The sequence below is a fragment of the Ralstonia sp. UBA689 genome (genome assembly GCF_002298975.1).
In the GTDB taxonomy this organism is placed as follows: domain Bacteria; phylum Pseudomonadota; class Gammaproteobacteria; order Burkholderiales; family Burkholderiaceae; genus Ralstonia.
Genome location: NZ_DBMV01000033.1, coordinates 112,860 through 169,289 on the forward strand (window position 1 = coordinate 112,860; position 56,430 = coordinate 169,289).

General features: G+C 65.7%; 55 protein-coding genes (2 of these 55 running past the window's edge). 39 read left to right on the forward strand and 16 right to left on the reverse strand.

Going from position 1 to position 56,430, the window contains the following annotated elements:
* The 3 genes from dprA to B4F51_RS15040 form a co-directional block, all read left to right on the forward strand.
* On the forward strand, nt 1-586 hold the final stretch of the coding sequence (gene dprA, locus B4F51_RS15030) for a DNA-processing protein DprA (RefSeq protein ID WP_296226753.1). The gene continues 623 nt to the left of window position 1, outside the view; 586 of the gene's 1,209 nt are visible here — the last part of the coding sequence; its start codon lies beyond the left edge, outside the window; its stop codon occupies nt 584-586.
* 47 nt (nt 587-633) lie between these two features.
* Complete coding sequence (locus B4F51_RS15035) at nt 634-1,023, forward strand: thioredoxin family protein (protein WP_296226755.1); 390 nt, start codon at nt 634-636, stop codon at nt 1,021-1,023.
* A 243-nt stretch (nt 1,024-1,266) separates the two neighbouring features.
* Nucleotides 1,267-3,897, forward strand: a complete 2,631-nt coding sequence (locus tag B4F51_RS15040) for a DNA topoisomerase III (protein ID WP_296226757.1) — start codon at nt 1,267-1,269, stop codon at nt 3,895-3,897.
* Between the two features lie 73 nt (nt 3,898-3,970).
* Here B4F51_RS15040 and B4F51_RS15045 read toward each other — a convergent pair whose 3' ends face one another.
* Complete coding sequence (locus tag B4F51_RS15045) at nt 3,971-4,909, reverse strand: LysR family transcriptional regulator (protein ID WP_296226759.1); 939 nt, start codon at nt 4,907-4,909, stop codon at nt 3,971-3,973.
* A 453-nt stretch (nt 4,910-5,362) separates the two neighbouring features.
* Between B4F51_RS15045 and B4F51_RS15050 the strand changes: the two genes are divergently transcribed.
* Nucleotides 5,363-7,051, forward strand: a complete 1,689-nt coding sequence (locus B4F51_RS15050) for an AMP-binding protein (RefSeq protein WP_296227089.1) — start codon at nt 5,363-5,365, stop codon at nt 7,049-7,051.
* 61 nt (nt 7,052-7,112) lie between these two features.
* On the opposite strand, the gene rodA is transcribed toward B4F51_RS15050, so the two are convergent.
* The 5 genes from rodA to B4F51_RS15075 form a co-directional block, all read right to left on the reverse strand.
* Nucleotides 7,113-8,264, reverse strand: a complete 1,152-nt coding sequence (rodA, locus tag B4F51_RS15055; RefSeq protein ID WP_414706777.1) for a rod shape-determining protein RodA — start codon at nt 8,262-8,264, stop codon at nt 7,113-7,115.
* Between the two features lie 22 nt (nt 8,265-8,286).
* The gene (gene mrdA / locus B4F51_RS15060) at nt 8,287-10,710 is read right to left on the reverse strand and encodes a penicillin-binding protein 2 (protein WP_296226761.1); all 2,424 of its coding nucleotides are present in this window, start codon (nt 10,708-10,710) and stop codon (nt 8,287-8,289) included.
* Between the two features lie 22 nt (nt 10,711-10,732).
* The gene (mreD, locus tag B4F51_RS15065; RefSeq protein WP_296226762.1) at nt 10,733-11,245 is read right to left on the reverse strand and encodes a rod shape-determining protein MreD; all 513 of its coding nucleotides are present in this window, start codon (nt 11,243-11,245) and stop codon (nt 10,733-10,735) included.
* A gap of 13 nt (nt 11,246-11,258) precedes the next feature.
* A complete protein-coding gene (gene mreC / locus B4F51_RS15070; protein ID WP_296226763.1) occupies nt 11,259-12,293 on the reverse strand; it encodes a rod shape-determining protein MreC in 1,035 nt (344 codons plus the stop codon).
* A gap of 198 nt (nt 12,294-12,491) precedes the next feature.
* Nucleotides 12,492-13,535: a rod shape-determining protein gene (locus B4F51_RS15075; RefSeq protein ID WP_011000026.1), complete on the reverse strand. Its 1,044-nt coding sequence runs from the start codon at nt 13,533-13,535 to the stop codon at nt 12,492-12,494.
* 487 nt (nt 13,536-14,022) lie between these two features.
* Between B4F51_RS15075 and gatC the strand changes: the two genes are divergently transcribed.
* The 18 genes from gatC (at nt 14,023) to hslU (ending at nt 33,114) form a co-directional block, all read left to right on the forward strand.
* A complete protein-coding gene (gatC, locus tag B4F51_RS15080; RefSeq protein WP_296226774.1) occupies nt 14,023-14,322 on the forward strand; it encodes an Asp-tRNA(Asn)/Glu-tRNA(Gln) amidotransferase subunit GatC in 300 nt (99 codons plus the stop codon).
* 76 nt (nt 14,323-14,398) lie between these two features.
* On the forward strand, nt 14,399-15,898 hold the full coding sequence (gene gatA / locus B4F51_RS15085) for an Asp-tRNA(Asn)/Glu-tRNA(Gln) amidotransferase subunit GatA (RefSeq protein WP_296226776.1): 1,500 nt from the start codon (nt 14,399-14,401) through the stop codon (nt 15,896-15,898).
* Between the two features lie 48 nt (nt 15,899-15,946).
* The gene (locus B4F51_RS15090) at nt 15,947-16,444 is read left to right on the forward strand and encodes a hypothetical protein (RefSeq protein WP_296226778.1); all 498 of its coding nucleotides are present in this window, start codon (nt 15,947-15,949) and stop codon (nt 16,442-16,444) included.
* Nucleotides 16,423-17,412, forward strand: coding sequence for a dienelactone hydrolase family protein (locus tag B4F51_RS15095; RefSeq protein WP_296226779.1), 990 nt, complete (start codon nt 16,423-16,425; stop codon nt 17,410-17,412). The genes B4F51_RS15090 and B4F51_RS15095 overlap by 22 nt, the downstream gene beginning before the upstream one ends.
* Nucleotides 17,413-17,483: 71 nt before the next feature.
* Nucleotides 17,484-18,962 (forward strand): Asp-tRNA(Asn)/Glu-tRNA(Gln) amidotransferase subunit GatB, encoded by a 1,479-nt coding sequence (gatB, locus tag B4F51_RS15100; protein ID WP_296226781.1) that lies wholly within the window; start codon nt 17,484-17,486, stop codon nt 18,960-18,962.
* Between the two features lie 8 nt (nt 18,963-18,970).
* Nucleotides 18,971-19,660, forward strand: a complete 690-nt coding sequence (locus tag B4F51_RS15105; RefSeq protein ID WP_296226783.1) for a DUF484 family protein — start codon at nt 18,971-18,973, stop codon at nt 19,658-19,660.
* 14 nt (nt 19,661-19,674) lie between these two features.
* Nucleotides 19,675-20,664 carry a tyrosine recombinase XerC gene (gene xerC / locus B4F51_RS15110; RefSeq protein WP_296226784.1) on the forward strand — a complete coding sequence of 330 codons (990 nt, stop codon included), beginning with the start codon at nt 19,675-19,677 and terminating at the stop codon, nt 20,662-20,664.
* 41 nt (nt 20,665-20,705) lie between these two features.
* Nucleotides 20,706-21,899 carry a class I SAM-dependent rRNA methyltransferase gene (locus B4F51_RS15115; RefSeq protein ID WP_296226786.1) on the forward strand — a complete coding sequence of 398 codons (1,194 nt, stop codon included), beginning with the start codon at nt 20,706-20,708 and terminating at the stop codon, nt 21,897-21,899.
* 112 nt (nt 21,900-22,011) lie between these two features.
* Nucleotides 22,012-22,530, forward strand: coding sequence for a metal-dependent hydrolase (locus B4F51_RS15120; protein ID WP_296226788.1), 519 nt, complete (start codon nt 22,012-22,014; stop codon nt 22,528-22,530).
* A 145-nt stretch (nt 22,531-22,675) separates the two neighbouring features.
* Nucleotides 22,676-24,199, forward strand: a complete 1,524-nt coding sequence (locus B4F51_RS15125; protein WP_296226791.1) for an FAD-binding protein — start codon at nt 22,676-22,678, stop codon at nt 24,197-24,199.
* A gap of 12 nt (nt 24,200-24,211) precedes the next feature.
* Nucleotides 24,212-25,450: a lactonase family protein gene (locus B4F51_RS15130; protein WP_296226793.1), complete on the forward strand. Its 1,239-nt coding sequence runs from the start codon at nt 24,212-24,214 to the stop codon at nt 25,448-25,450.
* 84 nt (nt 25,451-25,534) lie between these two features.
* On the forward strand, nt 25,535-26,062 hold the full coding sequence (locus B4F51_RS15135; protein WP_296226794.1) for a Fur family transcriptional regulator: 528 nt from the start codon (nt 25,535-25,537) through the stop codon (nt 26,060-26,062).
* Entirely contained in the window at nt 26,050-27,126 is a 1,077-nt protein-coding gene (locus B4F51_RS15140) for a CobW family GTP-binding protein (RefSeq protein ID WP_296226795.1), read from the forward strand. The genes B4F51_RS15135 and B4F51_RS15140 overlap by 13 nt, the downstream gene beginning before the upstream one ends.
* Before the next feature lie 423 nt (nt 27,127-27,549).
* Nucleotides 27,550-27,969, forward strand: a complete 420-nt coding sequence (gene dksA, locus B4F51_RS15145; protein WP_296227093.1) for an RNA polymerase-binding protein DksA — start codon at nt 27,550-27,552, stop codon at nt 27,967-27,969.
* A 70-nt stretch (nt 27,970-28,039) separates the two neighbouring features.
* A complete protein-coding gene (zigA, locus tag B4F51_RS15150; RefSeq protein ID WP_296226796.1) occupies nt 28,040-29,332 on the forward strand; it encodes a zinc metallochaperone GTPase ZigA in 1,293 nt (430 codons plus the stop codon).
* 100 nt (nt 29,333-29,432) lie between these two features.
* Nucleotides 29,433-31,034: an ABC transporter substrate-binding protein gene (locus B4F51_RS15155; RefSeq protein ID WP_296226797.1), complete on the forward strand. Its 1,602-nt coding sequence runs from the start codon at nt 29,433-29,435 to the stop codon at nt 31,032-31,034.
* A 154-nt stretch (nt 31,035-31,188) separates the two neighbouring features.
* Nucleotides 31,189-31,725, forward strand: a complete 537-nt coding sequence (hslV, locus tag B4F51_RS15160; protein WP_296226798.1) for an ATP-dependent protease subunit HslV — start codon at nt 31,189-31,191, stop codon at nt 31,723-31,725.
* A 57-nt stretch (nt 31,726-31,782) separates the two neighbouring features.
* Nucleotides 31,783-33,114, forward strand: coding sequence for an ATP-dependent protease ATPase subunit HslU (gene hslU, locus B4F51_RS15165; RefSeq protein WP_296226800.1), 1,332 nt, complete (start codon nt 31,783-31,785; stop codon nt 33,112-33,114).
* 84 nt (nt 33,115-33,198) lie between these two features.
* Here hslU and B4F51_RS15170 read toward each other — a convergent pair whose 3' ends face one another.
* Together B4F51_RS15170 and B4F51_RS15175 are read right to left on the reverse strand one after the other, a co-directional pair.
* Complete coding sequence (locus tag B4F51_RS15170) at nt 33,199-33,777, reverse strand: response regulator transcription factor (RefSeq protein WP_296226801.1); 579 nt, start codon at nt 33,775-33,777, stop codon at nt 33,199-33,201.
* A 43-nt stretch (nt 33,778-33,820) separates the two neighbouring features.
* Complete coding sequence (locus B4F51_RS15175; protein ID WP_296226803.1) at nt 33,821-35,167, reverse strand: ATP-binding protein; 1,347 nt, start codon at nt 35,165-35,167, stop codon at nt 33,821-33,823.
* 141 nt (nt 35,168-35,308) lie between these two features.
* Between B4F51_RS15175 and B4F51_RS15180 the strand changes: the two genes are divergently transcribed.
* Both B4F51_RS15180 and B4F51_RS15185 read left to right on the forward strand, forming a co-directional pair.
* The gene (locus tag B4F51_RS15180; RefSeq protein WP_296226804.1) at nt 35,309-35,812 is read left to right on the forward strand and encodes a copper chaperone PCu(A)C; all 504 of its coding nucleotides are present in this window, start codon (nt 35,309-35,311) and stop codon (nt 35,810-35,812) included.
* Between the two features lie 54 nt (nt 35,813-35,866).
* Entirely contained in the window at nt 35,867-36,082 is a 216-nt protein-coding gene (locus B4F51_RS15185; RefSeq protein ID WP_296226806.1) for a hypothetical protein, read from the forward strand.
* Here the strand turns inward: B4F51_RS15185 and B4F51_RS15190 are convergent, their stop codons facing one another.
* From B4F51_RS15190 to B4F51_RS15200, 3 genes are read right to left on the reverse strand one after another with little or no spacing between them, the layout of a single operon-like run.
* The gene (locus B4F51_RS15190; RefSeq protein ID WP_296226808.1) at nt 36,083-36,307 is read right to left on the reverse strand and encodes a cysteine-rich CWC family protein; all 225 of its coding nucleotides are present in this window, start codon (nt 36,305-36,307) and stop codon (nt 36,083-36,085) included.
* Complete coding sequence (locus B4F51_RS15195) at nt 36,304-36,516, reverse strand: zf-HC2 domain-containing protein (protein WP_296226809.1); 213 nt, start codon at nt 36,514-36,516, stop codon at nt 36,304-36,306. The genes B4F51_RS15190 and B4F51_RS15195 overlap by 4 nt, the downstream gene beginning before the upstream one ends.
* A gap of 22 nt (nt 36,517-36,538) precedes the next feature.
* A complete protein-coding gene (locus tag B4F51_RS15200) occupies nt 36,539-37,132 on the reverse strand; it encodes a sigma-70 family RNA polymerase sigma factor (RefSeq protein ID WP_296226811.1) in 594 nt (197 codons plus the stop codon).
* 176 nt (nt 37,133-37,308) lie between these two features.
* Here B4F51_RS15200 and argB point away from each other — a divergent pair, with 176 nt between their 5' ends.
* Genes argB through slmA form a run of 3 tightly spaced genes read left to right on the forward strand, consistent with a single transcriptional unit; the run spans nt 37,309 to nt 39,817 of the window.
* The gene (gene argB, locus B4F51_RS15205) at nt 37,309-38,241 is read left to right on the forward strand and encodes an acetylglutamate kinase (protein WP_296226813.1); all 933 of its coding nucleotides are present in this window, start codon (nt 37,309-37,311) and stop codon (nt 38,239-38,241) included.
* Nucleotides 38,241-39,110, forward strand: coding sequence for a pyrimidine 5'-nucleotidase (locus B4F51_RS15210; protein WP_296226815.1), 870 nt, complete (start codon nt 38,241-38,243; stop codon nt 39,108-39,110). The genes argB and B4F51_RS15210 overlap by 1 nt, the downstream gene beginning before the upstream one ends.
* A gap of 56 nt (nt 39,111-39,166) precedes the next feature.
* Complete coding sequence (gene slmA, locus B4F51_RS15215) at nt 39,167-39,817, forward strand: nucleoid occlusion factor SlmA (RefSeq protein WP_296226817.1); 651 nt, start codon at nt 39,167-39,169, stop codon at nt 39,815-39,817.
* A 58-nt stretch (nt 39,818-39,875) separates the two neighbouring features.
* On the opposite strand, the gene B4F51_RS15220 is transcribed toward slmA, so the two are convergent.
* Nucleotides 39,876-41,375: a PLP-dependent aminotransferase family protein gene (locus tag B4F51_RS15220; RefSeq protein WP_296227095.1), complete on the reverse strand. Its 1,500-nt coding sequence runs from the start codon at nt 41,373-41,375 to the stop codon at nt 39,876-39,878.
* A gap of 142 nt (nt 41,376-41,517) precedes the next feature.
* Here B4F51_RS15220 and gabT point away from each other — a divergent pair, with 142 nt between their 5' ends.
* The 6 genes from gabT (at nt 41,518) to B4F51_RS15250 (ending at nt 48,082) form a co-directional block, all read left to right on the forward strand.
* The gene (gene gabT / locus B4F51_RS15225) at nt 41,518-42,798 is read left to right on the forward strand and encodes a 4-aminobutyrate--2-oxoglutarate transaminase (protein WP_296226819.1); all 1,281 of its coding nucleotides are present in this window, start codon (nt 41,518-41,520) and stop codon (nt 42,796-42,798) included.
* Between the two features lie 4 nt (nt 42,799-42,802).
* The gene (locus B4F51_RS15230) at nt 42,803-44,302 is read left to right on the forward strand and encodes an NAD-dependent succinate-semialdehyde dehydrogenase (protein WP_296226821.1); all 1,500 of its coding nucleotides are present in this window, start codon (nt 42,803-42,805) and stop codon (nt 44,300-44,302) included.
* 272 nt (nt 44,303-44,574) lie between these two features.
* Nucleotides 44,575-45,780 carry a homoserine O-succinyltransferase MetX gene (gene metX / locus B4F51_RS15235; RefSeq protein WP_296226822.1) on the forward strand — a complete coding sequence of 402 codons (1,206 nt, stop codon included), beginning with the start codon at nt 44,575-44,577 and terminating at the stop codon, nt 45,778-45,780.
* On the forward strand, nt 45,777-46,415 hold the full coding sequence (metW, locus tag B4F51_RS15240; RefSeq protein ID WP_296226824.1) for a methionine biosynthesis protein MetW: 639 nt from the start codon (nt 45,777-45,779) through the stop codon (nt 46,413-46,415). Before metX ends, metW begins: the two co-directional genes overlap by 4 nt.
* Nucleotides 46,416-46,646: 231 nt before the next feature.
* Complete coding sequence (locus B4F51_RS15245) at nt 46,647-47,171, forward strand: phasin family protein (RefSeq protein WP_296226825.1); 525 nt, start codon at nt 46,647-46,649, stop codon at nt 47,169-47,171.
* Nucleotides 47,172-47,332: 161 nt separating this feature from the next.
* A complete protein-coding gene (locus tag B4F51_RS15250; RefSeq protein WP_296226827.1) occupies nt 47,333-48,082 on the forward strand; it encodes a tetratricopeptide repeat protein in 750 nt (249 codons plus the stop codon).
* Nucleotides 48,083-48,159: 77 nt separating this feature from the next.
* On the opposite strand, the gene B4F51_RS15255 is transcribed toward B4F51_RS15250, so the two are convergent.
* On the reverse strand, nt 48,160-48,354 hold the full coding sequence (locus B4F51_RS15255) for a YbdD/YjiX family protein (protein ID WP_296226828.1): 195 nt from the start codon (nt 48,352-48,354) through the stop codon (nt 48,160-48,162).
* 73 nt (nt 48,355-48,427) lie between these two features.
* Nucleotides 48,428-50,482: a carbon starvation CstA family protein gene (locus B4F51_RS15260; protein ID WP_296226831.1), complete on the reverse strand. Its 2,055-nt coding sequence runs from the start codon at nt 50,480-50,482 to the stop codon at nt 48,428-48,430.
* Between the two features lie 263 nt (nt 50,483-50,745).
* Here B4F51_RS15260 and B4F51_RS15265 point away from each other — a divergent pair, with 263 nt between their 5' ends.
* The gene (locus B4F51_RS15265; RefSeq protein WP_296226833.1) at nt 50,746-52,176 is read left to right on the forward strand and encodes a cache domain-containing protein; all 1,431 of its coding nucleotides are present in this window, start codon (nt 50,746-50,748) and stop codon (nt 52,174-52,176) included.
* Complete coding sequence (locus B4F51_RS15270) at nt 52,173-52,805, forward strand: response regulator (protein ID WP_296226835.1); 633 nt, start codon at nt 52,173-52,175, stop codon at nt 52,803-52,805. Before B4F51_RS15265 ends, B4F51_RS15270 begins: the two co-directional genes overlap by 4 nt.
* A gap of 7 nt (nt 52,806-52,812) precedes the next feature.
* Here B4F51_RS15270 and B4F51_RS15275 read toward each other — a convergent pair whose 3' ends face one another.
* Nucleotides 52,813-53,124 (reverse strand): hypothetical protein, encoded by a 312-nt coding sequence (locus B4F51_RS15275; protein ID WP_296226837.1) that lies wholly within the window; start codon nt 53,122-53,124, stop codon nt 52,813-52,815.
* Nucleotides 53,125-53,205: 81 nt separating this feature from the next.
* On the opposite strand from B4F51_RS15275, the gene B4F51_RS15280 reads away from it, so the two are divergent.
* From B4F51_RS15280 to otnI, 3 genes are read left to right on the forward strand one after another with little or no spacing between them, the layout of a single operon-like run.
* Nucleotides 53,206-53,793, forward strand: a complete 588-nt coding sequence (locus B4F51_RS15280) for an aldolase (RefSeq protein ID WP_296227097.1) — start codon at nt 53,206-53,208, stop codon at nt 53,791-53,793.
* A gap of 42 nt (nt 53,794-53,835) precedes the next feature.
* The gene (locus B4F51_RS15285; RefSeq protein WP_296226841.1) at nt 53,836-54,828 is read left to right on the forward strand and encodes an MFS transporter; all 993 of its coding nucleotides are present in this window, start codon (nt 53,836-53,838) and stop codon (nt 54,826-54,828) included.
* 23 nt (nt 54,829-54,851) lie between these two features.
* Nucleotides 54,852-55,640, forward strand: a complete 789-nt coding sequence (otnI, locus tag B4F51_RS15290) for a 2-oxo-tetronate isomerase (protein WP_296226842.1) — start codon at nt 54,852-54,854, stop codon at nt 55,638-55,640.
* An 88-nt stretch (nt 55,641-55,728) separates the two neighbouring features.
* Here otnI and B4F51_RS15295 read toward each other — a convergent pair whose 3' ends face one another.
* Nucleotides 55,729-56,193, reverse strand: coding sequence for a DUF3617 domain-containing protein (locus B4F51_RS15295; RefSeq protein WP_296226843.1), 465 nt, complete (start codon nt 56,191-56,193; stop codon nt 55,729-55,731).
* Between the two features lie 200 nt (nt 56,194-56,393).
* On the opposite strand from B4F51_RS15295, the gene B4F51_RS15300 reads away from it, so the two are divergent.
* Nucleotides 56,394-56,430, forward strand: partial view of an OmpA family protein gene (locus B4F51_RS15300; RefSeq protein ID WP_296226844.1) — the beginning only. 1,394 nt of this gene lie beyond the right edge of the window; 37 of the gene's 1,431 nt are visible here — the first part of the coding sequence; its start codon is at nt 56,394-56,396; its stop codon lies beyond the right edge, outside the window.

The following is a 56,430-nucleotide window of genomic DNA, read 5'->3' on the forward strand; positions in this document are numbered from 1 at the left end:
CAACCGGGCGCTCGCACACCGTGTTGCCGAGGCCGGGCTGATTGTCTCCGAATACCCGCTGGGCATGGGCGCGCGCGCCGAGAACTTCCCGCGCCGCAATCGCCTGATCGCCGGCCTCGCGCGGGGCTTGCTGGTGGTGGAAGCGGCGGCGCAGTCTGGCTCGCTCATCACTGCGCGGCTGGCTGCCGAGCAAGGGCGCGACGTGTTCGCGATTCCTGGGTCGATCCACTCACCGCTGGCAAAGGGCTGCCATCTGCTGATCAAGCAGGGCGCCAAGCTGGTGGAGACCGCCGCCGACATCCTCGATGAACTGGGCTGGGCGCGTGCCGCGGCGCCGGCCAAGCGTGCCACGCGCGCAGCACCGGCTGAGGCCCCGTCGATTACGCCGGCGGTGGCCGGCCGCCCTGCCCCAAGCGCCGCCGAAACCGCACTGCTCGATGCGCTTGGCTTCGACCCCGTCGATCTGGATACCCTGTGCGAGCGTACCGGCCAGCCGGCAGCCGCCCTGTCGGCGCAGCTTCTGGCGCTGGAACTGGACGGCCGCGTGGAGCGCCAACCCGGTGGGCGCTTCCTGCGGCTTCCGTAAAAGCGTGCCTACAATAAGTGCGACCTTTCAGCCGCTTACCGCCGCTCATGCCGCTGCTTTCCCCTGACACCAACGCCGCCACCCTGCATGCGCGTATCCGCGCAGGGCAGTTGCTGGTCGCCTGCCTGTGCGCCGAGTGGTGCGGCACCTGCCGCAGCTATCGCACGACCTTCACCGAGCTGGCGACGCGGCATCCGGAATGCTGCTTCGTGTGGGTGGATGTGGAAGACCACGCCGACGCCCTGGGCGATTTCGACGTCGAGAATTTCCCCACCCTGCTGGTCCAGCGCATGGATGACGCCGGCGATGTGTTGTTTTTCGGCCCCGTACTGCCGCATGCGGGTGTCGTTGAGGGGCTGCTTTCGCGTGACTTGCGCTCCGCACCGGCGGTGCCCGCGGCACCCGACTTGCGTGGCTGGCTGCTGGAATTGGCGTGATACCAAGCCTTGACAACGGCGTGCGATGCATGCGCCACTCTATTGCGCTTGAAAAGGAACCGCGCTTATGATTGGCGGCCAAATTTGGGGCCGGGGGTTCCGATTCGAGTCCAGATGGCCCCTGGCAACACTTGAAAGTCGGCCCGCGAAGCCATAAGACTCTACAAAACCCACGCGAACGGTCGCTATAGATAAGCGACCTCTTGTTTACCTGATTGCTTGCGATCGCCAGGATCCGCTCACATGTCCAAGGCTCTCATCATTGCCGAAAAACCGTCGGTCGCCGCTGATATTGCGCGCGCGCTGGGTGGCTTCACCAAGCACGACGAGTACTTTGAGAGCGACGAATACGTCCTCTCGTCGGCGGTTGGCCACCTGGTCGAGATTGCTGCGCCCGATGAATACGAAGTCAAGCGCGGCAAATGGAGCTTCGCTCATCTGCCGGTGATCCCCCCGCACTTTGATCTGCGCCCGATCGCCAAGTCGGAATCGCGCCTGAAGGTGCTGACGCGCCTGATCAAGCGCAAGGACGTGACCGGCCTGATCAACGCCTGTGACGCGGGGCGCGAAGGTGAATTGATCTTCCGCCTGATCGCGCAACACGCGAACACCAAGCTGCCGGTGAAGCGGCTGTGGCTGCAATCGATGACGCCGCAGTCCATCCGTGATGGCTTTGGCAAGCTGCGCAGCAACGAAGACATGATGCCGCTGGCGGATGCCGCACGCTGCCGCTCCGAGGCCGACTGGCTGGTCGGTATCAATGGCACGCGCGCGATGACCGCGTTCAACAGCAAGGGCGGCGGCTTCTTCCTGACCACCGTAGGCCGCGTGCAAACGCCCACGCTGTCGATCGTGGTGGAGCGCGAAGAGAAGATCAAACGCTTCGTCCCGCGCGATTACTGGGAAGTGCGCGCCGAATTCATCGCCGCAGCGGGCTTGTACGAAGGCCGCTGGTTCGACCCGAAGTTCAAGAAGAACGAGTTCGACCCCGAGCAGCGCGATTCGCGCCTGTGGAGCGAGGCCGAGGCAAAGAGCATCGTGGCTGCGTGCCGCGACAAGCCGGGCTCGGTGACGGAAGAATCGAAGCCGTCGACGCAGATGTCGCCGGCGCTGTTCGACCTGACGAGCCTCCAGCGCGAGGCCAACGGCCGCTTCGGCTTCTCGGCCAAGAACACGCTGGGCCTGGCGCAGGCGCTGTATGAAAAGCACAAGGTGCTGACCTACCCGCGTACCGATTCGCGCGCGCTGCCCGAAGACTACATGGGCACGGTCAAGCAGACGCTGGACATGCTGGGCGAAAGCTCGCCCAACTATTTGACGCACGCGAAGAAGATCCTGGCCAACCAGTGGGTCAAGCCGAACAAGCGGATCTTCGACAACAGCAAGATCAGCGATCACTTCGCCATCATCCCGACGCTGCAGGCACCGAAGAATCTGTCGGAGCCGGAACAGAAGCTGTACGACCTGGTGGTGCGTCGCTTCCTGGCGGTGTTCTTTCCGGCGGCCGAATACCAGGTTACGACGCGGATTACCGAGGTGGCCGGGCATCACTTCAAGACCGAAGGCAAGGTGCTGGTGAACCCGGGCTGGTTGGTCGTGTACGGCCGCGAAGCGCAGGGCGAAGATGCCAACCTCGTGCCGGTTGCCAAGGACGAGAAGGTCAAGACGGACAAGGTCGAGCCGGTTGGCCTCACCACCAAGCCGCCCGCACGCTACAACGAAGCGACGCTGCTCTCCGCCATGGAGGGTGCCGGCAAGCTCGTCGACGACGATGCGCTGCGTGAAGCCATGGCAGGCAAGGGCCTGGGCACGCCAGCCACGCGCGCGGCCATCATCGAAGGGCTGCTGACGGAAAAGTATCTCGTGCGCGAAGGCCGGGAGCTGATCCCGACCGCCAAGGCGTTTCAGCTGATGACGCTGCTGCGCGGTCTGGGCGTGGAAGAACTCACGCAAGCCGAGTTGACCGGCGGCTGGGAGCACAAGCTTTCCCTCATCGAACGCGGTCAGCTGGAGCGCGACGAATTCATGCGCGAGATCGCGCAGATGACGCAGCAGATCGTCAAGCGCGCCAAGGAATACGACAGCGACACCATCCCCGGCGACTACGCGACGCTCTCCACGCCGTGCCCGCAATGCGGCCACGTGGTCAAGGAAAACTACCGCCGCTTCGCCTGCAGCCACTGCGACTTCTCGATCAGCAAGATCCCGGGCGGCCGCCAGTTCGAGCTGGACGAGGTGGAAGAGCTGCTGACCAACAAGACCATCGGCCCGCTGCAGGGCTTCCGTAGCAAGATGGGCCGGCCGTTTGCGGCCATCCTCAAGCTGGCGCAGGAAGATGGTCACTGGAAGATGGAGTTCGACTTCGGCCAGAGCGACGAAGACGATGGCGAGCCGGTCGATTTCTCCGGCCAGGAAAGCGTTGGCCACTGCCCGAAGTGCAACGGCAACGTCTACGAGCACGGCCTGAAGTACGTGTGCGAGAACGCCGTGGCGCAGCCCAAGACGTGTGACTTCACCACCGGCAAGATCATCCTGCAGCAGGAGATTAGCCGCGAGCAGTTGGCCAAGCTGCTGACTGACGGCAAGACTGACCTGCTGACCGGCTTCAAGTCGGCGCGCACGGGCCGCAACTTCAAGGCGTTCCTGGTCAAGCAGCCGGACGGCAAGATAGGCTTCGAATTCGAGCCGCGCGGCGAAGGCAAGGGCAAGCCCGGCGCCAAGACCGCGGCGAAGAAGACGACAGCTGCGGCCAAGACGCCCGCTGCCAAGAAGGCGCCTGCCAAGACCGCAAGCAAGACGGCCGCCAAGAAGGCCCCGGCGCGCAAGAAAGCCGCTGAAGCCGAGGCCGACGAGGAAAGCACCAGCGAAACCTGATCGCTGTTTCGCAGGCATCAACGCAAACGGGAGGACACTGTCCTCCCGTTTTGTTTTGGCGATGCGGCCCCGCTTATGCGGCTTCGCTCAGGCCGCGGCCGGCGCGCGCCTCGCTGTGCTTGACCTCCATCGCCTGGGCCAGCATGTAGTCGATGAATGTGCGCACCTTGGTCGGCAGGAATTTGCGGCTTGGGTACACCAATGACAACGACCGGTGCGGCAACTTGTACTGCGGCAGCACACGCACCAGCCGCCCCGACTCCAGATCCGGCCGCGCCATGTATGAAGACAGGATGGCGATCCCCATGTCGGCCAGCACGGCCCGGTGCATCAGCTCGGCGTTGCTCGTCACCAGCGAGGGCTGCACCGGCACGGCGATCTGCTGACCATCGGGCGTGGACATCTCCCATTCGTGGCGCAGTTGCGGGTGCCACATGGCGATCACGCGGTGCTCGGCGATGTCTTCGGCGCGCTGTGGTGTGGAGTGCTGGCGCAGGTAGGCGGGTGTCGCGGCCATCACCATTTCGGCGGAGATCATGCGGCGCGCCACCAGGTGCGAACCCAGGCCGAGTTCCGAAACCATGATCCCGATGTCGCGGCCGTCTTCGACAATGTCGATTGGGCGGTCGGATAGCGCCACATCAAAGGTGACTTCCGGGTAGAGCTGCTGGAAGCGCGCCAGCAGCATCGGCAGCACGTGCAGCCCGAACATCACCGGTGCGACGATGCGCAGACTGCCCACCAGCGCCTGGCTGCGCGAGGTGGCCAGCGATTCGGCTTCGTCGATGTCGAGCAGGATCTGCTGACAGCGCTGCAGGTAGGTCTCGCCCACGTCGGTCAGCGACAGGCTGCGCGTGGTGCGGTTGAGCAGGCGCGTGCCGAGGTGCGCCTCCAGATCGGCCACGTAGCGCGTGACCACGGCATTGCTCATCGACAGATGCTGGGCCGCCCGGGCGAAGCTGCCAAGCTCCACCACCTTGGAGAACACCCGCATCGACTGCAAACGATCCATTCCAGCCTCTCACATGATTTGTTGTCGAAAATAGAACAAATCTTCTGTGATATCAAATCTTTAATGTTGGTCTGCACAATTCATTGTCGTGGGTCAAACCTAGAATGTGAGTGCACGCTTATATTGGGCTGGCGGCATTCTTTACACTTCGTGAGTCCCGCTGACGAGGCTAGCTATCCGACTTCTCACCGATTGACGCAACAGCGGATTTGCGCCGAGACTCTATACCGAACGGTAGATTTTCATGGAATCCGTGTTGCACGAGATCACGTTCTGCTCTGATTGCGGGTGGAACACGGTCTTGCGCAAATCGATGCGGCGGGGGCAACGCGACCTCGCCATACTTCAAACATGGATGCCACGAAACGCCACCCGCGTGAGCGCCCCGGCACGAGGGCTGCCATCAAGGCCAGCGCATCGCAGCGCGATGCCGACGGCCGAGGAGACACCACAATGACCATCCAGAACCGCGAGCCGGTCCACTATCTGGTGGGCGAGATGCCGCTGCACCGCTACTGCGCCCACCACGCGCAGCAGACACCCGAGCGCATCGCCTTGCTTTGGTATGGCCGCACGATCTGCTGGCGCGAGCTGGACCAATTGGCGACGCGGCTGGCGGTGCAGTTGCGGCGGCTGGGCGTGGTGCGCGGTGATCGTGTTGCGCTGTTCCTGCAGAACTGCCCGCAGGCCATCCTCGCGCATCTGGCCACGGCCAAGCTGGGCGGCATTGTTGTGCCGTGCGGGCCGTTGTCGCGCCAGCACGAGTTGCGTGACCAACTGGCCGATTCCGGCGCGAAGGTCCTGGTGGCGGCGGCCGATCTGATGCCCATCGTCGAGGCTGCGCGGCCGGGCACCTCGGTGGCGACCGTCATCACCACCCGCTATGCCGATCTGCAGCCGGCGCAGCCGGCGTGCCGCAAGGCGCTGGCAGTGCCGCCGGAGCTGATTGCGGCCGATGCCTCATCGACGCCGCCGCCGAAGAACAAGCCGGGCGCTGCGCAGCTCGACCTGATGCAATTGCTGGCCGAGCCCGTGGATGTGGCCGAGCGCAATGCCGTCGCCGCTATTCCGGTTGACCTGGATGAGGTGGCGCTGATGGTCTATACCTCTGGCACCACCGGTCGCCCGAAGGGGGCCATGCTCACGCACCGCAACGCGCTGTACAAGACCGCCGTGACGGTGCAGGTGGGCGGCATCCAGGCATCCGACGTGCTGCTGGCGGTGGCGCCGCTGTCGCACATCGCCGGCATGCTGATGGGCATGAACGTGATGCTCTACGCCGGCGCCACCACCATCCTGCTCTACCGCTTCGACCCGCTGGCCGTGCTGCAGGCCATCGACCGCTACCGCGTCACGCGCTGGTACAGCATGACGCCGATGAACCTGGCGGTGATGGCGCATCCGGACGCTGCCCAGTACCGCATGGAATCGCTTGTTGCCAACCCGTGCACCAGCTTCGGCGTGACGCTCACGGAGGCGATCGCCCAGCAATGGCGTGCTTTTGCCGGCCCGCAGTGCGCTATCTACGAAGCCGCCTACGGCCTGTCGGAGACGCACACCTGCGACGCCATTACCCCCGCCGACGCCCCGCGTTGGGGCTGGCACGGCAAGATCGTGCCGCAGACCGAGGTGTGCATCGTCGACCCGCACACTGGCGCCGAGCTGCCCCCCGGCCAAGCCGGCGAGATCACCATCCGCAGCCCCGGTGTGTTCCGCGGCTACTGGCAGCATGACGAAGCCACGCGTGCCGCCCTGCACAACGGTTTCCTGCGCACTGGCGACATCGGCCAAGTCTCGCCCGACGGCTACCTGCAATGGCAGGGCCGCATCAAGGAGATGATCAAGGTGTCGGGCTACAGCGTGTTTCCGGAGGAGGTGGAGTCACTGCTTTCACGCCACCCAGGTATCCGCCAGGTGGCCGTCACGCCCATGCCCGACCCCGACAAGGGCGAGGTGGTGTGCGCGCATGTGGTGCCCATGAGCGGCGTGACGCTTACCGAAGCCGAGCTGATTGCATGGTCGCGCGAGAACATGGCGCCGTATAAGGTGCCGAGGCGCGTGAAGTTCCACGATGCGTTGCCCGCCACGGCCACCGGCAAGGTGCTGCGGCGTCTGCTGCGCGAAGAGGCCGTGGCAGCCTGAGGGCCGGCTCGAACAGCGGGCTCTGAAAACGCAACGGCCGCCAATCTTGGCGGCCGTTTTGTTACGTCTGCACGAAGCGTTTCTGTCGCGCGATGCTCATCAGGATGCCGATGCCCATGCCCAGCGTGACAAGCGCGGTGCCTCCGTAGCTGATGAGCGGCAGCGGCACGCCCACCACGGGCAGGATGCCGCTCACCATGCCCATGTTGACGAAGGCATAGGTGAAGAAGATCAGCGTGATCGACCCGGCCAGCAGGCGCCCGAACAGCGTGCCCGCGTTCGCTGCGATGAACAGCCCGCGGATGATCAGCAGCAGGTACAGGAACAGCAGCACGGCGTTGCCCACCAGCCCGAACTCCTCGGAATAGACCGCGAAGATGAAGTCGGTGTGCTTCTCGGGGATGAACTCCAGGTGGGTTTGCGTGCCCTTCAGCCAGCCCTTGCCCGTTACCCCGCCCGAGCCGATGGCGATGATCGACTGGATGGTGTGGAAGCCTTTGCCCAGCGGGTCGGTGGTCGGGTCCAGCAGCGTGCAGACGCGGTGCTGCTGGTAGTCGTGCAGGATCGGCCAGTTCACGCCCGGCGCGCAGATACGCGACTCGAACGACACCACCAGTGTGATCGCCGTCACCGCTATCACCAGCACCGGCACGATCAGCCGCCACGACAGACCGGCAAAGTAGATCACGTAGATGCCGGCGGCCAGCACCAGCAGTGCCGTACCCAGGTCAGGCTGCTTGGCAATGAGGCCCACCGGAATCAGCAGCAGCACGGCGGCGGCCACGTAGTCGTACCAGTGGATCACACCCTCGCGTTTCTGGAAGTACCACGCGAGCATCAGCGGCATGGCGATCTTCATGATCTCGGAGGGCTGCACCACCACGCCGATGTTCAGCCAGCGCCGCGCGCCCTTGCGGATCAACCCGAACATCGCCACGCCAATCAATAGCGCCACGCCAACGGTATAGAGCGGCACCGCAAAGCGCATCAGCGTTTGTTGGGGCAGGTTGGCGATGATCCACATCAGCACGAACGACAGCAGGATGTTGCGGACCTGGTCTTCCAGCCGGCCCGGCATGTCGATGGCGGCTGAATACAGCGCGACGAGTCCGGTGCCCAGCAGCAGGAAGACGATCAGCGCCAGCGGCTTGTCGAAGCCGGTGAACAGCGACTTGATGACATTGAAGATGCGGCGCTTGTCCAGCTTGTCCATGAGGTTCCTCCAAGCGCAAGAATCAGGGCGCGGCCGACGCGGCCGGTGTGGGCTTGGGCGTCGGTTTGTGCGCGGGCTTCGGGGCGGGCTTGTTGCCCGGCTTGGCATCTTTTGCGCCCTTGGGGGCGGTGGCCGGTGCCGAAGTGGTGGCAGCGGCATTGCCGCGTCCGCGCGGGCTGGGCAGCTCGGGGGCCGGCTGGGCATGCGAGAGGGCCTGCAGCACCTGGGCGTCGAGCGTGGCTGGGGCGACAGCCTCGGCGCTGGTGCCGGCCTCGCGCAGGGCGGGTGCCACCAGGTCGGGCGACATGGGCGGCGCGTTGCGCGGTGTGCCGGCTGCCAGGGCCGAAGCTGCCGGCGTCGATGCCGGAGCGGTGGCCGTGCTGCTGGCGGCCGGTGCCGAGGCTGCCGCGCCCGAAGCAGCCGGTGCCTCCGCGGCTGCCGGCGGCATGGCCGTGGCGCTGGCGATGGTGGCAGTCTTGCCGGTCGAGAACACGCTCGGTGTATCCACTGGCGGTTGCGGTTGCTGCTTCGGCGCGGTGGTGGCCAGTTCGGTCGGCCACTTGCCGGTCAGGTAATAGTCCATGACCGCGCGTGCGATCGGTGCGGCCGAGGCGGCACCAAAGCCCGCGTTTTCGACGATCAGCGCCAGCGCGATCTTCGGATGGTCGGCCGGGGCGAAGGCCTCGAACAGGGCGTGGTCACGCTTGCTTTCAGGCAGTGCGTGGTGGCTGTACTTCTCATTCTTGCCCAGCGAGAACACCTGCGCTGTGCCGGTCTTGCCTGCCGACACGTACTGCGCGCCGATAAAGGCCTTGGCCGCCGTACCGGACTGGTTCACGCCCACCATCGCATGCTTGATCACGTCGATGTTCGATTGCTTGAGCGGGATGCGGTAGCTCTCGGTCGGCACCGTCAGCGCGCGCGCCTTGGAGAGCGAATCCTCGACGGCCTTCACCAGGTGGGGCTTCATCACCACGCCGTTGTTGGCCAGCGTCGAGACGGCGTGCGCGAGCTGCAGGATGGTGAAGTTGTTGTAGCCCTGGCCGATGCCCAGCGAGATGGTTTCGCCGTCGTACCACTTCTGCTGTTCCGGGCGCTTGTAGGCTTTGCGCTTCCAGTCGGTGGAGGGCAGGATGCCGGTGCGCTCGCCTTCGATGTCGATGCCCGTGACCTGCCCGAAGCCGAACGGCTTCATGAAGTCGTGGATGGCATTGACGCCCATGTCGTTGGCGAGCCGGTAGTAGTACGTGTCGCACGACGCCACGATGGAACGGTACATGTCGACCCAGCCGTGCCCGCCCGGCACGTCGTCGCGGAACGTGTGGTTGCCCAGCGTGAACGAGCCCGGATCGGCCATGCCCCACTGCGGCGTGCGTTTGCCCAGCTCCAGCGCTCCCAGCGCCATGAACGGCTTGTACGTCGAGCCCGGCGGATACGTGCCGCGCAGCGGGCGGTTCAGCAGCGGCTTGTCCGGTGAGCTGTTCAGCTCGTTCCAGGTCGTGCTGTCGATGCCCTCGATGAACAGGTTCGGGTCGAACGTCGGCTTGGAGACGAAGGCGAGGATGTCGCCAGTCTCGGGCTCGATCGCCACCAGAGCACCGCGACGGTTGCCGAAAAGCTGCTCGGCCAGACGTTGCAGGTTGATGTCGAGCGACAGGATCAGGTTGTTGCCCGGCGTCGCCTGCGAGGTGGACAGCGTGCGGATCGGCCGGCCGCCCGCGCTGACTTCCACTTCTTCGTAGCCGGTCAGGCCGTGCAGCTCGGTCTCGTAGCTCTGCTCGATGCCGACCTTGCCGATGTATTCCGTGCCGCTGTAGTTGTTGGAATCCTTGCGCGCATCGTAAGTGACGCCCGGCTGGCTGTTGGCATCGCTCATGTTGTCGATGCGCTCCAGATCGCGCTCCGAGATGCGGCCAATGTAGCCGATCACGTGCGCTGCCGTTTCGCCCAGCGGGTACTGGCGGAACAGCCGCGCATGCACATCCACGCCCGGAAAACGGTAGCGCTGCGCCGAGAAGCGAGCGACCTCCTGATCGGTCAACTGACTGCGGATCGGCAGGCTCTCGAAGCTGCGCGCGTCTTCCATCAGGCGCTTGAAGCGGCGGCGGTCGCGCGGCTGGATGTCGACCACCTGGGCGAGCTGGTCGATGGTGTTGTCCAGCGTGTCCTGCAGCTTGGACGGCGTGATCTCCAGCGTGTACGCCGAGTAGTTGCGCGCCAGCACCACGCCGTTGCGGTCCATGATGATGCCGCGGTTGGGCTCGATGGGCGCCACCGAGATGCGGTTGTCTTCCGCCTTGGCCGAGTACTGCTCGTGCTTGACCTCCTGCAGCCAGAAGAAGCGCGCCAGCAGCAGCCCGAAGCAGACCAGCACGAACAGCGCGGCCGCCGCCAGTCGCAGGCGAAAGCGCGACAGCTCCTGTTCGACGTTGCGGATTTCGGTCATGCGGAACTACCCAGACGGCGCATCAGATCGGGCGCGTCTCATCGACGCTCTCCGGGCGGCGCTGCGGCGCCAGCAGGATGGCGTTGGCGAACGGCCACAGCGCCGCTTCGATCAGCGGCGGCAGGATGACCTGCCAGTCCGGCAGGTGTGCGCCCATCAGCAGGCGGATGACGATCGGCACGGCGTGCGCGAGCACCAGCAGCGGCAGCACGTGCAGCGCCTGTGACGGCACCGAGAACCACAGCACGCGTCGGTGGATGGTGATCGCAAAGTACGACAGCAGCGTGTAGGCCATCGCGTGCTCACCCAGCAGGCGTGCCTCGTGCACGTCCATCAGCAGGCCCAGCAGGAAGGCGACCACCATGCCCACGCGGCGCGGCTGGTGGATGTTCCAGAACACCAGCACCAGTGCCACCAGGTCTGGGATCCACTGCATGTGGCCCCAGGGCATCAGGTTGAACAGGAACGCCAGGACGAAGCTGAAGGCGATGAAGCCGGGGTTGACCGGGCGCAGCAGGTATTGGGGCGAGTTCATGGTCTGTCCTCGCTTAGCGCTTTTGCGCCGGATCGGTATCCAGCGGATTGCCATCGGCGTCGGTTGGGCGCGGCGGCGGGTTGTTTTCGTCGGGAGCGGGCACGTTGGCCTCGGCGGCGGCGCGCGCGGCGCGGTCCTTCTCTTCGCGGGCCTCGCGCGCGGCGTTCTTGCCCTTGGGGGCGGAGGCCGGCGCCAGGTCCATTGGCGGCGGGAAGCCCGATTCGTACTTCACGATCAGCAGGTGTCGGTTGCTGCGGATGCCGGCCACCGGCTCGCAGATCACACGCGAGAATGCGGTGTCGGCCTTACGCTCGATCTGCGTGATGCGCGCCACCGGCAGGCCGGCCGGATAGACGCCGTCCAGGCCCGACGTCACCAGCAGGTCGCCTTGTTGCAGATCGGCCGAGGCGGCCATGAAGCGCAGGTCCAGCGCACCCGGGCGGGCGCCGCCGAAGGCGACGCTGCGCAGGCCGTTGCGCACGACTTCCACGGGAATCGCCTGGTCCTTGTCGGTCAGCAGCGTCACCTGCGATTCGAACAGCGATACGCGCGTGATCTGGCCGACCACGCCGCGGTCATCGATGACCGGATAGCCGGCGCGGATGCCGTCCTTGGTGCCACGATCGATGACGATGCGCTGGGTGTAAGGGTCGCGCGCTTCGTATAGGACTTCCGCCGGCGCAGTGGGCACGGCGGCGTGCTGCTTCAGGTTCAGCAGCGTACGCAGGTTGCGGTTCTCGGCTTCGAGCTGCGAGGCGCGCAGCGACTGCTGCGCTTGCGCCACGGCCGACTCGCGCAGAGTGCGGTTGTCGGTGGCGAGCTTGGTGGACGATTGCGTGTAGTCCAGCGCCGCGCGTACCGTATCGCGCGGGATGAGTACCACGCGTTCGATGGGGTACAGCACGACCGACACGACCTGCCGGACCACGCCCAGGACCGACATGCGGGCATCGACCACCAGCAGCATGAGCGCAAGCGCAAGCAGGGCGACCAGCCGCGCGGTGGCGGACGGGCCCTGCTTGAAGAGGGGCGGCGGGGAGTAATCCATGACCCGGACGCTTCAGATGAGCACGGCAGGCGCGCGATCGGCCTGCCGGTTACAGATTGGGGGTGGCGTCGGTGCGGTGCTGGGGCCCGGGGTGGGCAGAGCACGGCGCACCGGCGCGGGACGCATTGTCAGCGGCTCGCGACAGCCGCAGGTGCGGCGTATGCGAACGACGGCAGACGAGCGTGGCGCATGATCCCGTTATTCGTACGAGAAGATGCTGCCCAGCTTGTCCATGCGCTCCAGCGCCATGCCCGAGCCGCGCACTACGCAGGTCAGCGGATCTTCGGCCACCAGCACCGGCAGGCCGGTTTCCTCGGCCAGCAGGCGGTCCAGGTCGCGCAGCAGCGCGCCGCCGCCGGTGAGCATCATGCCGCGCTCGGCGATGTCGGCGCCCAGTTCCGGCGGGGTTTGTTCCAGCGCGATCTTCACCGACGACACGATCTGGTTCAGCGGGTCGGTCAGTGCTTCCAGGATTTCGTTGGACGACACCGTGAAGGCGCGCGGAATGCCTTCCGACAGGTTGCGGCCCTTCACTTCCATCTCGCGCACTTCCGAACCCGGGAAGGCCGAGCCGATTTCCTTCTTGATGGCTTCTGCGGTCTGCTCGCCGATCAGCATGCCGTAGTTGCGGCGGATGTAGTTGACGATGGCCTCGTCGAACTTGTCGCCGCCCACGCGGACGCTGCCCTTGTAGACCATGCCGCCCAGCGAGATGATGCCCACCTCGGTGGTGCCTCCGCCAATGTCCACCACCATCGAGCCCGATGGCTCCGACACCGGCAGGCCGGCGCCGATGGCCGCGGCCATCGGCTCTTCAATCAGGTACACCTGGCTGGCGCCGGCGCCCAGCGCCGATTCACGGATGGCGCGACGCTCGACCTGGGTCGAGCCGCACGGCACGCAGATGATGATGCGCGGGCTCGGACGCAGCAGCTTGCTGTCGTGCACCATCTTGATGAACTGCTTGAGCATCTGCTCGGTGACGGTGAAGTCGGCGATCACGCCGTCCTTCATCGGGCGGATCGCCTCGATATTGCCCGGCACCTTGCCGAGCATCTGCTTGGCTTCCTTGCCGACGGCCTGGATGGTTTTCTTGGCATTCGGGCCGCCTTCCTGGCGGATGGCCACCACCGACGGCTCGTCGAGGACGATGCCTTTGTCGCGGACGTAGATCAGGGTATTGGCGGTGCCGAGGTCGATCGCGAGATCGTTGGAGAAGTAGCTGCGCAAAAAGCCGAACATCGAATGAATCCTGTTTTCGGGTCATGGGCGGCTCAGCAGCGAGGTCTCGGTACAACGGCTGCACCGATGCGCGGACCAAAGCAGGGCATGCCATGCGGTCCGATCCTGCTACTGCGCTCCCGGGAATGTTGCGGGCTCCGTGGCGGCCGGCGGTGGCGTGCCGTGGCACGGGCCATCCTGCCGAGGGTGAGCCACCCGGAGAGGGTGGCCCCAAGGAACCTTTGATTAAGTGTCGGCAGAATTGCTGGCGCTGCTGCCGGGGCGGCCCGGGGGCACTTAATCAAAGGGTCCGTGACTGCACGAAGTCGCCTGCTGATTAGAAATTTAGTCGGCAATCATACCTTATAATTCGGGCATTTCGCGGGCGTTTGGCGCCAAATTTGCGGCCGATCGGCGCAACCTGAGCGCGCTCCACGCGCAGTTGCCGCCGCTTCCCGCAGTTTGCGCACGTTGCCCCGCTCGCTGCCGCACTCACTGATCCACTCCGATGGCACTCGAACTCTCCGACGTCAAACGCATCGCCCATCTCGCCCGTATCGAAGTCTCCGAAGGCGAGGCGGCGCAGACCCTCACGCAGCTCAACCAGTTCTTCACGCTGGTCGAGCAGATGCAAGCCGTGGACACCACCGGCATCGAGCCGATGGCCCACCCGATCGAGCAAGTGCAGGCCCAGGCGCAGCGCCTGCGTGACGACGCCGTGACCGAGTCCGACCGCCGCGCCGACTACCAGCAATGCGCCCCGGCCACTGAAGCCGGCCTCTACCTTGTGCCAAAAGTGATCGAGTAAACGGCGCCGCCGCACCCGACTTGAGCCTCCATTCGTTGTCGCCGGCCGCCGCCGGCAGCCCATCCGAACGTATTCGATGACCGCATCCACGATCAAAGCCCTGTCCGCCCAACTCGCCGCCAAGGAAGTTTCGGCGGTGGAACTGGCGCGCCATTACCTGTCGCGCATCGAGGCCGGGGCCAGCCTCAACGCCTTCACCCATGTCGATGTCGAGCAGACGCTCGCCCAGGCGCAGGCCGCCGACGCGCGCATTGCCGCCGGCAACGCCACGCCGCTCACCGGTGTGCCGATCGCGCACAAGGACGTGTTCGTCACGCGCGGCTGGCGTGCCACGGCCGGCTCCAAGATGCTCGGCAACTACGTCAGCCCGTTCGACGCCACTGTGGTCGAGCGCCTGGGTGCCGCCGGCATGGTGACGCTGGGCAAGACGAACATGGACGAGTTCGCCATGGGTTCGTCCAACGAAAACTCGGCGTTCGGCCCGGTGCGCAACCCCTGGAACGTCGATCACGTGCCGGGCGGCTCGTCGGGTGGCTCGGCGGCGGCGGTGGCGGCTGATCTGGCCCCGGCTGCGACCGGCACCGACACAGGCGGCTCGATCCGCCAGCCGGCGTCGTTCTCGGGCATTACGGGCATCAAGCCGACGTACGGGCGCGTGTCGCGCTACGGCATGATCGCCTTCGCCTCGTCGCTGGACCAGGGCGGCCCGATGGCGCGCACCGCCGAGGATTGCGCGCTGCTGCTCTCGGCCATGGCCGGTTTTGACCCGCGCGACTCCACCAGCCTGGAACCGGGTCGCGGCGGCGACGTGGAGGACTTCGGCCGCCTGCTCGGCCAGCCGCTGCAAGGCGCCGCTGGCGGTGCCGATTCGGCCCGCCCGCTGGCCGGCCTGCGCATCGGCTTGCCCAAGGAGTACTTTGGCGAGGGCCTGGCCGATGATGTGCGCACCACCGTGCGCGCCGCGCTGACCGAGCTGGAAAAGCTGGGCGCCGCGCTGGTCGACATCAGCCTGCCCAAGACGGAACTGTCGATCCCGACGTATTACGTGATTGCCCCGGCCGAGGCGTCGTCCAACCTGTCGCGCTTCGACGGCGTGCGCTACGGCCACCGCGCGGCCGAATACCGCGATCTGGCCGACATGTATCGCAAATCCCGCGCCGAAGGCTTCGGTTGGGAAGTCAAGCGCCGCATCCTGGTCGGCACCTACGTGCTGTCGCACGGCTATTACGACGCCTACTACCTGCAAGCGCAGAAAATCCGCCGCATCATCGCGCAGGATTTTCAGAACGCTTTTGGCCAGTGCGACGTGATCATGGGCCCCGTGGCGCCGACAGTTGCATGGAAATTGGGCGAGAAGACCGACGATCCGGTGCAGATGTACCTGGCCGACATCTTCACGCTGTCGACCAGCCTGGCCGGCCTGCCGGGTATGAGCGTGCCGGCCGGTTTTGGCGCAAACGGTCTCCCGGTTGGCTTGCAGATCATCGGCAACTATTTTGAAGAGGCACGCATGCTGCAGATCGCGCATGCGTTCCAGCAGGCGACCGACTGGCACAATCGCCAGCCGGCGGCCTGAAGGCATCCCCAGGCGTCAAGAGCGATCGCTGCACGGCAGGAGGCACGCATGAATTCCCGCATCCGCAACGCACTCGGGCTGGCGCTTGCCGCCGGTCTGCTGGCGGCCTGCGTGCCGATTCCGCTGCCGTCCCTGCCGGGCCTGCCTGGCATCAGCCGCCCATCTGGGACCAAGGCCCCACCGATTGCCGAGCGCACCATCAACATCAACGGCAATTGCAGCCAGACCGAGGAAGACGGCTTTCGCGAGCAGGCGACCCTGACTGTGGCCGACAACAATGTCAGTGCCTTGCAATGGCAGTTGTGGGTCGGCCGGCGTGGCTCGTGCCAGTTTGACCTGTCGACCTTCCGGCAGACCAGGCGCAGCCCGAGCATCGAGTTGCGCGAGCGCTACGGCAATTGCGAGCTGATGGTCTGGCAGGACCCGCGGCGCGTGACGCTGGCGCACGCCAACTGCGAAGCGCACTGCACGCCCGGTATCTATGAAGAGGCCTGGCCGGTGATGTTCGATCCACGTACGGGCCAGTGCGCCCGGAACGCGCGTTGATGCGCCGGGTTAAGCACATGCGGCTCCGCGTTCTGGCCGCCGTGGCCGGCTCCGTGCTGGCGCTGCACGCGTTCGCCCAGCCGATGCCCGACGCTGAAGGTGCCCAGCCGGACATGCCGGCCGCACAGGCGCCGTCTTCCGCGGCGCTGGGCGTGCAGACGGTGGAAATCCCGCGCGCCGGTGTGAAGGACGCCGAAGACGCGCCGCAAACGCTGACTGCCTACTGGGTCGCGCCCACGGCCAAGGCACCGGCTGCGGGGCTGCCGGTGGTGATCGCGCTGCACGGTTGCGGCGGCCTGTACACGCAAGCCGGCGCTGATGCGAAAGCACTCGGCACGCGTTATCGCGGGTATGCGCAGTGGCTGGGCGCGCGCGGTTATGCGGTGGTGCTGCCCGACAGCTTCGGCCCGCGCGGCAAGCCGCACGGCATCTGCACCGAGCCGTCTGCCGGGCGCAGCATCAACGGGGCGGTGCGCCGCGCCGACATCCTGGCGACAATCCGCTGGGTGGCCGCGCGGCCTGGCGTGGACGCGCATCGCATCGTGCTGCTGGGATGGTCCAATGGCGCGCAGGCGGTGCTGGAGACGGTCGATGCCAGCCGCAACTGGCCTGCCGACACGCCGGCCGTGGAGCGTGCGGTGGCGTTTTATCCCGGCTGCGCCGCCGCGCTGCAGCGTGCGACGTACCGACTGAACGCGCCGCTGCTGCTATTGGCGGGGGGCAACGATGACTGGACGCCCGCCGACCGCTGCCAGGCGCTGCAGACCGCCGTGCTGGCCAGACAGCCGCAGGCGCGCTTCGAGCTGGAGATGTTCGGCGGCGCGTACCACGGTTTTGACGGCACGGCGCCGGCCAAGTCGCGCCGGGATGTTCCCCGTCACGGCGCCGTCACGGTCGGCGGCGATCCGGCGGCACGCGAAGCGGCCTTTACGCGCCTTGCGGCCTGGCTCGACGCGCCGCGCCCCTGATCGCACAGCAGCACACGAATACCTCGGTACTTACACATTCACACCACAACAATCGACAGGACACACGCAACATGCAATGGGAAGTGGTGATCGGCCTCGAGACGCACACACAGCTCTCCACGGCTTCGAAGATTTTCTCCGGCGCCTCCACAGCCTTCGGTGCCGCCCCCAACACGCAGGCCGCGCCGGTTGATCTGGCGCTGCCGGGCGTGTTGCCGGTGCTCAACAAGGGCGCGGTCGAACGCGCCATCGTGTTTGGCCTGGCCATCGGCGCCAAGATCGCGCCGAAGAGCATCTTCGCGCGCAAGAATTACTTCTACCCCGATCTGCCCAAGGGCTACCAGATCAGCCAGTACGAGATCCCGGTGGTGCAGGGCGGCACGCTGACGATTCAGGTGGAAGGCCAGAAAGGTCAGCCCGGTTATGAAAAGACCGTGCAACTGACGCGCGCCCACCTGGAAGAAGACGCCGGCAAATCACTGCATGAAGACTTTGCCGGCATGACGGGCATCGACCTGAACCGCGCCGGCACGCCGCTCCTGGAAATCGTGACCGAGCCTGACATGCGCAGCGCCGCTGAAGCCGTGGCCTACGCCAAGGCGTTGCACGCGCTGGTGGTGTGGCTGGGTATCTGCGACGGCAACATGCAGGAAGGCAGCTTCCGCTGCGACGCAAACGTGTCGGTGCGCCGGGGGCCGGACGCGCCGTTCGGCACGCGCTGCGAGATCAAGAACCTGAACTCGTTCCGCTTCCTGGAAGAGGCCATCAACTACGAAGTGCGCCGGCAGATCGAGTTGATCGAAGACGGTGGCACCGTAGTGCAGGAAACCCGCCTCTACGATCCGGATCGCAAGGAAACGCGCTCGATGCGCAGCAAGGAAGACGCGCAGGATTACCGCTACTTTCCAGACCCCGACCTGCTGCCGCTCGTCATCGGCGAGGACTGGATCGAGCGCGTGCGCGCCACGCTGCCCGAGCTGCCAGCCGCCATGGCCGCGCGCTTTGAGTCGGCTTACGGCCTGCCGAAGTACGACGCGAGCATCCTGACCGCCACCAAGGCGACCGCCGCGTACTTCGAAGCCGTGGTGGCCGCTTTGGGGGGCGATACGGGCGCCGCCAACGCCAAGGCCGCAGCCAACTGGATCATGGGCGAAGTCGCCTCGAACCTGAACCGCGCCGATCTGGACATCGACGCCGCGCCGGTCAAGCCCGCGCAACTGGCCAAGCTGCTCGCGCGCATTGCCGACGGCACGATCTCCAACAACACCGCCAAGAAGGACGTCTTCCCCGCCATGTGGGCCGGCGAACACGGTGGCGATGCCGACGCGATCATCGCAGAGAAGGGCCTCAAGCAGATGTCCGACTCCGGCGAGCTGGAGAAGATCATCGATGACGTGCTGGCGGCCAATGCCAAGTCGGTCGAGGAATTCCGCGCGGGCAAGGACAAGGCGTTCAACGCGCTGGTCGGCCAGGCCATGAAGGCCACGCGCGGCAAGGCGAACCCTGCACAAGTCAACGAACTGCTGAAGAAGAAACTGGGCGCAGCCTGATGAGCACCATGAACCCCCAAGACGTCGCCAACTATTTGCAAGCGCACCCGGCCTTCTTTGAAGAGCACGCCGAGCTGCTGGCCGCCATTCAACTGACGAGCCCGCACAGCCACCGCGCGGTGTCGCTGCAGGAGCGTCAGATGGAAATCCTGCGCGACAAGCACAAGCACCTCGAACTCAAGCTGTCGGACCTGATGCGCCACGGCAACGAGAACGACCGCACGCAGCAGCGCGTGCACGCCTGGACGACCCGCCTGCTGGCCGAGGCCGATACGCACGCGCTGCCCTACGTCGTGCAGAACGGCCTGCGCGAGATCTTTGACGTGCCGGCCGTGGCGCTGCGCGTGTGGCAGGTGGGCGAGGAGTTCGCGCACCTGGAAGTCGCACAGGGCGTGAGCGAAGACGTGCGCGTGTTCGCCGCCGGGCTGCGCGCGCCGTACTGCGGCGCCAATGAGGGCTTTGAGGCAGCGGGCTGGCTCGATACGTCGGACGCCGGCAGCGAGCCGATCCAGTCGGTCGCCATCGTCACGCTGCGCGTGCCCGTGCGCGGCGATGCGGACCCGGCCACCGCCCCCGCTTTCGGCCTGCTGGTGCTGGGTTCGCAGGATGCCCGCCGTTTTCACGATGGCATGGGCACGACCTATCTCGCGCAGATCGGCGAACTGGCCGCCGCCGCGCTCAACCGTTTGCGCGACTGAAGCGTAGCGCCCACATGCCGCAATCTGCCTCCAACGATGACCGCGACGCCCCGGCGCCGCCGCATCCGCAGATTGCGGCCTACCTCGATGCACTGAAGTTTGAACGGCAGCTCTCGCCGCACACGCTGGAGAGCTACGCCCATGAGCTGGCCGTGCTGCAACGCCTGGGCGCGCAGCACGCAGCTGGCACCGATCTCACACAACTGCAGTCCCACCACATCCGCCGCATGATGGCGCAACTGCACGGCAACGGCCTGTCGGGCCGCAGCATTGCGCGGGCGTTGTCGGCGTGGCGCGGCTGGTACAGGTGGTTGGCACTGCGTGAGGCGGCAGTCACCGCCAACCCAGTCGACGGCGTGCGCGCGCCCAAGAGCCCGAAGCGGCTGCCGAAGGCGCTGTCTGTCGAGCAGGCCGTGGCGCTCATGGAGCAACTGCCCGGCGACGATGCCGAAACTATCCGCGACCGCGCCGTCAACGAGTTGTTCTATTCGTGCGGGCTGCGCTTGTCAGAGCTGGTCAGCCTGGATTTGCGCCACGTGAAGGCCGGCGAGTATGAATCCGCAAGCTGGCTCGATCTGGAGGCGCGCGAGGTGATGGTGCTCGGCAAGGGCAGCAAGCGCCGCACCGTGCCGGTCGGCAGCAAGGCCGCCGACGCGTTGACGGCGTGGCTGACGGTGCGGCCGCAACTGGCCAAACCCGATCCCGCGCCGGAAGACGCGCATGCGTTGTTCCTGTCGCCGCGCGGCAAGCGGCTCGCGCAGCGGCAGATCCAGTTGCGCATGAAGCGCAATGCCATTGCGGCGGGCGTGCCGGCCGATGTGCATCCGCACGTGCTGCGGCATTCGTTCGCGACGCACATGCTGCAGTCGTCCGGAGACTTGCGCGCGGTGCAGGAGCTGCTCGGGCACGCCAGCATCGCCAGCACGCAGGTTTATACTTCGCTCGATTTTCAGCACCTGGCCAAGATCTACGATCAGGCTCACCCCCGCGCTAAGAAGAAGTAGCGCCGCTTCGCCCGGTCGGCGAGGCTCATCAATCCAGTCGTATGCAAACCCTGATTCTCAAGTCCGGCAAGGAGCGCTCGCTGCTGCGCCGGCACCCGTGGATTTTCGCCAACGCCATCGATCGCATGGAAGGCCGCCCCGCGTCGGGTGCCACCGTGATCGTGCGCGCGCACAATGGGCAGTTCCTGGCGCGTGCGGCGTTCAGCCCCGTCTCGCAGATTCGCGCCCGCGTGTGGAGTTTCGATGAGGCCGAGCCCGTCGACCACGCCTTCTTCAAGCGCCGCATTGCGGCCGCCGTGGCCTATCGTCGCGCGTGGGTGCACGACACCGATGCTGTGCGCCTCGTCATGGGCGAAGCCGACGGCCTGCCCGGCCTGATCGTCGACCAGTACGGCACCGGCGACGCTGGGCAACTTGTCTGCCAGTTCTGCGCCGCTGGCGTGGAGCACTGGAAAGAGGCGATCGTCGCCGCGCTCATCAAGGAGACCGGCTGCCCGAACGTCTACGAGCGCTCCGACGTGAGCGTGCGCGAGCGTGAGGGCCTGGAGCAGGTGACCGGCGTGCTGGCCGGCGCTGAGCCGCCCGTCGATCTGTCCGCCACCGAGCACGGTGTGCGTTATTACGTGGACGTGCGCGAAGGCCACAAGACCGGCTTTTACGTGGACCAGCGCGACAACCGCGCACTTGTCGGCGCGCTGGCGAAGGACCGCGACGTGCTCAACTGCTTCTGCTACACGGGCGGGTTCTCGCTGGCGGCGCTCAAGGGCGGCGCGCATTCGGTGGTGTCGATCGACTCGTCGGGCGAAGCATTGGCGGTGGCCGAGCGCAACGTCGCGCTCAATGGCTTCGATGCCGCGCGCGCGGAGTGGCTGGACGCGGATGTCTTCAAGTCGCTGCGCAACTTCCGCGCCGAGGGCCGTCAGTTCGACCTGATCGTGCTGGATCCGCCCAAGTTTGCGGCCTCCGCCCAGCAGGTGGACCGCGCGGCGCGGGCGTACAAGGAGATCAACCTGGTCGGCATGCAGCTGCTGCGGCCGGGCGGCCTGCTGTTCACGTATTCGTGCTCGGGCGCGATCGATGCGGATCTGTTCCAGAAGATCGTGGCCGGCGCTGCGGCCGATGCCAAGGTGACGGCGCGCATTCAGCGTCGGCTGGCGGCGGGTGTGGATCACCCGTTGCTGACGAGCTTCCCGGAGGGCGAGTACCTCAAGGGTTTGCTGTTGCAGGTCGGCTGAGCAACGGCGCCGGGTCAGCGGCGCCCTGTCACGCTTTGTCGCAAATTTTGGCTTGTTCTGACAGGGCCGGATTGCGAAGATGCCGCCCCCTTCGTTTTTTTGCGTGACATTGATGGCATCCCATGCTGCCCATCATGCGACGGGCTGGGCGGCGGGTTTGATCGCTGCGGCCATCGTTGCACAAACCCCCGCCTTCGCCTCTGGCCACCTTGCGAGCATCCTGGCTTTTTGTGCGGCCATTGCCGGCGGCACGGCGCCTGACTGGATGGAAGTCGCGTGGTGGAGCCGAGCGCGGCGGCTTTGGATCACGCACCGCACCGCCACGCACTGGGGCATCGGCTGGGTCGTGGTGCTCGTTCTCTCTTATCAAGCGCTGAGCCACGGTCATCCGTGGGCGCCGCCGCTGTTCGGCTTTGCCTGCGGCGGGCTGATGCACTTGCTGGCCGATTGGCCGAACCCGCTGGGCGTGCCCTGGATTTGGCAGCGCCATTCACTGAACTGGTGGAAGAGCGGGCGATGCGACCTGATTGTGGTGCTCCTGGCATGGGCGGCGGCGTGTTGGGTGGTGAGGCCGGCGTGGATGGGGGCGACAGCACGGGTTGTTGCGTGGGTTGCCCACCAGGCGCGGTGAGGCTGCCATCGTTTTCGGTCAAGTCTGATGGCATTGGGGGCGACGAGCGACTACGTTGAAGACTTTGGCCGCGCATGGCAACACAGCCCGGCCGTTCACGCTGTTTGCGCAACGCATGCGCAAATACCTTCACCGGGAGTCGTCAATGACACTGGATGTAACCCGCCAGGACCCTCGCTACAACACGCTCAAACATGGCTTCAACCTGCGCTGGCCTGCCACCGACGCTCAGGCCGCCGGCCGCATCGCCCTGGTGGAAAAAGCCGACGATGTGGCGCCTTCCATCCAGCGCATCGTCAATGCGGGCCAGCGCCCCACCGTGCGCAGCGGTGGACATTGCTACGAAGATTTCGTCTCCAACAACCCCGACGGCACGATCGTCGATTTGAGCCTGCTCGCTACACCTGAGGTGCGCGCCGATGGCTCGGTGCGCATTCCGGCCGGCACGCAAAACTGGAACGGCTACCTCGAGCTGTACAAGCGCCGCAACGCGACGCTGCCCGGCGGCTCCTGCTATTCCGTGGGCGCGGGCGGCCATATCTGCGGCGGCGGGTATGGGCTGCTGTCGCGGCTGCAAGGGCTGACGGTGGATTGGCTCTCGGCGGTGGACATCGTCACCGTGGACAAGGACGGCAAGGCGGCCGCCCGCACCGTCGATGCCGCGCGTGACCCCGATCTCTTCCGCGCATGCCGCGGCGCGGGCGGCGGCAACTTCGGCGTCATCACCGGCTATACGTTCGCCAAGCTGCCCGAGGCGCCGCGCGAGGTGGCGCTCGCCACCGTGGCCTTCGACTGGGCCACCATGACGCAAGAACGATTTGCCGAACTGCTGCGCATCTACGGCGAATACTGGGAGACGCGCGGCAAGGACGCGGATACCTGGGGTATGTTCTCGCTGCTCAAGCTCACGCACAAATCGGCCGGGCAGATCGTGCTGCTCACGCAGTTCTGCAACCCGGATGGCACGTGTCGCGATCTCTCGGTCCTCAACGATTTCCTAGATCGCTTCCGGGCCTGCGCGCCCGCAGCGGTCAAGGGGCGTCCGCCCGGCTACGGCCCCGCGCACAAGCAGGGCATGGGCCAGTTGCTCTGCTCCAAGCCGCACACCATCGTGCAATACGACTGGCTAACGGCCACCCAATACCTCAACGGCTCGGGTGCCAACCAGCGCGGCAAGTACAAATCCGCCTATATGAAGCGCGGTTTCTCCGCGCACGAGGCGCAGCGCATCTACACGCATCTCACGCGCACCATGCCGGGCGTGGACCTGAGCCAATCGCTACTGCAGGTCGATTCGTACGGCGGCGCCATCAACAAGACTGAGCGCATTGCCGACACCGCCGTGCCGCAGCGCGCGTCCATCATGAAGTTGCAGTACCAGACTTACTGGACCGCCGCCGATGACGCCGGCCATCTGCGCTGGATCGACGATTTCTATCGCGATGTCTACGGCGCTCCCGACGTGCCCGCACCGCACAGCGGGACGCCGTACCCCGGCGACCGGTATGAGGGCTGCTACATCAACTATCCCGACGTTGACATGCTTGCCTATCCGTTCTGGCCGCAGCTTTACTACGGCAGCGGCGACCTGTACGCGTTTCTGCAGGATGTGAAGCGCCGGTATGATCCGAACAACATCTTCCACCACGCCATGTCCGTGCGTGTTTGATGGAGCCCTCCCATGACCAATCGTCTTCGTCGAACTTTCATGCAGTGGACTGGTAGCTTGCCTTTGCTGGGCGCTCTTCCCAGAACCGTCATGGCCCAGGCGGGTGAGCAACCCGCCGCGTCGGGTGCGCAGCCTGCGGGCACCGCGCGCCCTCCCCGCTTCGCCTATGTCGGCACCTACACGTTCAACGCACCGGGCGGCACTGCCGGTGGCCCGGCCGCACGCGGCATCTACGTGATGGCGCCGCGCGGCGATGCGTGGACGCAGGTGCAGGTGGTCGAGAGTGCCAATCCGTCGTTCCTGGCCGTGCACCCGAATCAGCGGTTCCTGTATGCCATCAACGAGCTTGAGGTGTACGAGGGCCGCCCCAACGGCAGCGCCGAGGCCTATGCGATCGACCCGCACGACGGCAAGCTGACGCTGCTTAACCGCCAGCCGCTGTCTTTGTCGGGCACGAACCCCGCGCATGTGGTCGTGTCCCCGGACGGGAAGTACCTGTGCGTGTCGATCTACAGCGGCGGCGCCTACAACCTCCTGCCGATTGGCGAGGACGGCAAGCTGGGCGCCGTATCGGGCATCTTCAAGGACACCGGCTCCGGCCCCCGCCCTGAACAGGAAGCGCCGCACGCGCACATGACGCTGTTCGACACCACCGGCGGCCACGTGATCGGCACCGACCTGGGCACCGACCGTATCAACGTGTTTGCCATCGAGGGCGGCAAGCTGGCCCCGCGGGATCGCGCGCAGTTCAAGCCCGGCAGCGGCCCGCGCCACCTGGCGCTGCATCCGCAAGGCAAGCTGCTCTACGTCATCAATGAACTCGAGGGCTCGGTCGCCTGCCACGGTTACGATCCGGCCACCGGCCATGTGTCGGAGGAGCGCCAGCGCATCTCCACCACCCCTGCTGACTACACCGGCCAGAAGAGCGGCGCCGCGCTGATGATGCATCCGTCCGGGCGCTTCCTGTATGCGACCAACCGGCGGCTGAAGTCTGACCACCCGCTGGCCGACAGCGTGGCCGCGTTCAGCATTGATGGCAGCGGCAACCTCGCGCCCATCCAATACTGGAGCGAGGGCCTGCGCTTCCCGCGCGCGCTCACCATGGCGGCAGACGGCAGCCACCTCTATGCGCTCAGCCAGAAGGGCGACACGATTCTGCGGCTGCGCATCGACCCGCAGACCGGCAAGCTGGATCAACCCAAGGTGGTGGCCAAGGTGCCGACGCCGGTGTGTCTGGTGTTTGCCGCATGAGCGCGGCGAAATGACCCCGCGCGCCGCAAGGCCGCTAGTTGCAACTCAATTGCGGTAGGGCCGTCGCCGTGGGACAATCCGCGCATGAACGCCCCGGTCCCACGCGACGCCTCCGCCACTTCCCAAGCCGACTCGCCTGAAGCGGCCGCCCGCGCCCGCCTGCGCGGCCTGGGCAGCCGCGTGACCGAGCCCCGTGTGCGCGTGCTGGCTGTTCTGATGGAGGGCGCCGACCCGTTGTCGCACCAGGCCGTCTGCGATGCGCTGCCCGCCGATGCCGGCATCGACCGCGTCACGGTCTATCGTGTGCTCGACTGGCTCGTGGCGGGCGGCATCGTCCACAAGACGGCAGGGGCGGATCGTGTTTTCCGCTTCAGCCTCGCCGAACACGATGCCGCGCGCGAAGCGGCGCACCGCTCACACAGCCACTTTCACTGCACGCAATGCGGGCGCGACTTCTGCCTGGAAGCCGCCGAGCCGCCGGCCATGCCGAAGGCCGCCCTGCCCGCCGGCTTCGCAGCCGACCATGCTGAACTCACCATCAAGGGCGCCTGCGCGGATTGCGCGCATCTGGCGGCCCACCACAAGACAGGAAACGCACCATGTCCAAAATGATCCCGGTCACCATCCTGACGGGCTTTCTCGGCAGCGGAAAAACCACGCTGCTCAAGCGCATCCTGACCGAACAGCACGGCATGAAGATCGCCGTGATCGAAAACGAGTTCGGCGAAGAGAACATCGACAACGACATCCTTGTGCAGGACGGCAACGAGCAGATCGTGCAGATGAGCAACGGCTGCATCTGCTGCACCATCCGCGGCGATCTGGTGAAGGGGTTGTCCGACCTGCTCACGCGCCGCGACAACGGCCAGATCCAGTTCGACCGCGTGGTCATCGAGACCACCGGCGTGGCCAATCCGGGCCCGGTCGCGCAGACCTTCTTCATGGACGACGAGATCGCCAGCCGCTACCTGCTGGACGCCGTCATCACGCTGGTCGACGCCAAGCACGGCAACGTGCAGCTCGACAAGCAGGAAGAGGCGCAACGCCAGGTGGGCTTTGCCGATGCCATCTTCATCACCAAGAGCGACCTGGTGTCGGCCGATGATGTGGAAGCATTGCGCCACCGCCTGCTGCACATGAACCCGCGCGCCCCGATCCGCACCGCCAACTTTGGCGACACGCCGATCGACACCATCTTTGACCTGCGCGGCTTCAACCTGAACGCCAAGCTGGAGATCGACCCGGATTTCCTGCGCGAAGACGATCATGATCACGACCACGATCATGACCACGCGTGCTCGGCCGATTGTGACCACGACCATAATCACGATCACCACCATGGCCACGGCCATCACCACCATCACGGCCACGCGCACCACACGGACCACATCGCCTCGTTCGTCTTCCGCAGCGAACGGCCGTTCAATTACTCCAAGCTGGAGGAGTTTCTCTCCGGCGTGCTAAACATCTACGGCGAGAAGCTGCTGCGCTACAAGGGCGTGCTCTACATGGAAGGCGTCGACCGCAAGGTGGTATTCCAGGGCGTGCACCAGCTCATGGGCAGCGACGTGGGTGGCAAGTGGGACGGAGAGACCCCTTCCAACCGCATGGTCTTCATTGGTGTGGACCTGCCACGCGAAACCATTCTGAAAGGATTGGAGAACTGCCTGGCCTGAGCCGGGCGCTCCCCGCCTCCCCTACACCCCTCGCTCTGGTGGCCCGGGTCGACCGATCCGGGGCATATTTCCTGTCCGTGTTTCTCCGATAGTTCGGTTAAGATCGTTCAGCTACAATAGGTCGATTTAGAAGCACGTCGTCCGAAGCACGTCCGATAGGAGGAGCAGGCGATGGTGACCAAGACCAGGGACGGACGCGGTGCCAACGGTGGCGCCAAGCGGTCCGAAACGGAGTCGGCTGCAGCCCAGGCTGCGCCAGCCACCCGAAAAAAAGCGGCAGGGGGCGCCGCTGCGGGACCGGCAACAGGAGGCGCGCGGGGCGGCAAGTCCGCCACCAGCCAGAACGAGTCCGACGCATCCCCGCGCAAGGACGACGCGACAGCCGAGACGGCGCGCGATTTACCAGGATCATCTGCAGCAACCATGAGCAGCAAGAAACTACTCACCGAAGCCGAAATCCTGAAGATGGGCGACAAGGATTACATGAACGAGGCCCAGCTCGCCTTCTTCAAGGACAGGCTTGTAAAAATGCGCGACGACATTCTCAAGAATGCCGACCAGACCACAGAACACCTGCGCGAGACCGTGATCGTGCCGGACCCGGCCGACCGTGCCACGATCGAGGAAGAGCACGCGCTGGAGTTGCGCACGCGTGACCGCGAGCGCAAGCTGCTCAAGAAGGTCGAGCAGTCGATCGCCCGCATCGATGCCGGCGACTACGGCTACTGCGATGAAACCGGCGAGCCGATCGGCGTGCCTCGCCTGCTGGCCCGCCCGACCGCCACCCTGACGCTGGAGGCGCAGGAGCGCCGCGAAAAGCGCCAGAAGCTGCTTGGTGACTGACGCGCGCGTCGCATCTGCGTGAATTTGCAGCCCGGTGACCAGCCGGGCTGTTTGCTTTGTAGGCTCTGCCATGAATCGTCCGCTTCCCGTCACCGTGCTGTCCGGCTTCCTGGGCGCCGGCAAGACCACGCTGCTCAACCACGTGCTCGCCAACCGCGAGGGCAAGCGCGTGGCCGTGATCGTCAACGACCTGTCGGACGTCAACATCGACGCGCAGCTCGTGGGCGACGGCACGGCCACGAGCGCCCAGCTCTCGCGCACCGACGAGCGCATGGTGGAGCTGTCCAACGGTTGCATCTGCTGCACGCTGCGCGAAGACCTGCTCGACGAGATCGCCCGCCTCGCGCGCGAAGGCCGCTTCGACTACCTGCTGATCGAATCGACCGGCGTGGCCGAGCCGCTGCCGATCGCCGAGACGTTCACATTTGAAGACGCGCACGGTGATGTGCTGTCCGACCTCGCGCGTTTGGACACCATGGTCACGGTGGTCGACGCCAAGCATTTCCTGGCCGACTACGACGCCGCCGATTTCCTGTCCGACCGTGGTCAGGCCCGCGATGAAGACGACGATCGCACCGTGGTCGACCTGCTGATCGAGCAGGTCGAGTTTTGCGATGTGATCGTGCTCAACAAGAGCGACCTCGTGAGCGATGCCGAGCGCGAGCGCCTGGCCGGCATCCTGCATTCGCTGAACCCCCGCGCGCGCATCGTCCCCGCGTCGTTCGGCAAGGTGCCCTTGGACGAAATCCTCAATACGCATCGCTTCGATTTCGATGCCGCGTCCGCTGCGCCAGCGTGGCTGGCCGAACTGCGCGGCGAGCACGTGCCCGAGACGGAAGCGCTGGGCATCCGCAGCTTCGTCTATCGCCGCCGCGTGCCGTTCCACCCGCAGCGCCTGTGGGACTTGATGCACACCGAATGGCTGCGCGAGCACGGCCGCGTGCTGCGCTCGAAGGGCTATTTCTGGCTGGCCTCGCGCATGGATATTGCTGGCAGTTGGGGGCAGGCTGGTGGCGTGATGCGTCATGGCGGTGCCGGCGCCTGGTGGGCTGCCGTCGACGAGGCCGAATGGCCCGACGAGGAAGAGGCCCGCGCTGACATTGCCGACAAGATGCACGACAACGGTGCGCCCGCGCCATGGGGCGACCGTCGTCAGGAACTTGTTTTCATCGGCACGGACCTGGATGAGGCCGCGCTTGTCGCGCAGCTTGACGCTTGTCTGCTGACCAAGGCCGAACTGGCCGCCGGCGCCGAGGCTTGGGCCGGGCTGCCCGACCCGTTCCCCGAGTGGGGTTTCGACGATGGTCATGGCGAAGACGTCGATCATGAGCACGACGACGACTGCGACTGCGGTCACCACTGAATCCAGACATCCCCTGCTTCATCGACGTTGACACCGGCGCCGCCCGGTCCTGACAATCCCCAAACGTTTTGTCTTCATAACGAACTTTTGGGGAGTCGTCATGCCGGTCCTGCGTCTGCTGCGCGCTGCGAGTGTGGTCGCCGCGCTGTCTCTCACGGCTGCTGCACCTTTTGCCGTGCATGCTCAATCGTCGTCCACTCGGCCGGCCACGCTGGTGGTCGGTCTCTCGGGCGACATCACCTCGCTCGATCCGCATTTCCACAACGTCACGCCCAACGATAACGTCGCCGAGCACATGTTCGACACGCTGATCGCCAAGGACGAGAAGATGCGCATGAAGCCCGGCCTCGCCACGTCGTGGAAGGCCGTGAGCGACACGGTGTGGGAGATCAAGCTGCGCCCGGGCGTGCACTTCCATGACGGCAGCGAATTCACTTCGGCCGACGTCGTCTACTCGCTGGCGCGTCCAGCCACCATCAAGAACAGCCCATCGCCGTTCACGATCTACACGCGCGGCTTCAAGGACGTGACGGCGGTCGACAAGCTGACCGTACGCATCACCACCAACGGCCCGTACCCGCTGGTGCCGAACGACCTGTCGACCATCTATATCGTGTCGAAAAAGGCGGCCGAGAAAGCCGGCCCGGACGACTTCAACAACGGCCGCGCGCTGGTCGGTACGGGGCCGTACAAGTTTGTCTCGTTCGCCAAGGGCGACCGCCTGGAACTGACCCGATTTGACGGCTACTGGGGCAAGAAGCCGCAGTGGGAACGCGTGACGCTGCGTATCCTGACGGCCGATGCACCGCGCGTGGCGGCGCTCCTGGCCGGCGACGTGCAGGTCATCGAGAACGTGCCGACCTCCGATATCAAGAAGCTGTCCACCGACCCGGCGGTGTCGCTCTTCAAGATGCCGGTGTTCCGCATGATGTACCTGCATCTGGATTCGAACCGCGACGTGTCGCCGTTCGTGACCGACAAAGCCGGCAAACCGCTGGCGAAGAATCCACTCAAGGATGCGCGCGTGCGCCAAGCGATCTCGCTGGCGATCTCGCGTCAGGCCATCGTTGATCGCGTGATGGAGGGGGCAGCTGAACCGACCGGCCAACTCGTCAATAGTGCGCTGTTCGGCCACGTGCCGAGCCTCAAGGCGCCGGTGGCGGACCCGGCCGCAGCCAAGAAGCTGCTGGCCGAGGCGGGTTACCCAGACGGCTTTGCGATCACGCTGCACGCCACCAACAACCGCTACGTGAACGATGATCGCGTCGCGCAGGTGATCGCCTCCATGCTCGCGCGCGTGGGCATTGCGACCAAAGTCGAGGCAATGCCGTCGGCAACGTTCTTCACGCGCGCGAACAAGCTGGAGTTCTCGTTCCTGCAGGCTGGATGGGGCGCGGATACCGGTGAGGCCAGCTCCAGCCTGAAGGCGCTACTGGCCACCTACGACCCGGCGCGCGGCTGGGGCGCGTCCAATCGCGGGCGCTATTCCAACCCGGCGTTGGACGCCAAGCTGGCCGAGGCGCTGCAGACCATCGACGATGCCAAGCGCGAGAAGCTGCTGCAGGAGGCCACCGAGATTGGCATGCGCGACGCCGGCGTGATCCCGCTGTACTTCAACATCAACGTGTGGGCGGCGCGCAAGGGGTATACGGTGGTGCCGCGTCTGGACGAGCGCACGTACGCCTTTGACGTCATGCACTAAAACAGGGGGATCGCGGAAAGCGATTTTCGGCGCACAAAAATTGTGCGCCGCTGCAGAAATCGGGCTTGAAATCCTTGGGGGTTGGCGTCAACTATGAACTTCTTTAGCCGGCCATGTCGGGTCGGCAGCTAGCTGCACCCCAAGGAACAAGCGCATGGAACAGTATCACGGCACCACCATCATCAGCGTGCGGCGCGGCAATCAGGTCGCACTTGGCGGCGACGGTCAGGTCACGCTGGGAAACATCGTGATGAAGGGCACCGCCCGCAAGGTGCGCTCCGTCTATGACGGCAAGGTGCTGGTCGGCTTTGCCGGCGCCACCGCCGATGCTTTCTCACTGCTCGACCGCTTCGAAGCCAAGCTGCAGAAGCACCAGGGCAACCTGCTGCGCTCCGCCGTCGATCTCGCCAAGGACTGGCGCACCGACCGCGCACTGCGCCACCTGGAGGCGATGCTGATCGTCGCCGACCGCGAAGCCACGCTCATCATCACCGGCAACGGCGATGTGCTGGACCCCGAAGGCGGCATCGCCGCGATCGGTTCGGGCGGCGCGTATGCGCAATCGGCCGCCAAGGCGCTGATGGAGAACACCGATCTCAACCCGCGCGACGTGGTGGAAAAATCGCTAAAGATCGCCGGCGAACTCTGCATCTACACCAACACCAATTTCGTGATCGAGACGCTGGAATAAGCGGCCCGTCCTTCGACACCCGCGCGCACGCAGCGCACGCATCGACACAGGATTCCCATGTCTGAAACCATGACGCCGTCGGAGATCGTCTCCGAACTCGACAAGCACATCATCGGCCAGCAGAAGGCCAAGAAGGCCGTGGCCGTGGCGCTGCGCAACCGCTGGCGCCGCCAGCAGGTGGGCGAGCCGCTGCGCCAGGAGATCACGCCCAAGAACATCCTCATGATCGGGCCGACCGGCGTGGGCAAGACCGAGATCGCCCGTCGCCTGGCCAAGCTGGCCGATGCGCCGTTCATCAAGATCGAGGCGACCAAGTTCACCGAAGTCGGCTACGTCGGCCGCGATGTGGACACCATCGTGCGCGACCTGGCCGAGATGGCCGTCAAGCAGACGCGCGAATCCGAGATGAAGAAGGTGCGCGCCAAGGCCGAAGACGCCGCCGAAGACCGCTTGCTAGACGTGCTGATTCCGCCGCCGCGCGACATTGGCTTCGCGCAGCCCGAAGAGAAGGATTCGAACGCACGCCAGGTCTTCCGCAAGAAGCTGCGCGAAGGCCAGCTCGACGACAAGGAGATCGAGCTGGAGGTGTCGGCCGGCACGCCGAGCATGGACATCATGGGCCCCCCCGGCATGGAAGAGATGACCGAGCAGATCCGCTCGATGTTCGCGGGCCTGGGCCAGGGCAAGAAACACCATCGCAAGATGAAGGTGCGCGAGGCGTTCAAGCTGCTGGTGGATGAAGAGGCCGCCAAGCTCGTCAACGAAGAAGAGCTCAAGCACAAGGCGATTGCCAACGTCGAGCAGAACGGCATCGTGTTCCTGGACGAGATCGACAAGATCGCCAGCCGCAGCGAATACGGCGGCGGCGAGGTGTCGCGCCAGGGCGTGCAGCGCGATCTGCTGCCGTTGGTGGAAGGCACCACGGTCAGCACCAAGTACGGGATGATCAAGACCGACCACATCCTGTTTATTGCCTCGGGCGCGTTCCACCTGTCCAAGCCGAGTGATCTGATTCCGGAACTGCAGGGCCGCTTCCCGATCCGCGTGGAATTGGATTCGCTGTCGGTGGATGACTTCCGCGCCATCCTCACACAGACGGACGCGAGCCTGACCAAGCAGTACCAGGCTCTGATGAAGACCGAGGGTGTCGACCTCGTGTTTGCGGAAGACGGCATCCGCCGCCTGGCCGAGATCGCCTGCGCGGTCAACGAGAAGGTCGAGAACATCGGCGCGCGCCGCCTGTACACGGTGATGGAGCGCCTGCTTGAGGATCTGTCGTTCCACGCGCACAAGTCCTCGGGTGAGACGGTGACCGTCGATGCCGCGTATGTCGATGAACGTCTGAACGAGCTGTCAGGCAACGAGGACCTGTCGCGCTACGTTCTCTGATCGCAGCGAACGCCGCAAAGCAAACGGGCCGCATCTGTGACGATGCGGCCCGTTTTGCTTTGCGGCGCTGACGCCTTGTTTGCCTTATTTGGCGACCGGCCGCTTGCCCAGCTTGCGCTGCAGCGTGCGGCGGTGCATGTTCAGCGCCCGTGCGGTGGCCGAGATGTTGCCGTCGTGTTCGGCCAGCACGCGCTGGATGTGCTCCCACTCCAGCCGCGCGACCGACAGCGGTGTGGGGTTCTCCATGGTCTGTTCCGCCACCGCTTCGGACACGCCCACCTGCAGCGCCAGCAGGATCGAATCGACATTGGCCGGCTTGGCCAGGTATTCATCTGCGCCCAGCTTCACGGCCTGCACGGCGGTGGCGATGCTGGCGTAGCCGGTCAGGATCAGCATGCGCGCGTCCGGCAGCGCCTGGCGCAGCGGGGCGATCCAGTGCAGGCCTGAATCGGTGCCGCCGTGGGGCATCAGGCCCCTGTCGCTGGCGGCCAGGTGCAGGTCGACCGTTACGTAGGCAAAGCGTGTCTGGCGCGCGAGGGACAGCGCCTCGCCGCCGGTATGGGCAATCTGCGGAGCGAAGCCGCGGCGGGTGAGGGCGCGCGCCAGGGTCTGCGCAAAGACGTCGTCGTCGTCGAGGATCAGGAAGGGGGCGGGTTGTTGCATTCAGGTTCTCCGGGGCCGCATACCGTGTTCGGCGGCGGTCACGTTATGTGAATAGGGTAGGCGCACCGATGATGGGCGCAGCCGATTCTTCCTTCGGACCGCCCACAGGCAGGCGGAGTTCGGCAATCGCACCCTGCGGCGGGTTCGGGCGCAGCACCACGCTGCCGCCCAGCCGTCGCGCGGTGGTCGACGCCAGGTACACGCCGATGCCGTGGCCGCCGTGCCGGCTCGGCACCGGGGTGCGGCCGAGCGACGTGCGCAGGTCTTCCGGCAGGCCGAGACCCGTGTCGACGATGGAAAGCACGATCTGAGGCGGTGCATCGCGCAGGACATCGGGCATGGCATCGATCTTGGCAATCAGCAGCAGCGGTACCTGGTCACGCTTGGCCTGCTGCTGGCTGCGCGCGGCGTTGTCCAACAGGATGGTGAGGATCTGGCCGACGTTGATGGCGTCCAGCTCCACGGCCTGCGCCGCCGGCGAGGTCTCGGTATGCAGGCGGATGTCCGGATGCCGCAACTGCCACGTCCGCGTGAATTCCGGCAACCATTGGCCAAGCGGCTCGGGCGCACCGTCGCTGGGCTTGCGTTGCAGGCGGGCCAGCGCTGCGCGGCAGAGCTCAAGTTGCTGGTCGATGGCGCGCAGGTCTTCGCGGTATGGCGCGAGCGGCGAGTTGGGCTGCCGCGCGTCATGTTGCAGCTCGCCGGTGATGACGGCCACGGTGGAGAGCGGCGTGCCCATTTCATGCGCCACGCTGGCCCCCTGCGACATCAGTGCCTCGATGCGTTGCTCGCGCAGCAGCTTCTCGCGCGCCTCGGCCAGTTGGGCGTCGCGCTCGCGCAGCGCGGCGGACAGGCGTGCCGTGAACCCGGCGATCATCGCGCTGCTGGCCACGAAGTCGATCCACATGCCGGCCAAGTGGTACGCCACTCCATCGGCCTGGTTTGCCAGCTTGAGTGGGATGTAGTTGCCGAGCATCATGCTGTAGGCAGCCAGCGCGTACAGCGTCAGGCCCACCACATGCGCGATCGGCAGCATGGCTGCGGCAATCGCCAGCGCGGGCAGGTAGAACGAGACGAACGGGTTGGTCGCGCCGCCGGTGAAGTACAGCAGGGCAGACAGCGCGGAGAGGTCTACCAGTAACTGGACAGTGATCTCGATGTGCTGCACGGGCCGGTTGCGCCGCATGCGCCAGCCCGTGAGCACGTTGAACAGCGCATGCAGGCCCATCACGCTCAGCAGCGGCACCACCGGCAACTGCACGCCAAACACCATCGGCGCCAGCAGCATCAGGATCAACTGCGTGGCCAGCAGGCTCCATCGCAGCCAGAACAGGCGGCGTAGACTGGAGGCATCCAGCAGTGGCGCAGCAAGAGACAAGGTCGAAAGCATGGTGGAGAAGTGTAAACGTGCGCACTGCGCCGTTTCCTTCGGCACGATGCGTCAATCAGCCGCACAATTGTGCACCCGAAGCCCCTTCCGCAGACCGCTGTGCTTTAATGCGCAGCACGTTTTTCCCGACAGGAGCCTTTCATGACGACGTCCCGATCGATCCATTCTTCCGTCCGTCTGGCTGTGCTGGCCGCCGGCTTGATCGCCAGCGCTGCGGCACTGGCCCAGGTGACGGTACAGGATGCCTGGGCGCGCAGCACGGTGCCGGGCCAGACTGCGAGCGGTGCGTTCATGACGCTGCAAGCCGCAGACGGCGCCAAGGTGGTGGGCGTGTCAACGCCGGTGGCGGGCATGGCTGAGATCCACGAGATGAGGATGGAAGGCAACGTAATGCGCATGCGCGCCGTGCCCTCGCTGGATCTGCCCAAGGGGCAGGCCGTGCAACTGAAGCCGGGTGGCTACCACGTGATGCTGATGGACCTGAAGCAACCGCTCGTCAAGGACGCCATCGTGCCCATCACGCTCAAGGTGGAACTGGCCGACAAGCGCGTCGTCGAGCAGAAGGTCGATGCCAAGGTGCGTGACCTGACCGCAGGCAACAAGCCCGCCATGAACCATGACCAAGGCGGCGAACACAAACATTGATGGCTTGCAGCGGCGGGTATCGGCATGCTGCGGGCCGCCGAGGAGTGCATTCCCATGGCTAACAAAACGCTGAGCACCCGCCAGAAACTGACGTTTCGCATTGAGCCTTCCACGCAGGCTGGCACTGCGCGTCCGCGCAACTTCCTGGTGCCGCTGGCGCGTGGCCGCAAGGCCGGTGCCCACACCGAGGACGGTCATGCCGAACGCCAGCGCGGCCGGGCCGATGTCCGTCGCGCGCTGCGCACGCTCGACGACGACAGCAAAGACTGATCAATCGGCGGATGCCGCCTTCGCCCGCGCAATCGCCTCGCGCAGGCAGCGCTGACAGCGGCAGCCTTGGCCAGGGCGCCGCGCGCTGGCGGGCAGGGCTTCTTCCTGCATGCACCAGCACGACGCATCGGGCTGCACGCCGTCGCCGATGGCGCCGCAGCGCAGTTCCGCCCCGCACACCGAACAGACGGTGTTGGCGGCCAACGCCGGTTTTGACACGATCACGGACGCCCGACTCCGTCGTCGTCCTGCCCGAGCCGATGCATCGCCTGGCGCAGAAACCCCATCTGATGCGAGAACCGCGTACACGCATCGCACGCAAACAGGTGAATGCGCAGGCGCAGGCGTTCGCCGGCAGACAGCTCGCGGTCCATCTTGGACACCAGCATGCGGTGGGCTTCGTGGCAGGTGGGCAATCCCCAACGGTTCGGCATGATGCGTTCTCGGTGATGCGGCTTATGCGGCAGTCGGCTGGTTGCCGAACCAGTGCAGGTCCAGGCACTCGCGCAGGCGCATGCGGGCACGGTAGAGCAGTGCCCAGGCATTGGTCGCGGTGATCTCCAATTCCTGACAGATTTCGTCTGTCTCCAGCTCCAGCCATTCGCGCATCATGAAGACGCGCCCGACGCGCGGCGGCAGGCGGTCGACGCACATCTGCAACACGTCGAAGAACTCGCGCCGCGCGAGCGCCGCGTCGGGGTCGCCCCAGTCGGACGGCGGGCTCACATAGTGGCCGTCGGCGGCGAACAGGCTGTCGAAGACGGCTTCATCCGAGCGCAGATCGGCCTCGTCGGACTGACCGCCCGCGAGCAGCGAGACGCGCACTTCGCGCCGCCCCGAGCGGATCGCGTCGACGATCTTGTGCTTGAGGATGCCGATCACGTAGGTCTTGAGCGAGGCGTTGCCGGCAAAGCGTTCGGGGTGTTCCAGCACGGCCAGGATGGTATCGGCGACCACGTCTTCGGCCAGCGCCGTGTCGCGCAGCTGCAGTTGCGCAAAACGCTGCAGGTGCGGGCGCAGGGCGTCGAGTTGATCGGGGGCGATGGCCATGTTTCGGGGGAGTGTTTTCTGCTGGCAACGGTTGTGGCCGGACCGCAAGGGTCGCCATCAGACTGTGCCGGCTTTTCTTGTAAAATCGCGCCTGCCGAAAATGGGCTGCAACGCTTTTGTGTAGCAAGCGACATTCGGCTTTCCATCATACCCCGCCCAACCCGGATGTCACCGTCATGACCGCTTCTGTAGCTGCTGCCCCCGACCCTGCAGGCCTTGGCCCCGAACTCGCGCATATCGCGCCGGCGCTGAAGGCGGAAATTCTCGCGCAGGCCCTGCCCTATATCCGCAAGTTCCACGGCAAGACCATCGTCATCAAGTACGGCGGCAACGCCATGACGGAAGAAAAGCTCAAGCACGGTTTCGCGCGCGACGTGATCCTGCTCAAGCTGGTCGGCATGAACCCGGTGGTGGTGCACGGCGGCGGCCCGCAGATCGACGAAGCGCTGAAGAAGGTCGGCAAGACCGGCACCTTCATCCAGGGCATGCGCGTGACCGATGAAGAGACCATGGAAGTGGTCGAATGGGTGCTCGGCGGCGAAGTCCAGCAGGACATCGTCATGCTGATCAACCAGTACGGCGGCCAGGCCGTCGGCCTGACCGGCAAGGACGGCGGCCTGATCCGCGCCAAGAAGCTGAAGATGCCGGACCGTGAGAATCCGGGCCAGTTCATCGACATCGGCTTCGTGGGCGATATCGAAACCATCAACCCGGCCGTGGTCAAGGCGCTGCAGGACGACGCGTTCATCCCGGTCATCTCGCCCATCGGCTTTTCTGACGACGGTCAGGCGTACAACATCAACGCCGATGTGGTGGCCGGCAAGATGGCCGAGATCCTCAAGGCCGAGAAGCTGGTCATGATGACCAACATCCCCGGCGTGATGGACAAGCAGGGCACCCTGCTGACCGACCTGTCGGCCCGCGAGATCGACGACCTGTTTGCCGACGGCACCATCTCGGGCGGCATGCTGCCGAAGATCTCGTCGGCGCTGGATGCGGCCAAGAGCGGCGTGAATTCGGTGCACATCATCGACGGGCGCATCGAGCACTCGCTGCTGCTGGAAATCCTGACCGAGCAGGCGTTCGGCACGATGATCCGCTCACATTGATGCGCAACATCCGGGCGGCGCGGGCGCGCCATGCTGCGCGCGCCTGGCCGCGTGAGGTCGTGGCCCCCGCGCCACCCAAGCAACAGCCGGTCTGGCTGTTCGACCTCGACAACACGCTTCACCACGCCTCGCACGCGATCTTTCCGCAGATCAACCGGCTGATGACGGCCTATGTGGCGCGCGTGCTCGGCACGGACGAAACCACCGCCAGCCAGGTGCGCGTGGATTACTGGCGCCGCTACGGTGCCACCATCCTGGGCATGGTCCGCCACCACGGCGTCGATCCCGACGATTTTCTAGCCCAGGCACACAAGTTCGACGATCTGCGCGCCATGGTGCGCGCCGAGCGCGGCCTGGCCCAACTGCTGCGCGCGCTGCCCGGTCGCAAGATCCTGCTGACCAATGCGCCGGCCGCCTATGCACGTGAGGTGGTGCGGCACATCGGCCTCAAGCGCGCGTTTGCGCGCGAGATTGCCGTCGAGAATATGTGGGTGCACGGGCGCCTGCGTCCCAAACCCGATCCACTGATGCTGCGCCGGCTGCTGGCGCGCGAGCGTATCGCCCCGTCGCGCGCCATCCTGGTGGAAGACACGCTCTCGCACCTCAAGCGCTACCGGCGCCTGGGGATCGGCACTGTCTGGGTGACGGGCTATCTGCGCAGGGTGGCAACTGCGGTGGCGCCCGGTGTCCCGTCTCAATCGGCTGCCGAGGCTTTGCACCCGATGCAAGCCGCAGCGCTGGGCGCGCGTGCAAATTCGCCACATCAGCCGGCCGCCGCGCCGATTTTGTTCGCCAACCGGCCCGGCTATGTCAGCGTGAAAGTAAAATCGGTGCTTCAACTAAAACGAAGGCTTGTTCGACGCGGCTAGCGGCTAGCGGCTAGCAATTGGCCCGCGTCCAGAACGGGAGAGGGGCCGAGGAAGTCATGAGCAATGCGCAAACGGGGTTTCCAACCGACGAGCTACCCACGGGGGCCGTCACCGAAGCATCACCGGCACGCAAGCGCCCCCGCCCGGGCGAGCGCCGCGTGCAGATTCTGCAGACGCTGGCGGGCATGCTCGAACATCCGCGTGGCGAGAAAATCACCACGGCTGGGCTGGCCGCCAAGCTGGATGTGTCGGAAGCGGCACTCTATCGTCACTTCGCCAGCAAGGCGCAGATGTACGAGGGGCTGATCGAGTTCATAGAGCAGACCGTTTTCGGCCTCATCAATCAAATCACGCTGCATGAAGAACACGGCTTGCGCCAGGCGCACGCCATCGCACACATGCTGCTGTCGTTTGCCGACAAGAACCCGGGCATGACGCGTGTGCTGGTGGGCGACGCGCTGGTTGGCGAAGACGAGCGCCTGCCCGAGCGCATGGCGCAGTGCCTGGACCGCATCGAAGCCTCGCTCAAGCAGAGCCTGCGCATGGCCGTCACGCAGGGCGCGTGGCCGGCCGATACGGACATCGCCTCGCGTGCCAATCTGATTGTCTGCATGGTGCTGGGGCGCTGGCACCGGTACGCCAAGAGCGGCTTTCGCAAGTCGCCCATGGAAGGTCTGGATGCGCAGTTGCGGGTGCTGCTCGCTTGAATTCGCATCGCCCAGGGAGAGCCCCGCAGTGCGGGGCGTTTTTGTTGGTGTGCGCCGCTCAGCCGGCGGTGCGGATCGCCTCTGCCAACGTATGAAAGCGCGCAGCGATGGCCTCGGTCTCCACATGTCCGTAGCCGAGCAGTAACCCGGGCTGGCGGCGTGCGTCGTCCTGGTAATAGCGCGACAGCGGGCGCGTGACGACGTCATTGGCGAGCGCCTGTTCGACCACGGCCACGTCATTGGTGCCTGCAGGCAGCCCAAGCACGAGGTGCAAGCCTGACGCACCGTCATGCACCGGTAGTGCATCGCCGAATTCATTGCTAATCGACGCCAGCAGCGTCTCGCGCCGCTCCGCATACACCCCGCGCATGCGCCGGATGTGCGAGACGAAGTGCCCTTCTGCAATGAAGTCCGCCAGCACGGCCTGCGTGAGGATCTGGCCGCCGCGGAACATCTCCGACAAGCCTGTCGCAAACGCATCGGCCAGCGCGGGCGGCACCACCAGATAGCCGATGCGCAGGCTCGGGAACAGCACCTTGGAGAACGTGCCCATGTAGAGCACGCGCCCCCCTTCGTCCAAACCCTGCAGCGAGGGCAGCGGGCGGCTGCCGTAGCGGAACTCGCTGTCGTAGTCGTCCTCGACGATCCACGCGTCGGTGGCGTGTGCGGTGGCCAGCAGCGCGCGGCGCCGTGCCAGGCTCATCACCGAACCGAGCGGGTATTGGTGTGATGGTGACACCACCATCAGCTTGGGCGGTTTGGCACGTGTTCGACCGCGGGTGGGGGTGTCGAAGCGCATGCCTTCGTCGTCCACCGGCAGCGGCACGGTGCGGATGCCTGCCGCCGTGAGCACGCTGCGCACGCCCCAGTAGCCGGGGTCTTCGATCCAGGCGCTATCGCCGGCATCGCACAGCAGTTGCGCGATGAGCTGCAGCGACGGGTGGATGCCAGCGGTGATGATGATCTGCTCGGGTTCGCAGCGCACGCCGCGCGCGGTGCGCAGGTAATCGGCCAGCGCGGTGCGCAGCGGCAGGTAGCCGGCGCCCACCGGATACGTCAGCAGCGCGGGCGAGGGTTTGCGCAGCAGCCGGTTGTGCAGCCGCGACCAGATGCGCGCCGGAAACATCCGCACCTCCGGCACGCCCGGCATGAAGGCGCCCCATTGGCGTGAGCTGGCACCCGCATCGCGCACCAGCGCGCGGCCGCGTGTGGAGAGCATTGGCGTGGCCGGCGTCGCTGCCTCGGCAATCGGCACAGCCAAAGGGGAGGATACGGGCGTGGCATCCAGCCGGTCCGGTGCGGTATCGGCGACAAAGGTGCCGCTGCCCACCCCTGCCGACACGTAGCCTTCCACGCCCAATTGCTCATAGACGTGGATGACCGTGTTGCGCGCGATACCCAGTTCGGTGGCCAACTGGCGCGACGAGGGCAGGCGCGTGCCGGGCTGCAACTCGTCGCGGAGGATGCCTTCCTGCAGCACGCGGTAGAGGCGGCGGTGGTCGGGTTCTCCGCCGGGTTCGGCGCGGTCGAACCGGCGCTGCAGGTAGTCCACCAGCATGCTGGCGCGATGGGCGGGGGAATGGTCGGCCATAACGAAAGTGGCTCTATCAGAAAAACATGATTGGGTCTCATTGTACGGGGCCAATGGCTGCCACACTGGCCCGCATCGTACATTTTCTTGACCCCGCTCACCCAACGCCATGAACGCCCGAGACCCGCAACAGAACGCCCAATGGAATGCCCGCCGCCTTGTCGCCACGCCGCGCGGCGTCGGTGTGATGACCGACCGCTACGCCGAGCGTGCCGAGAACGCCCTGTTCTGGGATGTGGAAGGTCGCCGCTACATTGACTTCGCGGCCGGCATTGCCGTGGTCAACACCGGCCATCGCCACCCGCGCCTGGTGCAGGCCGTGCGCGAGCAGCTCGATCGCTTCACGCACACCGCCTACCAGATCGTGCCGTACGGCTCGTACGTCGAACTGGCCGAGCGCCTGAACGCGATCACGCCGGGCACGCATGCCAAGAAGACCGCGTTCTTCACCACCGGTGCCGAGGCGGTTGAAAACGCCATCAAGATCGCGCGTGCGCACACGGGCCGTCCGGGCGTGATCGCGCTCACGGGCGCTTTCCACGGACGCACGTTCATGGGCATGTCGCTCACGGGCAAGGTGGTGCCGTACAAGACCGGTTTCGGCCCCTTCCCGGGCAGCATCTACCACGTGCCGGCGCCGGTTGCGCTGCATGGCGTGAGCACGCAGGATGCGCTGGATGCGATCCAACGCCTGTTCAAGGCCGACATTGACCCGCGCCAGGTCGCGGCCATCATCTTTGAACCGGTGCAGGGCGAGGGCGGGTTCTATCAAATGCCAGCCGACTTCGTGCGTGCGATCCGCGCGCTGTGCGACGAGCACGGCATCGTGATGATCGCCGACGAAGTGCAGACCGGCTTTGCCCGCACCGGCAAGCTGTTCGCCATGGAGCACACTGGCGTGCTGCCCGACCTGACGACGATGGCCAAGGGCCTGGCCGGTGGCCTGCCGCTGTCGGCCGTCACGGGCCGTGCCGAGATCATGGACGCCCCCGCCCCTGGCGGCCTGGGCGGCACCTACGCCGGCAACCCGCTGGCCGTGGCGTCCGCGCACGCGGTGCTCGATATCATCGCCGACGAAAAGCTGTGTGAGCGTTCCGCCGCGCTGGGCCAGCGGCTGGTCGAGGCATTGGATGCCGCGAAAGCCAAGCAGCCGCGCATTGCCGAAGTGCGTGGCGTGGGCGCGATGGTTGCTGTGGAGTTCAACACGCCGGACGGCAAGCCCGACGCCGACTTCACCAAGCTCGTGCAGCAACGTGCGCTCGAAGCTGGCCTGCTGTTGCTGTCGTGCGGCGTGTACGGCAATGTGATCCGCTTCTTGTTCCCGCTCACGATTGAAGACGCGGTGTTCGAGGAGGGCCTTGCCATCCTGCAACGCGCACTGGAGGGCTGACACCATGACCCGCACCGATTTGCCGGGCGCCCCGGCGGCGCCCATTGCGCTCAAAGACCCTGGTCTGTGGCGCACGCAGGCGTTCCTGGCCGGCACATGGGCCAACGCCGATGACGGCGCCACGCGCGATGTGACCGACCCGGCGACCGGCCGCACCATCGGCACAGTGCCCGGCATGGGCGCCGCCGAGACGCGCCGCGCCATCGACGCCGCGCAGGTTGCGCAACGCGCCTGGCGCAAGGTCACGGCCCGCGAGCGCGCCAAGATCTTGCGTCGCCTGGCCGACCTGATGCTAGATCACCAGCAGGATCTCGCCGCCATCCTGACCGCTGAGCAGGGCAAGCCGCTGCCCGAGGCCGCAGGCGAAATCGCCTACGCTGCGTCGTTCATCGAATGGTTTGCCGAAGAAGCGCGCCGCGTGTACGGCGACACCATCCCAGCGCCGCAGGGCGACCGCCGCATTGTCGTGCAGAAGGAGCCGATTGGCGTGACGGCGGCCATCACGCCGTGGAATTTCCCGATTGCGATGATGACGCGCAAGGTCGGCCCCGCGCTCGCGGCCGGCTGCGCGATGGTGGTCAAGCCCGCGCTGGAGACGCCCTATTCCGCGCTGGCCTTTGCGGAACTGGCAGCGCGCGCCGGTGTGCCTGCTGGCCTACTCTCCGTTGTTACCGGCGATGCGCAAGCCATTGGCGGCGAACTGACCTCCAACCCCATCGTGCGCAAGCTGAGCTTCACCGGCTCGACCGCCGTCGGCAAGCTGCTGATGCGCCAGTGCGCGGACGACGTGAAGAAGCTGTCGCTGGAGTTGGGCGGCAACGCGCCGTTCATCGTGTTCGACGATGCTGATGTCGATGCCGCCGTGGAAGGCGCGATGGTCGCCAAGTACCGCAACGCCGGCCAGACCTGCGTGTGCGCTAACCGCTTCTACGTGCAGCGCGGCATTTACGACACGTTTGCCGCCAAGCTGGCCGACGCCGTGCGCGCGCTGCGCGTGGGCAACGGCACTGAACCCGGTGTGCAGCAAGGCCCGCTGATCCACATGCGGGCGATGGACAAGGTGCGTGCGCACCTGGAAGACGCGGTGTCGCAAGGTGCCCGCGTGCTGGTCGGCGGCAAGCCGCACGCGCTGTCAGCGCAGGGCGGCGCGTTCTTCGAGCCGACCGTCATCGTCGATGCCAAGCCCGACATGCTGGTCGCGCATGAAGAGACCTTCGGCCCGCTGGCCGCGCTGATTCCCTTCGACACCGAAGACGAAGCCGTGGCCGCCGCCAACGATACCGAGTTCGGCCTGGCTGCGTACTTCTATACGCGCGATCTGGGGCGCGCGTGGCGCGTGTCGGAGGCGCTGGAGAGCGGCATGGTCGGCGTCAACACCGGGCTGATTTCGACGGCCGAAGCGCCGTTTGGTGGCGTCAAGCAATCGGGCCTGGGCCGCGAAGGTTCCAAGTACGGCATCGACGAGTACCTGGAGATCAAGTACATCAGCATGGCCGGTCTCTGACCCAATTGCACAGCGGAGCATCGGATGCATCAGGCAGTGGTGATGCGTCCGGCTCCGCTTGCTCTATAATCCTCACTTCCTGACGCGCCGATTTGACGACTGGCTTGCGGGCGCGCGGGAGTCCTGATTGCACGAATGTGGCTCAGGGCTCTCATTACAAATGCGGCTAAAGAGGTTCGGTCAGATCGCGGGGTAGGCACCCCACGTGCGCCACATGAGAACCCGATTGGTTGCAACTACAGCGTTGCCGGTCGGGTTTTTTCTTTGGCGCCATGACAGACATCCAGGCGGCACCCGCAGATACCGCGGCCGTGGCCGATACGCCGCCTCCAGCGGCACACACCGGCAAGCCGGCCAACGCCATCGGCCTGGTCGTGCCCGAGCGCATGCATTTTGCCGAGCCGCTCGCGCTGCGCAACGGCTCGCAGATTGCCGGCTACGACCTGATGGTCGAGACCTACGGCACGCTCAACGCCGAGCGCTCCAACGCCGTGCTGGTCTGCCACGCGCTCAACGCCTCGCACCACGTGGCAGGCGTGCATGCGGAAGGCGAAGTCGGCTGGTGGGACAACATGGTCGGCCCGGGCAAGCCGGTCGATACCAACCGCTTCTTCGTCATCGGGGTGAACAACCTCGGCTCGTGCTTTGGCTCGACCGGCCCGATGAGCCCCCACCCCGAGACCGGCCAGCCCTACGGCGCGCGCTTCCCCGTGGTGACGGTGGAAGACTGGGTGAATGCCCAGGCGCGCGTGGCCGATCGCTTCGGCATTCAGCAGTTCGCAGCGGTGATGGGCGGCAGCCTTGGCGGCATGCAGGCGCTAGCGTGGAGCCTGATGTATCCGGAGCGCGTGCGGCACTGCGTGGTGGTGGCGTCCACGCCCAAGCTGTCGGCGCAGAATATCGCCTTCAACGAGGTGGCGCGCAGCGCGATCCTGTCTGACCCCGACTTCCACGGCGGCGATTACTACGCGCACAACGTCAAGCCCAAGCGCGGCCTGCGCGTGGCACGCATGATCGGCCACATCACCTATCTGTCGGACGAAGACATGGCCGAGAAATTCGGCCGCGAGCTCAAGGCCGACGACATCCGCTTCTCGTTCGACGTCGAGTTCCAGGTCGAGAGCTACCTGCGCTACCAGGGCGACAAGTTTGCCGAGTACTTCGACGCCAATACGTACCTGCTGATCACGCGCGCGCTCGACTACTTTGACCCCGCGCTGGCCTACGGCGGAAGCCTCACGAAGGCGGTGGCGCACACGCAGGCGAGCTACCTCGTCATCAGCTTCACCACCGACTGGCGCTTCGCCCCCGCGCGCAGCCGCGAGCTGGTCAAGGCGCTGCTCGACAACAAGCGCCCCGTCACCTACGGCGAGATCGAGGCGCCGCACGGCCACGATGCCTTCCTGCTGGAAGACCCGCGCTACCACGCCCTCGTGCGCGCTTACTACGAACGCATCGCGCAGGAGATCGGCGCATGACCTCGCAAACGCTGAACGCCATCGCCGCACCTTCGGCGGTGCCCAACATCCTGGCCGACCGGGCGGACTTTCGCGCCATTGCGCGCTGGATCGAGCCGCGCTCGACGGTGCTCGACCTCGGCTGTGCCGACGGCAGCCTGCTGCGCGTATTGCAGGACGAGCTGGACGTGCTGGCCTATGGCATCGAGATCGACGACGCGGGCGTGCTGGCCTCTGCCCAGAAAGGCATTCACGTGATCCAGCAGAATCTGGAAGGTGGCCTGGCGCTGTTCGAAGACAAGAGTTTCGACACGGTCATCCTCTCGCAGACGCTGCAGACCATCCACAACACCGCGCAGGTGCTGCGCGAGACGCTGCGTGTGGGCCGCGAGTGCATCGTGTCGTTTCCGAACTTCGGTTACTGGCCGCACCGGCTGTCGATCTTCCGCGGGCGCATGCCGGTGTCGGAGTCGCTGCCGTATGAGTGGTACGACACGCCCAACGTGCGCGTGCTGACCATCCGCGATTTCGAGGCGCTGGCGCCCAAGGTGGGGCTGGTGATTCTCGATCGGGTGGTGCTGCACGAAGGCAGCATCGTGCGCTGGGGTGCCAACTGGCGCGGCAGCGTGGCGATTTATCGCGTACGCGCGGGCTAGCTGGCCGGCGGCGATTCAGGGAAGGGAGGCACGGGCTGCCTCCCTTTTTTATTCTCTGCGCGACAATTTCTGTGCGTCATATTCTGTCGCGCGCACGGGATCGTCTTGATGTTGCTTTTCTCGTTTCCAGGGCTTAGTGGGTTGGTTAATCCTGATCTGCAATTTATCAAATCAATGAAATAATCATCGGCTGTATTATGTTCGGCGCCTCTGACACAAAAGGAGTGATTTATGTTGAAAACCGAGCACGTCACCGCCTCTCACAAGACTGGGCTGGAGACACTCGCCGAACTGACCAGCGCGGCGCTCGACAGCGTCGAGAAGCTCAGCGAGCTGCAGTTCCAGGTGGTGCGCGCCACGCTGGATGACGGTAGCGACCACGGCAAGCGGGTGCTGGGCGCGCAGAGCCTGCAAGCGCTGGCCGTCGCGCAGAGTGACGCAGCACGCCCGTCGGCCGAAAAGCTGCTGGCCTACAGCCGCCACCTGTACGAGATTGCCGCGGGTGCGCATATGGAATTCCGCAAGGTGGCCCAGGCGCGCGCCAACGAGCAATGCCGGATCGCGCTGGCGTGGCTGGACGATTATGCCAAGCACGCCATGCCGGGCTCGGAGGTAGCCATTACGCTGATGCGCTCGACGATTACCGCCACCCAGCACGCCTGCGATGCGTTGCAGGATGCGTCCACGCACGCGATCAGCCTGCTGGATAATGTCGTGCAGGCAAATGGAAAAGCGCAGAAAAAGAGCGGCGCGTAGTCGCAAAATCAAACGGGTTTGAATGGCCGCGACGTAGCAATGCGTCGCGGTTTTCTTTTGTCGGGGGTGCCAAATCGTTGCGTCGCATCGCGTGTCGCCGTGCGAACGCGAACGGACGTGGCGCGCTACACTGAATCCATCTTCGCGGTGAGGAGCGAGCGATGGGTACACAGCTCACACGATGCCGATTTCGGCACATTCTGCAGGCGGTCGCCGCTCTTGCGGCAGGCGTTACGATCTTTCCGGTGCTGGCCGCGCCCTCGCCGTCGGACACCCGCAGCGATGCCGCCGCCCTCACCCAGATCGCGATCGCGCACTACGAGCACAACGACTTCGGCCACGCCTTCGACGAATTTGCCGAGGCCGCGCAGCGCGGCAACCGCCTCGCACAGTTCGACTACGCCATGATGCTGATGCGCGGCGAAGGCACCGTCGCGCGGCCGGAAGAAGCCGTCAAATGGCTGCGCCGCGCCGCCGACAACCAGATGACCCACGCGCAGTTTGCCTACGGCGAGCTATTCGAGCGCGGCGAACTGGTGCCGCGTTCCTTGGAAGAAGCTAACAAGTGGTATGAGCGCGCCGCCAGCGGCGGGCATATCGAGGCACAGCGCGCGCTGGCAACCAACTATTTCACCGGGCGCGGAGTACCGCGCGACTACGGGCGCGCCTTCGCCTGGTACAAGAAGGCGGCCGAGGGCGGCGATGCGCCGTCACAGTACATCGTTGGCAGCTACTACGAGCGCGGCGAGCCGGGCGTGGTGCCGCAAGATCTCGAACAGGCCAAGACGTGGTACGGCCGCGCTGCCGCGCAGGGCGACGTGGGCGCGTTGGCCAAGCTGCGCGAGTTGGTGGAGAAGACCTACCGTGCCAAGCATGGGGACCCGCCGGCTGCGGTGCGGCCATCCCTGTAGCGCGGGCACGAAGAAAAACCGCCGGGCATGGCTTCATGCACCGGCGGTTGTGTTTTGCAGTGTTCGACTTTTCGTCGTCAACAACAGCGGCCCACGCGGCCTTTGTAGCGTGCGTCTTGGCGTTCGCGAAAGAACTCTTCGTACGTCATGACCGCCTGGCCGGGGTGGGTTTCCTGCATGTGGCGCACGTAGGTGTCGTAGTCCGGCACACCGACCATCAGGCGCATCGCCTGGCCCAGGTAGCGGCCCAGCGTTTCGATTTCTTCGCGCATGCGGTTTCTCCTTGCTGGGTGGCTGCCATGGTGGCGGCATGCGTGTTGCATGCCGCCACGCCCTTGCCGTGCCTTACGCGCCCAGCGCTTCGTACGGCGTTTCGTTGACGGTCGGACGGCTGGCCTCGCGCGCCTTGAGCACGGTGCGCAGGCCGTACCAGGCGATGCTCACCACCACCAGCACGAACAGGCCGCACAGGGCTGCATCGATGCGGTCGTTCAGCACGATCTGCTGCATTTGCGCGACCGATTTGGCCGGGGCCAGCAGCTTGCCGGAGGCGACGGCGTCAGCGTATTTGTTGGCGTGCGCCAGGAAGCCGATTTTCGGGTCCGGATCGAACAGCTTCTGCCAGCCGGCGGTGAGCGTGCAGATCAGCAGCCATGCGGTCGGCAGCAGCGTCACCCACACGTAGCGGTCACGCTTCATTTTGACCAGCACGCAGGTGCCGAGCGTCAACGCAATCGCGGCCAGCATCTGGTTGGAGATGCCAAACAGCGGCCACAGCGTGTTGATGCCGCCCAGCGGATCGACCACGCCCTGGTAGAGGAAGTAGCCCCACAGCGCCACCGTTGCAGCCGTGGCGATCAGGTTGGCGACCAGCGAATCCGTGCGCTTGAGCGACGGCACGAAGGTGCCCAGCAGATCCTGCAACATGAAGCGGCCGGCGCGCGTGCCCGCATCGACGGCGGTGAGAATGAACAGAGCCTCGAACAGGATCGCGAAGTGGTACCAGAACGCCATCATGGCCTGGCCGCCCACCACCTGATGCAGGATGTGCGCCATGCCGACAGCCAGCGTCGGTGCGCCGCCCGCGCGGGCGAGGATGGTGTTCTCACCCACGTCCTTGGCGGTCTGGATCAGCACGTCAGGGGTGATGACGAAACCCCATGTGGACAGCGTGTGTGCCACCGCATCGGGCGTTGCGCCCACCAGCGCCGCCGGGCTGTTCATCGCGAAGTACACGCCCGGGTCGATGACCGAAGCGGCCACCAACGCCATGATGGCGACGAACGATTCCATCAGCATCGCGCCGTAACCGATGAAGCGCGCCTGGGTTTCGTTCTCCAGCAGCTTGGGCGTGGTGCCCGACGAGATGAGCGAGTGGAAGCCCGACACCGCGCCGCATGCAATCGTGATGAACAGGAACGGGAACAGGTTACCCGACCACACCGGGCCGCCACCCGCCGCAAACTGCGTGAGCGAGGGCATCTGCATGTTGGGCGCGACGATCAGGATGCCGATGGCCAGCGCCATGATCGTGCCGATCTTCAGGAAGGTCGACAGGTAATCGCGCGGGGCCAGCAGCAGCCACACGGGCAGCACCGAGGCGACAAAGCCGTAGCCGATCAGCATCCACGTCAGCGCCTTGCCGTCGAACGTGAACAGTGGCGCCAGTGCGGCGTTCTCGTGCACGGCCTGGCCGCCCACAATGGCGAGCATCAGCAGCACGAAGCCGATGATGGAGATTTCTCCAATGCGGCCCGGGCGGATGTAGCGCACATACACGCCCATGAACAGCGCGATGGGAATCGTCGCGGCCACCGTGAAGGTGCCCCACGGCGAGCCGACCAGCGCCTTCACCACGATCAGCGCCAGCACGGCCAGGATGATGATCATGATGAGGAACGCGCCAAACAGCGCGATCACGCCGGGCACCGTGCCCATCTCGGACTTCACCAAGTCGCCCAGCGAGCGGCCGTCGCGGCGGCTGGAGATGAACAGCACGATGAAATCCTGCACCGCGCCGGCAAACACCACGCCGGCCAGGATCCACAGCATGCCCGGCAGGTAGCCCATCTGCGCGGCCAGCACGGGGCCGACCAGCGGGCCGGCGCCGGCAATGGCCGCAAAGTGGTGGCCGAACAGCACGTACTTGTTGGTGGGAACGTAATCGAGCCCGTCGTTATGACGCCAGGCGGGCGTCTTGCGGGAGCCGTCCAGGCCGAGCACCTTGTCGGCGATGAAACGGCTGTAATAGCGATACGCGATCAGGTAGATACACACGGCGGCCACCACCACCCAGAGCGCGCTGACTGCCTCGCCGCGCGCGAGCGCAACGGTGGCAAAGGCAAACGCGCCAAGAATGGCGACGACCAGCCAGATCAGGTGTTGCCTGACGAAGCTCATGTCGGTCTCCTCGAACCTTGGTCGAAGTTGCTGGTTGCGGGATGTGGGTTCATCCCTGCGGGTTGGGCCCGGCCGGGTGGCAGGGTTTGCGCGCCGCCCGTTGGCCGGACGGCAAGGCCGTGTAGTATTTGCCAGCCCTGCCCCACACCACAAGCGGAGGACTACGCAGCACATGTCAGTAGTACTACGCAGGGCGGGTCATTTTCAATCGAGATTGCGCCGCAACCTTGCGATGTTGCAACGCAAGATGCGCGCGTCCTGTCATGAAGCTACGCCAGAAGATCCTGCTGCTCGCCGTTGCGCCGCTGACCATCGCCATGCTGGCGATCATGCTGACCGTGCGGCACCAGTCGATCGCGCTGGCGCAGCACGAGCGGCAATTGGTGGAGTCGGCCTACCTGCAGGCCAAAGAGGCCGAGCTGCGCGCCCATGTGAAGCTCGCGCAGAGCGCCATCGCCCCGTTGCTCGCCTCTGGCCGCAATGATGACGCCACGCGCGACGAGGCCATGCGCACCCTCGCCCGCCTCGACTTCGGCACTGACGGCTACTTCTTCCTCTACGACTTGCATGGCCGCAACCTGATGCACCCGCGCCAGCCCGAACTCGTCGGCCGCGATCTGTGGGAGCTGACCGACGCCGGCGGCCAGCCCACCATCCAGAAGCTGGTGGCCGCTGCGCAGGCTGGCGGCGGTTTCGTGCGCTACATGTGGGACAAACCCTCCACGCATCAGAGCGTGCCCAAGCTCGGTTACGTCGAGCCGATTCCGCAGTGGGGCTGGATGGTCGGCACCGGCCTGTATCTGGATGACATCGAGCAGACCCTGCACCAGATTGACCAGCGAGCGCAGGCCAACATCGACCAGACGCTGGCCTGGGTGGTCGGCATTGCCGCGATCAGCATCCTGCTGGTGGCAGGCAGCGGTCTGGCACTCAACGTGAGCGACCATCGCGAGGCCGACGCCAAGCTGCGGCAGCTTGCGCAGCAGGTGGTGCGTTCCCAGGAAGATGAGCGCGCGCGTGTTTCGCGTGAACTGCACGACGGGATCAGCCAGGTGCTGGTGTCGACCAAGCTGCTGCTGGAAACGGCGCACAGTCATTTGGAGGCGCCGCTTGGGCGGGACATCGCGCCCAGCCCGGACAAAGCCGCGGGCATGCTGCGCCGCGCGCTCGATCGGCTGAACGGTGCATTGGGTGAGGTGCGGCGCGTCTCGCACAACCTGCGCCCCGCTCTGCTCGACGACCTGGGCCTGGCCGCCGCGCTGGAGTTGCTGGTGCGCGAAACGCGCGAGGCGCACGAGGGTCGACAGCCTGGCCTCGCCATCGCGCTGGAACTTGTCGGCCCGCCTGTGCAGTTGCCGGACGCGTGCAATACCGCCCTGTTCCGCATCGCGCAGGAAGCCCTCTCCAACGTTGAGCGTCACGCCACGCGCGCCACGCGTATCGGCGTGCTGCTCGAGAACGACCTCGATGCGGTGCGCCTGTCTATCCGCGACAACGGCCCGGGCTTCGATGTGGAATCCGTGCAGGTGGACCCCGAACACGGCATTGGCCTGCGCAACATGCGCGAACGCATGGCCGCGCTGGGCGGCACCTGTACCATCGCCTCCGACGCGCACGGCACCGAGGTCTGCGCCGTGCTGCCCCATGTCGTCATCGCTCAACTGGCCTCCGACTCTGCTTCCGCCTCCGTATGAAAACGCCCGTCAAGCTGCTCCTCGTCGACGATCACCCACTGGTGCGCGATGGCGTGCGCGTCAGGCTGGAGGCCGTGCCGCACTTTGAAGTGGTGGGCGAAGCGGGGGATGCCGAAGGCGCGCTTGAAGCCGCGCGCACGCTGTCGCCCGACCTTGCACTGATGGACATCGGCATGCGCGGCATGAACGGCATTGCGCTCACCGAGAAGTTTGCCGAACAGTTTCCGGAGATCGCCGTGCTGGTGCTGTCGATGCACGACAACCTGGAGTACGTGCGCCAGGTCATGCGCGCCGGCGCACGCGGCTACGTGCTCAAGGACGCGCCCGCCAGCGAGCTGGTCGAGGCCATCGACGCGGTGCTGGCGGGGCGGCCGTTCTACAGCGCGCAACTGGCGATGCGCATGGCCGAGCAGGCCATTGCATCCACGCCTGTGGAGGTGCTCACGCCGCGCGAGCGCGACATTCTCGACGGCATTGCCAAGGGCTACGCCAACAAGCGTATCGCCGATGAGCTCGGGCTTTCGGTGCGCACGGTGGAGTCGCACCGCCTGAACCTCAAGCGCAAGCTCGGCATCGAGGGACAGGCGGAACTGGTGAAGTTTGCGGTGGAGTTGGGCAAGGGGCGCTGACGGAGCGTCAGTTCGCCTTCATGCCGTCGACGTAGTCGCGCACCATCGTCTCGAACGAGGTGTCGCGGCCAAAGCCCATCGCATCGGCGCGGGCGGTATCGAAGCGCGCCGGCCAGCCCTGCACGATGGCCTTGATGCGCGCGTCTGGCTCCCAGCGGATGCGCGCGGCTGGCGCATCGCCGGCCACCTTGCGCATCGCCTCGATCATCTCGCCCACGCGCACGGTAATGCCCGGCAGGTTCAACGAGCGGCGGTTGCCCCACGCTTGGCGCTCGGCCTGCCGTCGCAGTATCGCCGCACTGGGCTGATCACCGAGCATGCCGATGCGGCGCAACTTCCGACGGTGGCCGACTCGGCCGTCGTGCTGTCGGGGAGCTGCTCGCGCGCGACGAATGCCCGGGTGGCGCACTGGCGTGCGTCGCGTCCTGCGTTCCAGATTGATCCGCTGGCGCTGGCCGACGGCTGGCTCGTTACGCCCACCGATGCGTGCCTCGGCACGCTGGACCCGGCACGCATCGCCAAGGTGTTGGCAACGGGCGAGTGGGTGGGCGGCGACAAGCCCTCCAAGACGCTCGCCTTGCATCGCGGCATCTATGACCGCAATGTCGAGGCACATGCCGTCGTGCACACGCATTCGACGCACCTCGTGGCGCTTACGCTGGCCGGTGTCTGGCGCGAGACCGACGTGGTGCCGCCCATCACGCCGTACTACGTGATGAAGGTCGGCCACGTACCGCTCATCTCATATCAACGCCCGGGGCATCCGGATGTCGCCGCGCAGATCGCCGCCCTGGCCACCGATGTGCGCGCCGTGCTGCTGGATCGGCTGGGCCCCGTGGTGTGGCACAGCACGGTATCGAACGCGGCCTGTGCCCTGGAAGAGCTGGAAGAAACCGCCAAGCTTTGGCTGATGACGGAGCCCAAGCCCGCACCGCTGTCCGACGCGCAGATCGACGAACTGCGCCAGACGTTCGGGGCCCGCTGGTAGCGATTGCGTTGCGGCCCACATAAAACCTACACCGGAGACCACATGAACACTTCCACCGCCACCACGGCGGCGCTGCCGGCGCACGCCGTCTCAAAGGAAGACAGCGTGTACGCACGCGTGTCGCGCCGCATCGTCCCGCTCATCATGCTGTGCTACGTGGTCGCATATCTCGACCGCGTGAACGTCGGCTTCGCCAAGCTGCAGATGTCGCAGGCGCTGAATTTCTCCGAGACGGTGTACGGCCTGGGCGCGGGTATCTTCTTCATCGGCTACTTCCTCTTCGAGGTGCCGAGCAACCTGCTGATGAACAAGATCGGCGCGCGCATCTGGATCGCGCGGATCATGATCACGTGGGGTTTGATCTCCGGCGCGTTCGCATTCGTGCAGACGCCCATGCAGTTCTATCTGATGCGCTTCCTGCTGGGTCTGGCGGAAGCCGGCTTCTACCCCGGCATCGGCAAGGTGTTTGCGGACCCGCGCGTGTGGATGATGAGCCTGATCTACTTCGCCTTTGTGATGGGGCAGTACGGGCTGACGTTCTGGATGCCGACGCTGGTAAAGAACGCCGGTGTGCAGGACACCTTCATGGTGGGCGTGCTCTCCGCCATTCCATACCTCTGCGCGGCGATCGCCATGGTGCTGATCGGCCGCAGCGCCGATGCCCGCCGCGAGCGCCGCTGGCATTTGGTGGTGCCCGCACTGATGGGCGCGGTGGGTTTTGCGGTGGTGGCCGCGTCGACGCACAATGTGGTGGTGTCGATCGTATTCCTGTCGCTGGCCGCTGCCGGTGTGCTGACCTGTGCACCGCTGTTCTGGTCCCTGCCGACGGCATTTCTGCAGGGCACCGCAGCCGCCGCCGGCATTGCCGCCATCAACTCGGTGGGCAATCTCGCCGGCTTTGTCAGCCCTTACATGATCGGTGCGCTCAAGGACATGACCGGCAGCACCGCGGCAGACATGTATGCGCTGGCCGGCGTGCTGGTGCTCGGCTGCATTGCCGTGCTGCGTACGCCACCGCGACTGGTCAACAAGTAACACCGTACACCTAAGGATTTGCCATGCCGCGCTTTGCCGCCAATCTGTCCATGATGTATCAGGAGCACGCGTTTCTCGACCGCTTTGCCGCCGCAGCAAGAGATGGCTTCGAGGGCGTGGAGTTTCTGTTTCCCTACGACTTCGACAAACACGAGCTGCGCGCGCGTCTTGCCGACAACGGCCTCACCCAAGCGCTGTTCAATGCACCACCGGGCGACTGGGCGGGCGGTGAGCGTGGCATCGCCTCGCTGCCTGGACGTGAAGAAGAATTCAAGCGTGGCATTGCGACGGCGCTGGAATACGCGCAGTTGCTTGGCAACACGCGCTTGCACGTGATGGCCGGGCTGCTACCCGCCAGCGCCGACCGTGCACGCCATCAGGCCACCTACGTGAGCAACGTCGCTTATGCAGCCCGCGAGGCCGCCGGCGCGGGCATCACCATCGTGCTGGAGCCAATCAACACGCGCGACATGCCGGGCTTCTTTCTCACGCATCAGGCGCAAGCGCATGCGGTGTGCAAGGAGATCGGCGCGCCCAATCTGAAGGTGCAGTTCGACCTGTACCACGCGCAGATCATGGAGGGTGATCTGTCGGTCAAGCTCAGGCAATACGTTGCCAATGTCGGCCACGTGCAGATTGCCGGCGTGCCGGATCGCCACGAACCGGACGAAGGCGAGTTGAACTATCCCCACCTCTTCGCGTTGATGGATGCGCTTGGTTATGACGGTTGGGTCGGCTGCGAGTATCGGCCGCGCGCCGGCACGAGCGAAGGGTTGAGCTGGCTCCGGCACTGGCGCGAGAGCCAGGGCTGATTCGCTTGCTGGACCTGCTGGAAACATAAACGGCCGGACCTGCACGAGCAGTCCGGCCGCTTTCTTACGAGTACGTCGCCTTACGGCTTTACGACTTGCACGCGCCCAGGTAACGGCCTTGGTAGCGGAAGCCGAGGGTCATCGGGCCCACCTGCGGATTCTGGCCGTGCCCCGTGCCCGAGATATCGTAGTGGCTGGCGGTCAGCGGACCGCTGCCCTCCAGCGTGCCCGAACCACCGCGTGCGCTGTCATCGCATGACACCGTGACCTTGAGCATGCCGAGTGTGTAGTCCCATCGGCTCAGGCGACAGCCGGGCATGTCCTTGAGCATGTTGCGCTCCATCAGGGCGCGGGCGTCGCCGGCGTCCTTGCTCGCTAGGCAATTCTTGGAAACGATGGTGGAACTCTGACGCCCACGCTCGTCCGGGATCACAAGCGGCTTGGCGTTGACGGTGTAGCTGGCCTTGTCCTCCCACAGCCCCGGCTTGACTTCCTGCGCGTGGGCGCTGATGGCCAGACCTGCCAGCGCGGCGCAGCTCAACCACAATTTCATATGCGTTCTCCCCACGGTGTTGGAGGTTTGGCGGGCATCGTAGGAGTAATCCCGGCACCCAGCAACCGGCCGAATGGCGTGTCCTGTTCTTTATGCTGGGTTAACAATCGGTTGCTAGACTGCGCGCGCCTGAAGTCCGCCCTGCCGGGAATGCGTCTGGCGGGGTGATCGTGTTTGCCGTTTGAGCCGTTGCCTGCCGCATGACTGGTCTGCCTCTGCGTCGTCCGACGCCCTCTG

Coding starts and splice junctions, on each gene's coding strand:
- B4F51_RS15035 (WP_296226755.1), top strand. CDS start 634: ATGCCGCTGCTTTCCCCTGACACCAACGCCGCCACCCTGCATGCGCGT.
- B4F51_RS15040 (WP_296226757.1), top strand. CDS start 1,267: ATGTCCAAGGCTCTCATCATTGCCGAAAAACCGTCGGTCGCCGCTGAT.
- B4F51_RS15045 (WP_296226759.1), bottom strand. CDS start 4,909: ATGGATCGTTTGCAGTCGATGCGGGTGTTCTCCAAGGTGGTGGAGCTT.
- B4F51_RS15050 (WP_296227089.1), top strand. CDS start 5,363: ATGACCATCCAGAACCGCGAGCCGGTCCACTATCTGGTGGGCGAGATG.
- rodA (WP_414706777.1), bottom strand. CDS start 8,264: ATGGACAAGCTGGACAAGCGCCGCATCTTCAATGTCATCAAGTCGCTG.
- mrdA (WP_296226761.1), bottom strand. CDS start 10,710: ATGACCGAAATCCGCAACGTCGAACAGGAGCTGTCGCGCTTTCGCCTG.
- mreD (WP_296226762.1), bottom strand. CDS start 11,245: ATGAACTCGCCCCAATACCTGCTGCGCCCGGTCAACCCCGGCTTCATC.
- mreC (WP_296226763.1), bottom strand. CDS start 12,293: ATGGATTACTCCCCGCCGCCCCTCTTCAAGCAGGGCCCGTCCGCCACC.
- B4F51_RS15075 (WP_011000026.1), bottom strand. CDS start 13,535: ATGTTCGGCTTTTTGCGCAGCTACTTCTCCAACGATCTCGCGATCGAC.
- gatC (WP_296226774.1), top strand. CDS start 14,023: ATGGCACTCGAACTCTCCGACGTCAAACGCATCGCCCATCTCGCCCGT.
- gatA (WP_296226776.1), top strand. CDS start 14,399: ATGACCGCATCCACGATCAAAGCCCTGTCCGCCCAACTCGCCGCCAAG.
- B4F51_RS15090 (WP_296226778.1), top strand. CDS start 15,947: ATGAATTCCCGCATCCGCAACGCACTCGGGCTGGCGCTTGCCGCCGGT.
- gatB (WP_296226781.1), top strand. CDS start 17,484: ATGCAATGGGAAGTGGTGATCGGCCTCGAGACGCACACACAGCTCTCC.
- B4F51_RS15105 (WP_296226783.1), top strand. CDS start 18,971: ATGAACCCCCAAGACGTCGCCAACTATTTGCAAGCGCACCCGGCCTTC.
- xerC (WP_296226784.1), top strand. CDS start 19,675: ATGCCGCAATCTGCCTCCAACGATGACCGCGACGCCCCGGCGCCGCCG.
- B4F51_RS15115 (WP_296226786.1), top strand. CDS start 20,706: ATGCAAACCCTGATTCTCAAGTCCGGCAAGGAGCGCTCGCTGCTGCGC.
- B4F51_RS15120 (WP_296226788.1), top strand. CDS start 22,012: ATGGCATCCCATGCTGCCCATCATGCGACGGGCTGGGCGGCGGGTTTG.
- B4F51_RS15125 (WP_296226791.1), top strand. CDS start 22,676: ATGACACTGGATGTAACCCGCCAGGACCCTCGCTACAACACGCTCAAA.
- B4F51_RS15130 (WP_296226793.1), top strand. CDS start 24,212: ATGACCAATCGTCTTCGTCGAACTTTCATGCAGTGGACTGGTAGCTTG.
- B4F51_RS15135 (WP_296226794.1), top strand. CDS start 25,535: ATGAACGCCCCGGTCCCACGCGACGCCTCCGCCACTTCCCAAGCCGAC.
- B4F51_RS15140 (WP_296226795.1), top strand. CDS start 26,050: ATGTCCAAAATGATCCCGGTCACCATCCTGACGGGCTTTCTCGGCAGC.
- dksA (WP_296227093.1), top strand. CDS start 27,550: ATGAGCAGCAAGAAACTACTCACCGAAGCCGAAATCCTGAAGATGGGC.
- zigA (WP_296226796.1), top strand. CDS start 28,040: ATGAATCGTCCGCTTCCCGTCACCGTGCTGTCCGGCTTCCTGGGCGCC.
- B4F51_RS15155 (WP_296226797.1), top strand. CDS start 29,433: ATGCCGGTCCTGCGTCTGCTGCGCGCTGCGAGTGTGGTCGCCGCGCTG.
- hslV (WP_296226798.1), top strand. CDS start 31,189: ATGGAACAGTATCACGGCACCACCATCATCAGCGTGCGGCGCGGCAAT.
- hslU (WP_296226800.1), top strand. CDS start 31,783: ATGTCTGAAACCATGACGCCGTCGGAGATCGTCTCCGAACTCGACAAG.
- B4F51_RS15170 (WP_296226801.1), bottom strand. CDS start 33,777: ATGCAACAACCCGCCCCCTTCCTGATCCTCGACGACGACGACGTCTTT.
- B4F51_RS15175 (WP_296226803.1), bottom strand. CDS start 35,167: ATGCTTTCGACCTTGTCTCTTGCTGCGCCACTGCTGGATGCCTCCAGT.
- B4F51_RS15180 (WP_296226804.1), top strand. CDS start 35,309: ATGACGACGTCCCGATCGATCCATTCTTCCGTCCGTCTGGCTGTGCTG.
- B4F51_RS15185 (WP_296226806.1), top strand. CDS start 35,867: ATGGCTAACAAAACGCTGAGCACCCGCCAGAAACTGACGTTTCGCATT.
- B4F51_RS15195 (WP_296226809.1), bottom strand. CDS start 36,516: ATGCCGAACCGTTGGGGATTGCCCACCTGCCACGAAGCCCACCGCATG.
- B4F51_RS15200 (WP_296226811.1), bottom strand. CDS start 37,132: ATGGCCATCGCCCCCGATCAACTCGACGCCCTGCGCCCGCACCTGCAG.
- argB (WP_296226813.1), top strand. CDS start 37,309: ATGACCGCTTCTGTAGCTGCTGCCCCCGACCCTGCAGGCCTTGGCCCC.
- B4F51_RS15210 (WP_296226815.1), top strand. CDS start 38,241: ATGCGCAACATCCGGGCGGCGCGGGCGCGCCATGCTGCGCGCGCCTGG.
- slmA (WP_296226817.1), top strand. CDS start 39,167: ATGAGCAATGCGCAAACGGGGTTTCCAACCGACGAGCTACCCACGGGG.
- B4F51_RS15220 (WP_296227095.1), bottom strand. CDS start 41,375: ATGCTGGTGGACTACCTGCAGCGCCGGTTCGACCGCGCCGAACCCGGC.
- gabT (WP_296226819.1), top strand. CDS start 41,518: ATGAACGCCCGAGACCCGCAACAGAACGCCCAATGGAATGCCCGCCGC.
- B4F51_RS15230 (WP_296226821.1), top strand. CDS start 42,803: ATGACCCGCACCGATTTGCCGGGCGCCCCGGCGGCGCCCATTGCGCTC.
- metX (WP_296226822.1), top strand. CDS start 44,575: ATGACAGACATCCAGGCGGCACCCGCAGATACCGCGGCCGTGGCCGAT.
- metW (WP_296226824.1), top strand. CDS start 45,777: ATGACCTCGCAAACGCTGAACGCCATCGCCGCACCTTCGGCGGTGCCC.
- B4F51_RS15245 (WP_296226825.1), top strand. CDS start 46,647: ATGTTGAAAACCGAGCACGTCACCGCCTCTCACAAGACTGGGCTGGAG.
- B4F51_RS15250 (WP_296226827.1), top strand. CDS start 47,333: ATGGGTACACAGCTCACACGATGCCGATTTCGGCACATTCTGCAGGCG.
- B4F51_RS15255 (WP_296226828.1), bottom strand. CDS start 48,354: ATGCGCGAAGAAATCGAAACGCTGGGCCGCTACCTGGGCCAGGCGATG.
- B4F51_RS15260 (WP_296226831.1), bottom strand. CDS start 50,482: ATGAGCTTCGTCAGGCAACACCTGATCTGGCTGGTCGTCGCCATTCTT.
- B4F51_RS15265 (WP_296226833.1), top strand. CDS start 50,746: ATGAAGCTACGCCAGAAGATCCTGCTGCTCGCCGTTGCGCCGCTGACC.
- B4F51_RS15270 (WP_296226835.1), top strand. CDS start 52,173: ATGAAAACGCCCGTCAAGCTGCTCCTCGTCGACGATCACCCACTGGTG.
- B4F51_RS15275 (WP_296226837.1), bottom strand. CDS start 53,124: ATGCTCGGTGATCAGCCCAGTGCGGCGATACTGCGACGGCAGGCCGAG.
- B4F51_RS15285 (WP_296226841.1), top strand. CDS start 53,836: ATGAACACTTCCACCGCCACCACGGCGGCGCTGCCGGCGCACGCCGTC.
- otnI (WP_296226842.1), top strand. CDS start 54,852: ATGCCGCGCTTTGCCGCCAATCTGTCCATGATGTATCAGGAGCACGCG.
- B4F51_RS15295 (WP_296226843.1), bottom strand. CDS start 56,193: ATGAAATTGTGGTTGAGCTGCGCCGCGCTGGCAGGTCTGGCCATCAGC.